Below are 40,999 nucleotides of genomic sequence, written 5' to 3' on the forward strand. Positions count from 1 at the left end.
CGCCGGTTCCGGCCCACCCAGGAGCCGCCCGCCAATCTAAGCGCCAATCTACGACAAGGGCCCCGACGCATGCGTCGGGGCCCTTGTGTGTGTGCTATCGCTGAGCGCGCTGCCGCCACCTGCAGGATGGCGGCAGTCTGAGGCTTACTCGCCGAGGTCGATGCACAGGTACTTGGTCTCGAGGAACTCGGCCAGGCCCTGGTGCCCGCCTTCGCGACCGAGGCCGGAGGCCTTGACCCCACCGAAGGGCGCCGCGGCGTTGGAGATCAGGCCGGTATTGATGCCGACCATGCCGTACTCGAGGGCGTCGGCCACTCGCCACACCCGGCCCAGGTCCTTCGAGTAGAAGTAGGCCGCCAGACCGAACTCGGTGTCGTTGGCCAGTTCGATGGCGTCCTCCTCGTCATCGAAGGGGAATACCGCCGCCAGCGGACCAAAGGTCTCTTCCCGGGCCACCTTCATCTCGCTGGTGGCACCGCTGACCAGGGTCGGCGTGAAGTAGTTGCCACCCAGCGGATGGGGGTGGCCACCGATCCACAGCTCGGCACCCTTGTCCACCGCGTCCTGGACATGCTCGTTGACCTTGCCCACCGCCTTGTCGTCGATCAGCGGTCCGATGTTGACACCCTCGGTGGTGCCGTCGCCGACAGTCAGTTCGCTGTTCATGGCCACCGCCAGCTTCTCGCTGAAGGCGTTGATGACGCTGGACTGCACCAGGAAGCGATTGGTACACACGCAGGTCTGGCCGGCATTGCGGAACTTGGCAGCCATGGCGCCGTCCACCGCCGCGTCCAGATCGGCGTCCTCGAACACGATGAACGGTGCGTTGCCGCCAAGCTCCAGCGAGATCTTCTGGATATGCTGGGCCGCCTGGGACATCAGGGTACGCCCCACCTCGGTGGAGCCGGTGAAGGTGATCTTGCGCACCACCGGCGATTCGGTCAGGGCCGCGGCGATCTCGCTGGCCGACCCCGGCACCACGTTGAACACCCCACGCGGTACCCCGGCGCGCTCGGCAAGCAGCGCAAGCGCGGTGGCCGACAGCGGGGTCTGACTGGCCGGCTTGACCACGATGGTGCAGCCTGCCGCCAGGGCCGCGCCGGCCTTGCGGGTGATCATGGCGGCGGGGAAGTTCCAAGGCGTGATGGCGCCGCAGACACCCACCGGCTGCTTGGTCACCACGATACGCTGGTTGGCCTTGGCCGCCGGAATGGTCTCACCGTAGACCCGGCGTCCTTCCTCGGCGAACCAGCGCAGGAAACTGGCGGCGTAGACGATCTCGCCGGCGGCTTCCTTGAGCGGCTTGCCCTGTTCGAGGGTCATGATGGTGGCCAGCTCGTCCTGATGTTCGAGCATCAGCTCGTACCACTTCATCAGGATGTCTGCCCGCTCCTGGGCCGTCAGCGCGCGCCAGGCCGGCAGGGCGGCGTCGGCCGCGTCGATCGCCGCCTCGGTCTCGGCGCGACCCAGGCGAGGCACCTGGGCGATGGTCTCGCCACTGGCCGGATTGACGATGTCGATCTGCTCCCCGCTGTCGGCCGCCACCCAGCTTCCGTCGATATAGGCAAAGGGGCGAAACAGCGGCATGTCGTTAAGGGCTTTCATGAAGGCTCCTGGCTCGGGCTTGACGGAAAACTGCATTGACTTGCGACGACGCTTCAGCGACTGCGCGACGACCATATAGCTTTCATGCTAAGCGTTCCGCTGGCCGATCGCCAACTCGAAGCCGTCGCCTCAACTCACCGAATCCTGATCCCGCGGTGCCCTCGAGGCCGACAGCGTGATCGACACCGAGTCGGCAAAGCGCAGCGCATGGGGCTTGTCGATCTCCACCTGGGTGGTCAGCACCTGCTCGTGACTCATGATCAGGTCCAGCACTTCGCGGGTCATCCGCTCCAGCAACTGAAAGCGGTTCTCCTCCACCAGCGCGATCACCTGCTTGGTGATGGTGCGGTAGTTGAGCGCCTGTTCGATATGATTGAACGCCACCGCCTTGTCGGCGCGGTAGCGGATCACCGCATTGATCACCACGTCCTGGCGATTGAGGATCTCCTCCTCCTTGATGCCGATGAAGGTCCTCAACCGCAGGTTCTTGATGCGGATGGTGGCAAGGTCGTGATCCAGGTGCTGGTCACCCAGTACATGCAGGGACATGGCCCCTCCCGTGCGTCATGCTTGAAAGCGGTAAACGAAAAGCGTCGGCTTCAGCGCTTCGTGCGGCGGCCGTAGAATCGGCCCCTCAGCGGCTGTTGACCAACGTCAGGAACTCCTGACGGGTGCTCGGCTTCTCGCGGAAGGCCCCCAGCATCACCGAGGACGTCATGCTGGAATTCTGCTTTTCGACCCCTCGCATCATCATGCACAGGTGTCGCGCCTCCACCACCACGGCCACGCCCCGGGCATCGGTGACCTGCAGCACGGCATCGGCGATCTGACGGGTCAGATTCTCCTGGATCTGCATGCGGCGGGCGTACATGTCGACGATCCGGGCAAACTTGGACAGTCCCAGCACCTTGCCGTTGGGCAGGTAGGCGATATGGCACTTGCCGATGAAGGGCAGCAGGTGATGCTCGCACATGGAGTACAGCTCGATGTCCTTGACCAGCACCATCTCGTCGGTCTCGGACGAAAACACCGCACCATTGACGATCTCTTCCAGCGACTGGGTGTAGCCGCGGTTGAGAAACTGCATGGCCTTGGCAGCACGCTTGGGCGTATCCACCAACCCTTCTCGCTCCGGGTCTTCGCCCAGTTCCTCAATGATGTGTCGATAGTGATTGGCGAGTTCGTCAGTCATGATCCAGCCCTTCAGGGGAGTCGTCGGCTCGGGCGAACACCAGGCGGCCCGCCTGGCTCCACAAAACCTGTACAAAGAATTTTGGAAGTATAGCTTTTGCATTGCGTGAGCGATAGTCTACCGCAGCGTGTCGCCTTCCGCAGTTCGCCTGGCGTTTTTGCCCACCGTCCCCCCCATCATTGGCGAGAAATCGGCGCGACACCCGATCTTGCGACAGCCCCTTGCGACAGCCCGCTGCAAAAGCCCGTTGCCAAGGCCGATTGAGGAGATTGCCGCCGCCGTCGCGACGAGGTACGTGACAGAGTGTCGCGCAACGAGAGCGATAGCTGTCCACCCGACAGCCCTGTGCTATCGTCATCAGGGTGTCCATGTGCCAGGCGACACTGTCGGTGGCATGTCTCCATGCAGCTACCCGTCCTGTTGCCCGCATTTCGCCAGCCATATCGCGAGAATCGCCAATGCCTGCCCTTCGCCGCCTGCTTGCCCGGCCCAGCACGCCCCTCGTCGCCATTCTGACCTTCAGCGCCCTGACCAGCATGACGCCCGCTATGGCGGACAGCCTGGAGCTACCCGCCCAGGCACGCATCGATGTCAGCATTATCGAAGGCATCGACCTCGACTCCGCCGGACAGCGGCTCGATGATGTCATGCTCAAGCCCGCCGCCGATGCCGAGGGACGCACCGACCTGCCCCACTACTGCGTGCTGGTCGGCGACGCCAAGCGCGATGGCCAACGCCTGCGTATCACCACCGAGGCCCTCACCTGCGTCGAGACCGATGGCGGCGAAAGCCACATCTACTCCGGCGAACTCATCGCCGGCGCCTATGACGAGGATGGCCAGTTCGGCATCGCCGCCTGCGATGACGGCGGCTGCCGCCTGGACGCCGACCGCGTGTTTCAGCTAGAACTAACCGAACCGCTGGCCATCGAGCAGATGCCCAACCCGTCTGCGCAGCTTAACGCCGAACGTCGTGGCGAAGACGCCGACAACGAAACCAAGCAGGCCACCCCGTCGAGCCAGACCACTCCGTCCGAGTAGCGCCACCTATGGCGGACAGCACACGGCGTCCGCCAGACCCCATCTGTCAGCCACCCGCCAGCCAGCGCTCGGAATCCGCCAGGGCCAGGCGTTGATGCTCCAGCTGGCGGATGTGCTCGTCCCAGTAGCCGGCGTCGGCGACCCAGGGAAACGCCCGGGGAAAGGCCGGATCGTTCCAGCGCGCCACCACCCAGGCGCTATGGCGCATCAACCTCAAGGCGCGAAGCGGTTCGATCAGGGCGAGCTGCTGGCGATCGAAATCGATCACCTGCTCGTAGCCCTCGATCACCTCCGATAGCTGCATCGCCCTTTCCTCCGGCCCCTGGGCGGTGAACAGCATCCACAGGTCCTGTACCGCCGGCGCCATCATCGCGTCGTCGAAATCGACCAGCGCAAAGCGATCCTCCCGCCCCAGCATATTGCCGATATGGCAGTCGCCGTGAACCCTCTGCATGGGTGCGCTGACACCCGCGGGTGGTGCCAGCGCCTCGATCAACTGCTGCGAGATGCGCTCGTAGGCCTTGCGCTGACGCTCGCTCAACCAGGGACTCTCGAGTACCGTGCGACGAGCCTGTTCGGCCATGGCGCGGGGCTCCTGCCGACAGCGATGGGCGAACTCGCCGCGCCGGCCCACCTCGTGCACGCGTCCTATCAGCTCACCCAGGGCGAACAGATGGTCGGGGTTCTCGAGCTCGGGCGCCTGGCCGGGCAGGTGGGGAAACAGCGCCACGCGGTAGCCCCCCGCCCGGTGCAGGCTCTCGCCAGCGTCGTTGCGCCAGGGGGCCGCCACCGCCACCCCGGCATCGTCGAGCTCACGCAGGAAGGCGTGCTCCTCGCCGATGGCCTCATCGCTCAACCGGTCAGGGCGGTAGAACTTGGCCACCCAACGCTTGCGGTCATCGTCCTGCACCAGATAGACGCGGTTCTCGTAGCTGTTGAGCGCAAAGGGCTCGCCGGGCAGCCACAAGCCCAGTGATTCGATCGCCTCCACCACGCGCTGCGGAGAAAGTTCACTGAAGGGCGTGGGGGTCGTGGTCATGGGGGCTCCGGGTAAAAGCACAAATATCAAACGAGGCGAGAGGCGCCGAGCTTAACAGAGCCAGGGTGGCGGCGTCCTCGCCAGCGCCCAGGCGTCTACCCGGCGTGCCCCCGCCCGGCGACAGGCCTGCGCCAGCCGCTCAAGGGTGGCCCCGGTGGTCATGACGTCATCGACCAGCGCCACGTGCCGAGGCAGCCCTGACGCGATACCAAACATACCCGACGCGATGCGACGACGGGCCCGCGAACCGAGCTCATGCTGGGGGCGATCATCGCGACGCCGCCAGGCCCGCCTCACCGGCACGCCGAGCCGACGCCCCAGCTCGCAGGCCAGCCACTGGCCCTGATCGAAGCCAAAGCGCCTGGCCCTGGCGGGATGACGTGGCACCCCGATCAGAGCGTCAGGCACGCCATTCTCGCCCGCGAGTGACGCCTCCAGAAACAGTGCGACCAGCAACTGGGCGCTGGGCAGATGGGCCTCGGCCTTGAAGCGCTGGACGAGACGCCTGATCTCGTCGCGGTAGATCAGCGGCGTCCGCACCTCATGGAAGCTGAAGGGCTCCACCAGACAGCGACCGCACAGGCGTTCACCCGCCGGACGCCGCCAGCGGTGCCCGGGCAAGGGTTCGCCACAGCCCTCGCAGGGACAACGATTGAGGTCAAGCCCTCGGCGGCAGGGATCACACAGCAGGACGGTCACAGGACCCGGCGCAGCAATCACCGCGAGCCCCGATCTTGACCCTGACCCTTCCCCTGACCCTGGCCCTGGCCCTGGCGCCAGGGTCGCCAGGCAGAACAGGCAGCGATCCGCCATCAGCTTCGCCACGCCATGGTCAACCTTGCCGATCACGCAGGTTGACAGCTTCGCCACACCACTTATCCTTGTCGTCAACCAATCCGATTTTAAAAAGTTGACCATAGCGAGACACCCATGTCTGCCGACTCGACGTCCACAGTTTCCACCCTAGCCGCCGATGCCGCCCCCCGTCACGACTGGACGCTCGATGAGATCGAAGCGCTGTTCGCCCTGCCCTTCAATGATCTGCTGTTCAAGGCCCAGTGCGTCCACCGCCAGCACTTCGATGCCAACGCCGTTCAGGTCTCGACCCTGTTGTCGATCAAGACCGGCGCCTGCCCCGAGGACTGCAAGTACTGTCCTCAGTCTGGCCACTACAACACCGGCCTGGACAAGGAGAAGCTGCTCGAGATCGAAAAGGTGGTGGAGCAGGCGAAGTCCGCACTCGATGCCGGTGCCAGCCGTTTCTGCATGGGCGCCGCCTGGCGCAGCCCGCGCCAGCGGGATCTCGAGGTGGTCATCGAAATGGTGAAAAGGGTCAAGGCGCTGGGGCTCGAGACCTGCATGACCCTCGGCATGGTCGACGAAGCCCAGGCCCACCAGCTGGCCGACGCCGGCCTCGACTACTACAACCACAATCTGGATACCTCGCCTGAGTACTACGGCGAGATCATTACCACGCGCAGCTACGCCGATCGCCTCGACACCCTGGGCAATGTGCGCCAGGCCGGCATGAAGATCTGCTCCGGCGGCATCCTCGGCATGGGCGAGACCGCCCGTGATCGCGCGGGGCTGCTCAGGCAGCTGGCCAACCTGTCACCGCACCCGGAGTCGGTACCGATCAACATGCTGGTCAAGGTCCCCGGCACGCCCCTGGAGGACGTCGAGGACCTCGACCCCATCGAGTACCTGCGCGCCATCGCGGTGGCCCGCATCATGATGCCGAAGAGCCACGTGCGACTGTCCGCCGGGCGGGAGCAAATGGACGAGTCGACCCAGGCACTGGCCTTCATGGCCGGCGCCAACTCGATCTTCTACGGCGACACCCTGCTGACCACCGGCAACCCACAGGTCGAGCGCGACCGCGCGCTGTTCGACAAGCTTGGCCTGCATCCGGAACGTCGCGACACCTGTGCCAGTGACGACGAACGCGAACAGGTCCTGGCCCGGCAGATCGAGCGCCAGGCCAGGGAAGCCAGCAGCGCCCAGTTCTATGACGCTGCGGTCTAGCCCCATGTGCGCCCGCTGCCAGCCCTGCGCTAGTGCGGCGCATCACTGCCAGGAGCCCACCCCATGAGCGCAGACTGGCATTCCCACCTGCGCCAGAGTGCCCAGGCACGCCACGAGGCGCATCGCTGGCGCCAGCGCCGTGTCCATCGGCAGGACGCGCAGCGACTCGACATGGCCGGCAATGACTATCTCGGTCTGGCCGCTGACCCGCGCCTGGCCGAGGCCGCCGCCGATGGTGCGCGGCGCTTCGGCGCCGGGGCCCGTGCCTCACATCTGGTCACCGGACACAGCACGGTGCACGAGGCACTCGAAGAAGCCCTGGCACGCCTCACCGGACGCCCCCGGGCGCTGCTGTTCTCCACCGGCTACATGGCCAACCTGGGGGTGATACAGGCGCTCTGTGACAGCGGCGTGCATCTTCTGCAGGACCGGCTGAATCACGCCTCCCTGATCGACGGTGCCCGGCTGTCCGGCGCCCGCTCACGGCGCTATCACCACAACGACCTTGATGACCTGGCGCGCCTGCTGGATCGGGTGCCGGACGCCAGCCGCCGCCTGGTCATCAGCGACGGGGTCTTCAGCATGGACGGGGACTGCGCCGACGTCGACGGCCTGGCCGAGCTCAGCCGGCGCCACGGCGCCTGGCTGATGATCGACGATGCTCATGGCATCGGCGTGCTGGGCGAAAACGGCGACGGTAGCGTCGGTCGACGGCTGGGCTGCGAGCGGGTCCCCGTGCTGGTCGGCACCCTGGGCAAGGCGCTCGGCACCGCCGGTGCCTTCGTCGCCGGCGATGACGCCCTGATCGAGCATCTGATCCAGTTCGCCCGCCCTTACATCTACACCACCGCCCTGCCCCCGCCGGTGGCGGCAGCGACGCTTCAGTCTCTCGAGATACTGGCCGGCGAACCCGAGCGACGCCGCCATCTCGATGGGCTGATCGCGCGATTCCGACGCGAAGCCGCCAGCCTTAAGCTGCCGCTGATGGCGTCGGCCACCCCCATCCAGCCGATCCTGCTCGGCGATGAGCAGCGCACCCTGGACTGGGCCAGCACGCTTGACGACGCCGGCATCCGGGTGGGCGCCATTCGCCCGCCGACGGTTCCCGCCGGCGCCTCGAGGCTGCGTGTCACCCTCAGCGCCGCCCATGACGACCACGACATCGACCGTCTGCTCGAGGCGCTCTTGACCTGCCAGAAGCAGGAGTCGGCCACCTGCGCAGGGGCATCCCGATGATCCGGCTGGTTCTGCTGTCCGGTTGGGCCATCGACGCCAGAATCTGGTCACCGCTGGCGAGCCATTGGGGGACCTCGGTGACGGTGGAGGCCATCGACTGGCCCGGCATGGGCGGCAGGCCCGCGCTTGCAGACACAGGTGCCTCGGACGCAGACGCCTCAAACGCAGACACGGGGCTTTTCCAGCAGCAGGCACACCCGTCCTCTGACATTCAGACGCTGGCGAAGGCCATGGGGCCTTCCCTGTCGTCCCGCGACGGCGAGCCGGTCATCTGGGTGGGCTGGTCGCTCGGGGCGTTGCAGGCCGCCGCGCTGACCCGGCACCTGCCCGGCCCCGATGGCCTGGTGCTGCTCGGCATGGGCCCGGCCTTCTGTCACCCGAACGGGGTGACAACGACCGCGCTGGCTGATTTTCGCGCCACCTTCCGCCGCGACCCGACCAGGGCCCGAGAGCATTTCCTGCGCTGGCAGCTGTCCGGCGAGCCCTCGCCCCGTGACGCCCTGCGCCGGCTGCGCAGCCTGCTGACGCCTGACATCGGCGCCGATCACGCCACCCTGGAGCAGGGCCTCGCCACCCTGGCAAGCGCCGATACCGGTGACCTGCTTGGCGGCGTGCCAGGCCATGTCTCAGGCAAAGCGCCGGATAATGCAACTCCCGTCCCCGCCACGTCCCTGTGCGGTGCCACGGACCCCCTGCTGGCGCCTGCCGTACGCGCGGCCATGGACGAGCGTATCGAAGGCGCCGGACACTGCCCGATGCTGAGCCAGCCGGCCCGTCTGGCCGAGGCGATTCAGCGCCACGCCTTGCGCATGCTAGATAAAGGAAAGGCACCCACCAGCCGCCGCGGGCCTCACTATGGTGACCGCGAAGCCCAGGGGTTTGACGAGGTGACGCCATGAACGCTCCGCTTGTGCAGCGCCAGCTCGAGCCCGCGTGCTCCAGCGACACGGCCTCGGCCACGGCCGCGCCGGACCAGAGGGGCGTCTCCGCAGCGCCCGATGCCACACCCGGTGACTGGCAGCGACGGGTCGCCCGGGCGTTCTCGCGGGCGGCCCCGCGCTACCGAGAACTGGCGCGCGCCCAGATGGCCATGGCCGAGACGCTGTGGCCCCACCTGCCAGATCACGCCGAGCGGATCCTCGATCTGGGTTGCGGGCCCGGCGACCTGACCCGAGGACTAGCCGAGCGCTATCCTGACGCCAGCGTGCTGGGGCTGGATCTGTCCGCGGCGATGCTGGCACAGGCTCGCCAGACACTGGTTCAACAGACACCGACCCAACAGACACCGGCCCAACAGACACCGACCCAACAGACACCGGACCGAATAGCCCAGGACGACCGAGGCACCGAGCCACGTCGACAAGAGGCATCACCTCATCCGCGCGCCACGGCGTGCGCCTGGGTCTGCGCCGACGCCCAGGCGCTGCCGCTGGCCGATGCCAGTCTCGACTTGGCGATATCCAATCTGGCCATCCAGTGGTGTCCCGACCTGGAGCAGGTGCTGGCGGAACTCCATCGCGTCCTGGCGCCTGGGGGACGGGCGGTACTCAACACCCTGCTGCCCGGCACCCTGGCAGAGATCGGCCAGGTCTGGCGTCAACCGGGCAAGGCCAGTGGAGTGCTGGACTTCGCAAGCCTCGACGACCACCGGCGCGCGGTGCTTTCCCGCCGCTGGGCCGCCACCGCCTTCGAGCAGCGTGCCGAGCGCTTCTACTACCCGGACCTGGACGCCGTGATGGCCTCGGTCAAGGGCGTCGGCGCCCAGGTCGCCCGTCCCGGCGCCCGGCTGAGCCGTCAGGATATAAGACAGGCGCGGGCCCGCTATGAATACCTGCGCAGACCCGAAGGACTACCGGTGACCTACCAGCGGCTGACGTTGATTCTCGACCGCTGACGCCTGACCACCGCGCCCCTGAGTGAGGTGCCCCATCGTCGTTTCACCGCCACCAAACTTGCAGCACAGGATCCCGCACTCGCCATGCCAAGCTACTTTGTGACCGGCACCGACACCGACGCCGGCAAGACCCTGGCAAGCTCCGGCCTGCTGGCCCTGGCACTCCGCCAGGGCCAGACCACCCTCGGCCTCAAACCGATCGCCTCGGGGTGTGAGTCCACCGCCGAGGGACTGCGTAATATCGACGCCCTGACCCTGCAGGCCCAGAGCGTGCCGTCTGTACCCTATGACGACATCAATCCGTTCGCCTTCGCGCCCCCCATCGCGCCACACCTGGCGGCTCGCTATGCCGGCGTGGACCTGTCCCTCGACAGGCTCTGCCACACGCTGGGGGGAAGCCTTGAGCTCCCCCGTGATCTGATCCTGGTCGAGGGAGCCGGCGGTTATCGGGTCCCGCTCAACGACCATGAGGACCTGGCGGGGCTCGCCACACGCCTTCAGCTTCCGGTGATCCTGGTGGTGGGACTGAAACTCGGCTGCCTGAACCATGCCCTGCTGACCGCCGAAGCCCTCAAGGCAGATGGCGTCCCTTGCGTCGGCTGGATCGGCAACCTTGTCGATCCCGGCTTCGCCGAAGATGAAACCCTCTACCGGGACAACCTCGATCACCTGGAAGCCAGGCTGCCGGGGCCCTGCCTCGGCATCATTCCTCGCCTCGATGGCAGCGACCATCGGGCACTGGCCGATCAGGCCGCCGATCATCTTTCGCTGCCATAGCTCGACCTCACAAGCCTCAGCCCCGCCCCCGAGCCGCTCGCAGCGTCCGGGCGGATAGCGGGGCCCTGACTCGATCGAAGCGAGCGCACCTCACGGAAGTGTTTGACTTGCCAGGCCGGCAACGTAAAATATGCCCCGCCTACCCCGCGTGCGGATGTGGTGGAATTGGTAGACACGCTAGATTTAGGTTCTAGTGCCTTAGCGCGTGGGAGTTCGAGTCTCCCCATCCGCACCATCTTTTCGGACCCGTCGAGCGAGCACACTTCATTCGACCTCAGGTCCAGCATTCTTCTTGACCTTCCTCCTGTCGGCTCGGCCCCTGGCCCTTGCTTCGACACGCCCTAGCTTCGATACGCCCTAGCCTCGACGCGCCCTAGCTTCGACACGCCTAGCTCCCCGTTGACGCCGCCTAAGCATCCGTTGGCTTTGTCAGGGCTCGATCCTGCTATCGTTACATGCATGTTCCATGATTGAAATCGACCTCGCACGTTGCGCAGGTCCGCGAAAAAAGGTCATTGCATGCTGAACTACTTTGCCCTCGGCATCCTGTGCTTCGTGGTGTTGACCCTGTTCTACGGTGTCATCGTCATCCACGACATCCCCTACGGTATCGCCAAGAAGCGCGACCATCCGCACCAGGACGCGATCCACGTCGCCGGCTGGGTCAGCCTGTTCACCCTGCATGTGCTGTGGCCCTTCCTGTGGATCTGGGCCACCCTCTACCGGCCGGATCGCGGCTGGGGCTTCAAGCAGATCGAGGAAGAACAGGCGCGAGAGCGCAGCGAGATCGACGAGTTACGCCTCGAACTCGACCACCTGCGCCAGCGGCTCGACGCCCAGGAGGCCTTAGCGCCGTCGCTCCAGGCCGAGCAACCGGCTCGCGCCCAATCTACGTCCGGCAATACCCAGGGAGGTCAGGACTGATGGATCTGCTTATCGTGCTGACCTATGCGGCGCTGTGTATCGCCGTGTTCAAGATCTTCCGCATCCCGCTCAACAAGTGGACGGTCCCCACTGCGGTACTCGGCGGCATCATCGTGGTCGCGACCCTGGTGCTGCTGATGAACTACAACCATCCCTTTACCCGCCAGGTTCGCCAGGCCTACGCGGTGACGCCGCTGGTATCCGAGGTCCGGGCCCGGGTCAGCTCCGTCGAGGTCGACCCCAACACCCTGGTCGAGGCCGGTACCCCGCTGTTCATCCTGGACGCCACCCAGTTCGAGTCCCGTGTAGAGCGGCTGACGGCGGAGCTCGAAGACGCCCTGCGCAATTCCGACAGTCGCAGTGCCGGCGTTGCCGAGGCCGAGGCCAACCTGGTGGCGGCCCAGGCCGATAGAGATCAGGCCAGTCGGACCCTGGCACGTTATCAGGCCGCCTCCTCGGCCTTCAGCCGGCAGCAGATCGACGAAGCCTCCCAGAATGCCCAGACCGCGGCTGCACGTGTCGCCCAGGCCGAGGCCGCCCTCGAGCGGGCCCGCGCCGAACAGCGCCCCGACGGCGACGACGAGGACCCGTTGGTCGTCGCCAAGCGCGCCCAACTGGCCGAGGCACAATATGATCTGCAAAACACGGTCATCCGCGCTCCCACGGACGGCTTTCTGACACAGCTCGCGGTGCGCCCGGGAATGATGGCGGTACCGCTGCCGCTAAAGCCACTGGGGGTCTTCGTGCATGACGAACCCGGCCGCTTTACCGGCGCCTTCCGCCAGCAGGCGCTCAACCGCATCCAGCCAGGCGACGAGGCCGAACTGACCTTCACCGCCCTGCCGGGCCAGGTGTTCGCCGCCGAAGTCATCGAGGTGCTGCCGGCCATCGCCGAGTCCCAGGTCGCCGCCGGTGATCGACTGCTGGGCGCCGACGCCTTCGCCAGGACCGACGCCCCTGCGCTGGTGACCCTGAAGCTCGCCCCGGGCCAGGATATGCCGGACATGCCGCTGGGCATCGGCGCCCAGGCAGCGGTCTACACCGAGCACTTCCACCACGTCGCCATCATGCGCAAGGTGCTGTTGCGCATGCTCGGCTGGCAGCACTATGTCTACATCGACCACTGAGTCGACAGGCGTTTCGCCGACGCTGACCCGCTGCTAGGCTGGCCCCAGTCAGGTTCGCCCAGCGTGGCGAACCAGGGAGCGACAGACAGCACCCAGCCTTTCCTGGTGTACCCGACGAAAGGCACACCAGGTGGCTGGGGGCGGGGGGCAAGGATGCACAGCAGGAAGGAATCAACGCGCACCAATACCTGGGTGGCACTGGTGATCGTCATCGCCAGCGCCGCTCTGAGCTATTGGCTGCTGGACAGTCGCGACGACGTCAACGGAGGTGCAGCGGTATCGCTGTTCTCGTTGGGTCTCGTCAGCGCGCTGGTGATCGGCTATTCCCGTTCGGTCAGTCAGATCAACGCCCTCGGCGCCCAGGTCAAGTTCAACCGCCTGAGCCAGGAAGCCGACGCCACGCGCAAATCGCTGGAGCGCGACCGCCTTCATCTCTACCGCATGCTGATACCGCTGACGCTGAAGCACCCCGAAGGCGAACACGCCATCCACGGCGTCGATCCCCGTGTACCGGCACTGCTGGAACTTGACGACAAGGTCGCTACCGAAGGCCTTCAGGCCGACCTGTCACAGGAACTCGCCCGCGCCCTCCAGCGTCTGCTGCATAGCCAGTACCACCGCATCCTGGAACTGCTGCCGCAGGACGCCTCCCTGCCTGCCTCGCAACGGACATCATCGGGCCACGACTTTACTCCCGCCCAGCTTGGCGAACTGCTGGATCGGGCCGAAGCCTGTCTCGAGCGCCATGGCGAGGCGTCGACGTCCAATGACGACAGACAGCGGCTTCACAACAATGTTCGCGTCAGCCGCCGCCTGCTGGCCAGTTACCATCGACTCGATGACGTCACCCCAAAGGCCCCGTCTGACGCCGTTGTCTGAGGTCCGCAGACAGCCTCTCGTCTCTCACCTCTCGTCTTTAGTCTCTCGGCCCGCCTTTCGTCTTTCGTCTTTCGTCTTTCGTCTTTCGTCTTTCGTCTTTCGTCTCTCGCTTCTCGCCACCTGGTCCCCGCCCGAGAGGATGACCTATCAGGCTGTGCCGGTTCGCTCCATCCTGTTCGCCGACGTCGGCCCCCAAACTCGGCGTCCCTGGCCCTCGTCTACGCTGAGATGGCGGTACATCACCGCAGTGTCACATCCATCTTCGCGATCGGCGGGAGGCCCCATGGCAGAGTCACTTACACAACAACAGGACGTTGACAGCGACAGCGGCGGACGCTCGCCTCGGCTGATCTGGTCGTTGCGGGCCTTCGGGCTGGCCGGTGCGGCCATGGTCTGGGTGGCCCTTGGGGGTGCCGAGTCGATGTCGCCAGATGCCCGCTGGGTGGCCGCCATCGGCACCCTGATGGCGATCTGGTGGATGACCGAGGCGATTCCGCTGTCGGTCACCTCGCTGCTGCCCATCGTGTTGATTCCCATGCTGACCGAACGCTCGGTGTCCGAGGCCACCGCTCCCTACGCCAGCTCCATCGTGTTTCTGTTTCTCGGTGGATTTCTGATCGCCATCGCCATGGAAAAGTGGCAACTGCACCGGCGTATCGCCCTGACCACCCTGCATCGCGTCGGGGTCGAACCTCGTCGTATCGTGCTCGGCATGATGCTGGCCACCGGTTTTCTGTCCATGTGGGTGTCCAACACCGCCACCACCCTGATGATGCTGCCGATTGCGCTGTCGGTGCTGACCCTGGTGGTGGAACGCTCGAGCTCACAGGACAGTGACGCGGTCGGAGAAGACCTGCACAAGGGCGGCCGCGTCTCGGACATCATCAAGGATGACAACATCCGCAGCTTCGGTGTCTGCCTGGTACTGGCCATCGCCTGGTCGGCCTCCATGGGCGGGCTTGGCACCCTGCTGGGCTCTCCCCCCAACGCCATCGTCGCCGGCTACGCCGCCGACGAACTGGGCCGGGACATCGGGTTCCTGCAGTGGATGATGGTCGGTCTGCCCCTGGCGCTGACCTTTATCCTGATCGGCTGGGTACTCATGACCCGGGTGCTCTATCGCTTCAAGCTCGATGAGATTCCCGGCGGCAAGGCGATGATCGAAGACCAGCTCGATCACCTGGGACCGCTCGGCCAGGGCGAACGCATGGTGATGTTCGTGTTCGCCGGCGCGGCCTTTCTGTGGGTGGTGCCGGGGCTGATCGCCAGCCTGCCGCTGATCGGCGACTGGTTTTCGTTCCTTGACGCCTTGAATGACACCGCCATCGCCATCGGCGCCGGTATCGTGCTGTTTTTCCTGCCGGGCAACGCCAAGGGCGACATGGTGCTGGACTGGCAGGACGCCGAGGATGGCCTGCCCTGGGGCGTACTGCTGCTGTTCGGCGGCGGCCTGTCGCTGGCCAGCGCGGTGGCAGCGTCAGGGCTCGACGGCTGGTTCGGCGAACAGGTCAGCGCGCTGGGAGCGCTGCCGATGGTGGCGCTGGTGGTGGCGGTGACGACGATCGTGCTGTTTCTTACCGAGATCACCTCCAACACTGCCACCGCCGCGACCTTCATCCCGGTGCTGGGCGGGGTCGCCGTCGGCATTGGCGCCGACGCCATGACGCTGCTGATACCTGCCGCCTTCGCCGCGACCTGCGCCTTCATGCTGCCGGTGGGCACGCCGCCCAACGCCATCGTGTTCGGCTCCGGCGCCGTCACCATCTCGCAGATGGCCCGTGGCGGGATCGTGCTCAACGTGATCGGCGTCGCCCTGATCACCCTGTTCTGCTACGTACTCGGGGGGCTGGCCCTGGGTCTGCAATTCTAGAGCGTCCGCGCTATTGGCTGATCGCTCCCAGGAGCCTCACCTGCCGGTGGGGCTCTCTCCCTGTTGTCTGCGCTGTCGAAGACGGGCCTCGGCCTGCTCAAGCACCTCCCAGGCCAAGCGACGAAGGCCGACCTCCCCCTCGGTCATGGCCTCGAGCAGGGCTCGCTTTTCCTTCAGGTAGAGGCGTGCAAATCCCGGGTCATGCTCGACGATAGAGCCGGTGTTGTGGATCAGGTCGGCGTACTTGATGGTCTGGGCGCGGGCGCCGGCTTGTGCCAGACGCTCCAGCGCCAAGCGCTTGCGCACGGCGCGGTTGCCCACCTCAGGCCCTTCGAGATCGCTTAGCGCCAACACCAGCGCGGTCACCTCTTCCCCGAAGTTGTCGCCCAGTGTCTGGGCCGTCACCTGGGTGTCCTCCAGTACATCGTGCAACCAGGCGGCGGCAACCATGGCGGGGTCGCCGGGACAGTGGCGGCTGACCAGCGCTGCCACAGCGGCGGGATGCTCGATGTAGGGGGTGTCCAGGTACTTGCGCCGCTGACCGATGGCGCCGTGAGCCGCCGTGGCGAAGAGCCGCGCCGCCTCCACGGTGTCGATGCCCGAGATCTCGCTTGCGTCGCTGGAGGGTGTGTCCACGCTGTCGCTCCCGTGTCGTGTCTTTATCGTGCGCCCCGGTCGGGCCCATTGCCGGTCCAGCACCTTTTGCTGATTGAGGCCTCGGCCGCCGCGGCTTAGGCTGACAGACCCGACCTCAAGACGCCATCAGGCGCTCCCCTGGCCGACCAGGAACCGCCATCAAAGGAACTGCCATGAAACGCGAAACCCTCGCCCTGCACCACGGCTACGCCCCTGACGACCAGCACTCTGTCGCGGTCCCGATCCACCAGACCACATCGTTTTCCTTCGATGATGCCCAGCATGCCGCCGACCTGTTCGATCTCAAGGTCGAGGGCAACATCTATTCGCGCATCATGAACCCCACCTGCGCGGTGCTGGAAAATCGCGTGGCCGCCCTGGAAGGTGGTATCGCTGGCCTGGCGGTGGCCTCCGGCATGGCCGCCATTACCTATACCATCCAGACGCTTGCCGAAAGCGGCGACAATATCGTCTCGATCAGCGAACTCTACGGCGGTACCTACAACCTCTTTGCCCACACCCTGCCGCGCCAGGGCATCGAGGTCCGCTTCGCCGACAAGGACGACCTCGCCGGCATCGCCGATCGCATCGATGAGCGTACCAAGGCGGTGTTCTGCGAAAGTATCGGCAACCCTTCGGGCAGTGTGGTGGACATCGCCGCACTCGCCCAGGTGGCCCACGACAACGGTGTCCCGCTGATCGTCGACAACACCGTGGCCACGCCCTTCCTGTGGCGACCGATCGAACACGGCGCCGATATCGTGGTGCACTCCGCGACCAAGTATATCGGTGGCCACGGCACCACCGTGGGTGGCGTGATCGTCGATTCCGGTCGCTTCCCCTGGGCCAGCCATGCCGAACGCTTTGCGCTGCTCAACGAGCCCGACCCCTCCTATCACGGCATCAGCTATACCCGAGACGTCGGCGACGCGGCCTTTATCGCCCGCGCCCGGGTCGTGCCACTGCGCAACATGGGGGCGGCCCTCAGCGCCCAGGCCGCCTGGAATCTGCTGCAGGGTCTCGAGACACTGGCGCTGCGTATCGAGCGCATCTGTGCCAACACCCAGACTATCGCCGAGTACCTCGAGGGCCACGAGGCGGTGTCCTGGGTCAAGTACGCTGGCCTTTCACATCACAAGGACCACGAGCTGGCCAAGCGCTACATGAACGGCCAGGCCTCCGGCATCTTGAGCTTCGGCATCAAGGGCGGACGAGACGCCGGGGTGCGCTTCTACGACGCGCTCGGGCTGATCCTGCGCTTGGTCAATATCGGTGACGCCAAGACCTGCTCGGCGATTCCGGCGGTGACCACCCATCGCCAGCTCAATGACGAGGAACTGGCCGCCGCCGGGGTCACCGCGGACATGGTGCGCCTGTCTGTCGGCATCGAGCATGTCGACGATCTGATGGCGGACCTGGACCAGGCGCTCAAGGCGTCTCAGGGCTAGCCCGAGCCCGGCACCGGCAATTCCACCGGGGTGGGAGAAGGTGGCAGCCAATCGCCCTTGATCAGGGCTTCTGCCGGGCGGTAGAAGCGCAGCAGGTGTTGGTGACAGCGTCCATCCACAGGGATGGACGTTCCTCTTTTTCTATCCAGCCCGAGCTTTATATCTAGCCAGAGCCCGGCACTGGTAGCCCCACCGGGGTCGGCGACGGCGGCAGCCAATCGCCCTTGATCAGGGCTTCGGCCGGGCGGTAGAAGCGTAAGGTATACGTCCATCCCGGGGCGATCGCCAGGTGGTTGGGTGCCTGGGGGTCGCCGCCAAAGTGGAGGGTTACCGAACCATCCTCGTTGGCGTCGGCCTCGACACTGGTCAGGGAGTGCGCCCCTTCGGCGCCCTCGATCAGACGCCCTCTGGCATCATAGACGGTTACCGACCAGAACCCGGTGACCGGCACGTCCACCGGCAGAATCAGCACCTGAGGCGTCTCGCCATCATTGTGAAGCGGGCTGACGGTGACGTAGTAGGCGTCCTCGATGGGCTGGCCCAGCCAACCCGCGGCCGTCCCCCACAGATGCCGCACCGGGTCGACGCTGTCTTCAGCGCCAAACATGCCGTGGCTGCCGGAGATAAAGGGCGACAGACCAAGCACCGCCTCTCTTACCTCGCTCAGTCGCTCCATATCCCACTCGGGCAATGACAGCTCTCCCGCGTCATCCTGGGACCACTCGATGGCATCCTGCAGCGCGTTGGCTTCGGCGATGTCCGCGCTCGAGTCGGCGTCCACCTGGGTACGGAACATGACCAGGGCATAGCGCGAACCGACGCTCTCTTCATCCAGCACGATCTCGCGTCCACCGTAGGACATCATCGGGGTGTAGTGGTCCTGGTTGACCACCTGCATGGACTGCAGTCGGGTGGCGCTGGCCGGGGCGGTGAAGGTCACCGGTGAGGCCAGATCGAAGACGCCGACGCTGTGCAGGATATCCCGATTGACCCGAACCACCTCGGCGTCCACCGGCAACGGCGCGCGGTCATGGCGCAGGCTGCCAAAATAGCCGTCATCGGCATAGTTCTGGAAGTGGGTGTCGGTCTGCGCCCGCACATAGGTATCCAGATTGACCGCACCGTCCGAGCTGGATGGCTCGGTGGCCTCTGCGGTCGCTGCCACTGCGTTCGAGACCAGGCTGCCTGCCATTGCCAGCAGCAGCCAGGAAAACCGCTTCATTGTCATCCCCGCACCCCGATTGTCGGTCGCGAGCCCTGGCGGCCAGAGCCCTGCCTCTGGCTCAGCATAGCGTCTTCGCGGCACGAAGGACTCAACGGCATGAAAACGGCGGCCCCGAGGGCCGCCGCAGGTCTCACTACTCAGTAAGCAGTGAATTGACGTTTCCAGAGACTGTCAGCTACCGGCGATGGTCATCTCATCGATCAACCAGCTACCGCTGTGGATGCTGCCACGGGTATCGATATCATCCCCCAGTCCCACCAGACCCTGGAACATGCCTGCCAGGTTGCCGGCGATGGTGAACTCCTCGACGGGATGCTGAATCTGGCCGTTCTCGACCCAGAAACCGGCCGCACCGCGGGAATAGTCACCGGTGACGCCGTTGACGCCCTGCCCCATCAGCTCCGTGACCAGTACGCCCCGATCCATCTTCGAGAGCAGCGCCTCGCGGCTTTCCAGCGGTGCTTCGAGGCGCAGGTTGCGTGCCCCGCCGGCGTTGGCGGTGGTCTGCATGCCGAGCCGACGCGCGCTGTAGGCCGACAGCATGTAGCTGGCCAGACGCCCCTGCTCGATAAAGCGATTGTTGCGGGTCTGGACGCCGTCGCCGTCGAACGGACTGCTGGCCATGCCACCCACCAGCATCGGCTGCTCGGCGAGGCTGAACCACTCGGGAAACAGAGTCTCACCCAGGCGGCCACACAGGAAGGAGGCGTCGCGGTAGATGGCGCCGCCGGCCAGGGCCGACATCAGGTGGCCGATCAGGCCGCTTGCCAGGGTCGGGTCGAACATCACAGGAAAACGCCCGGTCTGGGGGCGCTGCCCCCCGAGGCGCTGTAGCGTACGCTCGGCGGCGCTGCGGCCGACCTCCGCCGGGTCACGCAGCGCCCGTGGATCCCGGGCGCTGGTGTAGTCGTAGTCCCGCTGCATGCCGGATGCGTCCTCGGCGATCAGCAGGCAGGAAAGCGAGTGACGGCTGCCGCGCTGGCTGCCGAGAAAACCATGGCTGTTGGCGTAGACGCGAACGCCCTCGCCGCTCGACAGGCTGGCGCCGTCGGAGCTGCGGATACCCGGCTCGGCCAGGCCCGCCGCCTCGCAGGCAAGCGCCAGCTCTATCGCCTTGTCCGTGTCCAGCGCCCAGGGGTGATGAACGTCGAGATCCGGCAACTCGGTCGCCATCAGCTCGGCGTCGGCAAGCCCGGAGGCAGGATCCTCGCCGGTGTAGCGTGCGATGGCGATGGCCTTCTCGACCACGCTCTTGATCGAGGCGTCGCTGGCATCGGTGGACGAGGCGCTGCCCTTGCGCTTGCCCAGATAGACGGTGACGGCGATGCCCTGATCGCGGGACAGCTCCACCGACTCCACATCGCCCTCGCGCACGCTTACACCGGTGCCCTGATCGACGCTGGCGCCGACCTCGCAGGCATCCGCACCCAGTCGCCGAGCAAGCTCGAGCGCGGTCTCGGCACGACTTTCCAGCACCGCCTGCTGGGCTCTGGCATCAAACGCCTGTGTCATCTTGTACTCCTTGTCCGACCATAGGGGTCGGCTGAGACTGTCATCCTGCGGCGCCTCGGGCGCCACAGGCTGGTATACTTTCGCGGACGTCGCGCCCGGCGCGACCACCGCCTTTTCGATTTTCCCCGATGCCTTCACCAGGGACCCGGTATGACCCAGGATGACCTTTCCCCCGACGACCGCCCCAGCAAGTCCCAGCTCAAGCGGGAGATGCACGAGCTGCAGGCGCTGGGCGAGCGCTTCATCGCGATGAAGCCCGAGGAGCGCGCCCGCTTCCCGCTGTCGGACGATCTGCTTCGCGCCATCGACGAGACCGACCGCATTCGTGCCCGCGAGGCCAGACGCCGCCATATGCAGTACGTCGGCAAGCTGATGCGCAAGGAAGACCTGGAGGCCATCCAGGCGGTCTTCGACGACATCGAGAAGGCCCAGGTCCAGCGCGACCATGCCTTCCTGCGCCTGGAAAAGTGGCGTGATCGCCTGATCGAAGAAGGTGATGACGCCGTCGAACCCTTCCTCGAAGACTATCCCCAGGCCGATCGCCAGGCGCTGCGTCAGCTGATCCGCAACGCCCGCAAGGAGCGCGAGCAGAACAAGCCCCCCACCAACGCCAAGCGGCTTTACAAGCTATTGCGTGATACCGCAGGGATCTAACCGCCGGGCTCGAGGGCCAGTCTGACGAGTGACTGCGCTCGACGGCGTTACCGCCACCGCCCTAGGGCTTTTCTGAAAAGTGCCTAGGTCCTGCATGCTCCGCCTTGGCGCCGACACCTCCGTCGGCGCCGCCTTGTCGATCAGCTAGCTTGCCTCGGCTGTATCAGGATTGGGTGCCACCCACGGTCAACTCGTCAAGCTTGAGGGTCGGCTGACCGACGCCCACCGGCACCCCCTGTCCTTCCTTGCCGCACACCCCGATACCGGTGTCCAGTTCCATGTCGTGGCCGATCATCGAGACCTGGCCCATGGCTTCGGGGCCATTGCCGATCAGCGTCGCCCCCTTGACCGGCGCGGTGATCCGACCGTCCTCGATCAAGTAGGCTTCACTCGCCGAGAACACGAACTTGCCCGAGGTGATGTCCACCTGGCCGCCGCCGAAGCTGACCGCGTAAAGCCCGCGCGAGACGCTCTTGATGATGTCCTGGGGGTCGTCCATGCCGGCGCGCATGTAGGTATTGGTCATGCGCGGCATCGGCATATGGGCGAAGGACTCGCGACGGGCGTTACCGGTGGGCGCCATGCCCATCAGGCGGGCGTTCAGCTTGTCCTGCATGTAGCCGGTAAGGATGCCGTCCTCGATCAGGGTGGTGCATTGGCTGGGGGTGCCCTCGTCGTCCACCGACATCGAACCACGGCGATCCATCAGGGTGCCGTCGTCGACCACGGTAACGCCGGGCGACGCCACCCGCTCGCCGATACGACCGGCGAAGGCCGAGCTGCCCTTGCGATTGAAGTCGCCCTCGAGGCCATGGCCCACCGCCTCGTGCAGCAGGATGCCGGGCCAGCCGGCCCCCAGCACCACCGGCATCTGTCCGGCGGGGGCATCGGTCGCCTCCAGGTTGACCAGCGCCTGACGCACCGCTTCCTTGGCGTAGGTCTCGGCGACGCCTTCGTCGCGCAGTCTTGCCATGGGGTAGCGGCCGCCACCACCGGCGCTGCCGCGCTCACGCCGGCCGTTCTTGACCGCGATGACACTGACATTGAGCCTCACCAGCGGGCGCACGTCGGCGGCGACGGTGCCGTCACTGGCGCTGACCAGTACCACTTCGTAGACGCCGGACAGCGAGGCGCTGACCTGGGACACACTGGGGTCGGCAGCCCGGGCCACCCGGTCGGCCAGCTTGAGCATGGCGACCTTGTCTTCGGCCGACAGCCCTGACAGCGGGTCGATGCCCGCGTAGCGCGGCTCGGCACTGACCTGGATGCGTGGCGCCTGGGTCAGGGTGGCGCCGCTGCGCACGATGCCCGAAGCGGTGCGGCCCGTCTCGGCCAGGGCATCGGCGTTGATCTGGTTGGAGTAGGCGAAGCCGGTCTTCTCGCCGGCCATGGCGCGCACCCCGACGCCACCGTCGATGTTGTAGCTGGCTTCCTTGACCTCACCGTCCTCCAGCACCCAGCCCTCTTGCCAGGTCCGCTGAAAGTACAGATCGGCGTAGTCGATGCCAGGGCCCAGGGCGTGCCGGAGACCCGTATCGAGACCGCCGAGATCGAGGCCTCCCGGGATCAACAGGGTGGCCACGGCCTCATCGAAGGATGCAGCTTGAGATGTCATTGAGCACTTTCCAGAGTGATCCGGGGCGAGGTCCAGGGACCCTGCACCAGATAGTGAATTCGCGTCACCCGGTCGATGACGTCGCCGAACAGCTTGTCGGCCACAAACAGGGCACCGCCCACGACGGGCGCCCCTACGGCCACGGCTGCCAGCGGCAGGTTGTTGCTGACCGGCACGGTCACACCGAGCATCAGGTCGAGCTGACGTCGCGCCAGGTCGGCGGAGCCGTCCAGGGTAAAGTCGGTGGCGGGGCCATCGATACGAATCGGCCCTTCGGTTTCCAACACTCCACCATACAGGGTCGCGGCACCACTGACACGGTCGAAGGCGGTACCCTCACCGGTGACGTCCGAGAAATCCAGACGCAGGCGCCGCAGCAGGTTGTCGACGTTGAGTAGTCCCACCACCTTGGCCGAGGGCGAGCTGATATTGGCGAAGGTTCCGTCGACCATATCGACGTTCAGGCTACCGCGTGATCGGGCCAGCGCAAACTGCCAGGGGGCCCCCGGCCAGGCCAGCTGACTGTCCACATCGAGTCTTTCGGCGCGTACCGCCACGTCCTGCCCGAGCGCCGCCAGCGCGGTCCCGGGATCACCCCCGGTGAGCGCCAGTCGCGAGCGCGTCAGGCTGGCCTGACTACCGGAAGCCTCCCATACCAGCGACCCTTCTGCCGTGACCTCGCCCAGGGTGAGGGATACCGGCTCGACCGACAGCCGATCACTGCTGGAACGCCATGCGCCGTTGAAGGGCCCGACCCGATTGCCCTGGTACACGATATCGTCGATGGTGAGACGCCCGTCGGGCAGCTCGCGCACTCGCTGCGGGAAGGCCGCGGGCGCGCTGGTGACTTCAAGCTCACCGAACAAAGAGCCGGACTCGGCACCCTGAACCGCCGTTTGCCCGCTCTCGGGAATCAAGTTGTCCAGCTCCAGTCGATCGAGATCGAGCACCAGTGGCTGGGTAGTACCCGGGCGGTAGGTCACCTGGCCGTCGACCAGGCTTCCGCCAAGCGCCGCCTGCCACTGCCTGGCACCTCGGCTGAAGCGGGGACTGGCGTCGATGGTCAGCGTGCCGAGACAACGATCGCCGTCGCTCAGGCAGTCGGTGCGGGCCTCCAGGCGTGACAGTCCCGCCCCGCCGCCGCCACTGGAGCCGCCTTCCGGCATGGCACCGGCCAAGGGCTTCAGGGCGTCGGCCCAGGCGCCCAGATCGAGTCGCTGCAGATAGGCCAGCACCGACCAGCCCGGCTCACCGGGCCAAGCGCCAGGTGCCGCCCGACCGACCCACAGCTGACCCTGGCTGCCGCCGGGCCCGGCGGCGCGCCAACGGGCGCCGACATCGCGCCCGTACTGGCCGCTCAACACCGGAGAGTCGCCAAGGCTCAGGTCCAGCTTGAGCGGTACCGTCTGGGAGGCACGCTTGCCCAGCGGTGCCGGCAGTGCGATCGACAGCCCCTCCAGGGTGCTTTCCAGCGACAGACGCTGGGCATCGAGCTCAAGCCGGCCTTGCCAGGGGAAGGAGCCAGACAGCAGTACCCCAGGCTCGAGCCCCGCCCAGTCCAGCAGCGCCGGCGCATCGGCACGTCCGGACAGCGCCACGCTATCGTTGCTGCCCTGAAGGTCAGCCGCCACGCTACCACCGAGCACCTGGCCCTCAAGACGACCGGACAATCCACCTTCTTCGCCCTGCTGGGACCAGGTCAGGGGGCCGCTGACGTTCTCGAACTCGAGCTCGGTGCCCTGATGCACGACCCTCGCCGCACGGGCGTCGGCCTCGACTTTCAGGTCCAGGGCGTCCGGATCGGCCATCGGCAACGACAGCGACAACTGGCCAGTCACACTACCCTCGCCGCGCCAGTCACTGGCGGCCTCGGCACCCTCCACCGGCATCTCTTCGAGAAATGCCAGCAACTGCGTCAGCGACGCCGACAGCGGCCCTTCGACGCTGAGGACCTCGTCGGCCAGTTTGACGCTGGCGCCTTCGGTCTTCACGCCCTGGCTCTCGGCATGGTCTACGCGCGCCTCCAGACTGTCATCCTCGACGGACAGGTGGCCGCTGACGTTGGTAAGCGCCGGCCAGCCTTCGGCGTAGGGCACCCGCCCCTCGACGATATCCAGATCCAGGCTCAGACTGCTGTCGAGCTTCTCGCTGTCGAGGTCGTCCTGCTCACGCAGCGGCACGTGCAGGCGCAGCTGCCCCTGGGGCACCCGCCCCGCCAGACCACTGGCCAGCCAGTCCGCGAGTTCGGCGTCCACATCGTTGCGCAACAGCGGCATCGGCAACCACTCGCTCAAGGCGATATCCCGGGCGTTGACGTCGCGCATGTCCAGCTCAAGACCGAAGCCCCCGCGACGATCGGCGGCGATGGCCAGACCAAAGCCCCCTTCCACCTCGGCGTCGCGCCAGCCGACCTTGAGGTCGCGTCCACTGACGAAGCTGCGCGGCCCGTCGTAGGACCAGATCACCTCGCCGGTGGCGTAGTCGAGCTGCATGGGGGCGGCAAACAGCTCAGGGAAATGCATCGATGCCTGGCCAGCGTCGACGAAGTCCACTCGACCACGGGTGCCGTCGGCTTCCACCCAGACATCCAGCGGGCCGCCGCCGGGCGCACTCTCCCAGGGGTCGACCTCGACCCCCAGCGCGCTGACCCGGGCACGCCATTCGTCATCGAGCCTGCCAAAGCCCAGCCCGGTCACCTGACCGCGGGGCTTCAAGGCGTCCACCGCCCGGGCCAGGCCCTCAGGCAGGCGCAGACGCTCACGCCACTGCGCCAGTGCACCCAGCTCGAAGCCGCTGGCGTTGGCCCACCAGCCGTTTTCGCGGCTTTCCACGTGCCAGTACTGGGGCAAGGCGCCACCTTCCGGCGCGGTTTCGCCGTCGTCGCCGGTCCAGCTGACGTCTTCGGCGTCACCCTCGAACCAGGCCTCCCAGTCATCGACGTCGCGTCTCAGCCACTGGCCGCGCAATTCGGCCCCGTTGAGCACGATGCCACCAGGCGAGCCCTCGCCCATCTCCTGGGCGACCGCTGTCGCCATCGCGTCGCGCTGATTGAGCGCCAGGCGCGGTGCCAGTACATCGAGGCGCACATCCGCCAGGCGGCCATTATCCCAGCGCGCCCAGACGGTGGCGTCCCCGCTGGCCTCGTCGAAACGCAGCACGTCCTCGATGCCGATCAGTCGTGACAAGCCGGTCAGGCTGTCGAGCTGCATGGTGCCCTGCAGGGCGGCGCTGAAATTGCTTGCCTCGCGACTGCCCGGCGTCAAGGCCATGACGATCTCCATCGCCTCGGCGTCGCGATCCTCGATGAATACCTCACCCTCGATATGGGTGCGCATCTCATCGCCGGTCATCAACAGCCGCGGCGCATGCAGGGTGGTCACCTCGCGGCGCCCGTGCAGCACCACGCGCAGGTCATCGACCCAGGCACGTTGGCGCAGCATGACGCCGACCCAGAAGTCCAGACGCTCGAGGTCAAACTGCCCTTCGGGCATCAGTTCGGGGGGGATACGCGCCGGCTGTGGCCACAGCCAACGACGTTCGCGGTCCTGATAAAGGTGGAGGGTGACGCCCTGGAAGTGGGCCTTGTCGACCACCGGCAGCCCCTCGTCAAGGCTCGCCAGGGTGTCCAGGCGCACTTCACCGCGCTCGACCTGCAACAACGGATAGCTGCCCGTGGCGTCTTCGGCCTCGAGTCGCAGCCCGTCCAGGGTCAAGCCGGGGTCGAGGCCGTGCAGACTGCCTTCGAGACTCACCAGATGGGTCTCCGCCTCGAAGCGCGACGCTATCATCTCGACCAGTCGATCCTCGAGGCGATCGACCTGGCCCAGCGACACGCGCAGCACCAGCGACAGCAGCGCGGCCATCGCCAGCACTACCGCCACCAGCGTCAACAACCAGCGAGTCAGCAGGCGGATCGGCCTCATCGGATCACATCAGCACGATGTCGTACTGCTCCTGGGAATAGTGGGTCTCGACCTGAAAACGAATGGTCTTGCCGATAAATTCCTCGAGATCGGCGACCGCGGCCGACTCCTCGTCGAGCAGTCGGTCCACCACCGCCTGGGAGGCCAGCACCGCGTAGGTTTCGGCATTGTAGGCGCGCTCTTCACGCAGGATCTCGCGAAAGATCTCGTAGCACACCGATTCCGGCGTCTTGAGGGTGCCCCTGCCCTGGCAGGAGGGACACGGCTCGCACAGGGTCTGCTCGAGGCTTTCACGGGTGCGCTTGCGGGTCAGCTGTACCAGCCCGAGCTCAGTGACGCCGGTGCATTTGGTCTTGGCGTGATCCCGTTCCAGCGACTTCTCGAGCATCCTCAGCACCTGGCGCTGGTGCTCGGTGTCCACCATATCGATGAAGTCGATGATGATGATGCCGCCGAGATTGCGCAGACGCAGTTGACGGGCGATGGCGGTGGCCGCTTCGAGGTTGGTCTTGAAGATGGTTTCTTCGAGGTTGCGGTGACCCACGTAGGCGCCGGTGTTGACGTCGATGGTGGTCATCGCCTCGGTGGGGTCGATCACCAGATAGCCGCCGGACTTGAGCTGGACCTTGCGCGCCAGCGCCTTCTGGATCTCGTCCTCGACGCTGTACAGATCGAAGATCGGTCGCTCGCCGGCGTAATGTTCGATGCGTCCCACCGCCGAGGGCATGAACTCCTCGGCGAACTCGACCAGCTTGACGTGGTTTTCGCGGGAGTCGATGCGCACCTTCTCGATATCGTCGCGCATGACGTCGCGCAGGGTGCGCATGAACAAGGGCAGATCGTCGTAGATGACGCTGGGTGCCGGCGCGGTCAGCCGACGTTCGCTGACCTTGCGCCACAGCCGCAGCAGGAAGTGCATGTCGGCGACCATCTCCTCGAGCGTCACGCCCTCGGCGGCGGTGCGCACGATAAAGCCACCGGAGACCTCGATCTGCTGCTCGGCCGCGGCTTCCTCGACCAGACCGCGCAGGCGCTCGCGCTCGGTCTCGTCCTCGATGCGTTGGGACACGCCGTTATGAGGCGAGTCCGGCATGTACACCAGGTAGCGCGACGGTACCGACAAGTGGGTGGTCAGGCGAGCGCCCTTGGAGCCGATGGGGTCCTTGGTGACCTGAACCACCAGCGACTGGCCTTCATGCAAGAGCTGCGAGATGGACGGCTGGTCATCACCGTTGGCGCTGTGCTCACCGACATCGTGGGCGTGAATGAAGGCTGCACGAGACAGGCCAATATCGACAAAGGCCGCCTGCATGCCGGGCAGTACCCTCACCACCTTGCCCTGGTAGATATTGCCGACGATGCCACGACGCCTGGCCCTCTCGATGAAGGCCTCCTGCAGCACGCCGTTCTCCACCACGGCCACGCGGGTTTCCATGGGCGTCAGGTTGATGAGTACTTCACCACTCATTCGGCAGTCCTTGTCCTTTGATGTCTGGCGCCATTATGACATAGCCGCTGGCGGTTGCGATGGCGCTGGCGCCGGACCTCCCGTCCGGCTCGACTGAAGCAGCACACGCCTGCCGGTGGCCCAGCGGGCGGCTTGCCGTCTCGTCGAGCGGCGGCGCCACTACACCCTCACGCCACCCTCACGACACCGTCACAATAAAGCGCCGTTCCACACAGGCACGCGCTGTCGGCGCAGCAGGCTCGCCGTCTCGTAGAGCGGCAGCCCTACCACCGCGGAATAGCTGCCTTCGACGCGCTCGACGAAGATCGAGGCGAGCCCCTGGATGGCGTAACCGCCTGCCTTGTCGGCAGGCTCACCGGTGCGCCAGTAGGCGCGAATCTCGTCGTCCTGGAGCTCACGCATCAGCACATCGCTAACGACCGTTGCCTCGAGCACCCCGGCGGGTCCGCTGACCGCCACCGAGGTCATCACCTGATGCCAGCGCCCGGACAGCGAGCGCAGCATGACAAAGGCGTCCTCGGCGTCGACAGGCTTGCCGAGAATCTCGCCGTCGCGCACCACCGACGTGTCGGAGCCCAGCACCGGCAAGTCGAGGCCCGTCTCACGCCAGGCCTCGGTCTCGGCTTCTGCCCCAGCCCCAGCCCCAGCCCCAGCCACGGCCTTGGCCCGGGCCAGGCGGGCGACGTAATCCCGGGCCGCTTCACCAGGATGCGGCGTCTCGTCGATATCCACCGGCGCGATCTCCACCGCCACACCGATGCTCGCCAGCAGCTCACGCCGCCGGGGCGAGGCAGAGGCCAGGCGCAGCACCGGGGAATTCACATCAGCATCGAGGGGCTCACTCATCGCTTGCGTCTCCAACGCTTTCGTGGGGGCTCAGGTCATGAGGGATTCAGGTCTTGGCGGAACGCCGGCCGATGGCCTTGAACAGGGTCGCCAGCCAGGGCCACAGCGCCGCCCCGATCAACGATGGCATCAGAAACGACAGGTGCATGGAAAACGGGCCGAACAGGGTACGCAGCCACTGTTCCACCAACTGCACCAGTCCCAGCAAGACGAAGATCAGCACCGCCTGCTGGAGCAGCGAGTAGGTCCTGAAGCGGGGATATACCAGCGCCGAGAGGAAGGCCAGCAACGACAGCGTCAGCGCGCTCTGCCCGAGCGGCGCCCCTTCGATGAGGTCCAGCAGCAGGCCCAGCACGAAACCATGAAAGACGCCCACCCGGTCGGGCTGTGCCATGCACCAGTACAACAGCATCAGGCCCAGCCAGTCGGGCCGCCAGACCTGCCAGCCGTCGGCCATGGGCATGACCTGCAGACACAGCGCCAGAGACAGGGTCAACCATACCCACACCAGGCTGACGCGAGGGGTAGCGGCCATCAGTCGTCCTCCTCGTCTTGCTCGGGGGGCGTCAACAGCTCACCCAGGCGGCGGGCTGCCTCGACGGCCTCGGGGTCCAGTTCCGGGTGCCAGCGTCCTCGCGAGACGTCGAGCGCAGGCTCCGGCGGAAACAGCAGAAGGAAGTGACGCGAGCGCTGCAACTGGGCGACGGGAGCGGCGCTGACCGTGGCGAAGGGCTCGCCAGGATCGTGACTGACGTCGCTGACCCTGGCCACCGGATAACCCGCAGGAAAGCGTCCGGCCAGGCCGGAGCTCATCAGCAGGTCACCGACGCGAATGTCGGCGGTATCCGGCACGTGCAGCACCTTCAGCGCGTCGTAGCTGCCGGTACCCTGGATGATGAAGCGAAGCCCGTTGCGATTGACCTGGATCGGCAAGGCGTGACTGGCATCGGTAAGCATCAGCACGCGGCTCGAGTAGGCGGAAAGCTCGCTGACCTGACCGGCGATACCGGAGGAGTCCATCACCGGCTGACCGACATAGACGCCATCGCGGCGGCCACGATCGATCACCATCTGGTGGGTGAAGGGGTCGGGATCCAGCGACAGCAGTTCGGCGGTGAGGTAAGGCACCTCGTGATCCCGGGCGGCGTCGAGCAGCTCGCGCAGGCGCACGTTCTCGGCGGTCAGGCTGGCCATGCGCTGTACCCGATGGGACAGGGTCAGCAGCTGCTCGCGCAGTCGCGCGTTCTCTTCCACCAGCGAGCGTTGCTCGGACAGCGCCAGGGCGCCCCAGTTGAGCACGTCACTGGGCAGACTGACGGCCCACTGGATCGGCGCCACAAGCGTCGACAACTGGGCACGCACCGATTCCATTCGGGTGAAGTGGGTATCGACAAACATCAGCCCGCCCGCGAGCACCGCACACAACAGCATGCGGTACCCGGGCACGGAGCCATGCGAGAACAGCGGTTTGATAGGCCGACTCCCTGGAGGTCCTGGGCCAGACGTCGTCAGTCGCTGGAGAGCAGCTCGAAGGTGTGCTGATCGATCATCTCCAGCGCCTTGCCGCCACCACGTGCCACGCAAGTGAGCGGGTCATCGGCGACCACCACCGGCAGGCCGGTCTCTTCGGCGATCAGCTTGTCCAGATCACGCAGCAGCGCGCCACCACCGGTCAGCACCAGGCCGCGCTCGGCGATGTCTGATGCAAGCTCGGGCGGTGACTGTTCCAGGGCGCTCTTGACCGCCGACACGATGGAGCCCAGCGGCTCCTGCAGGGCGTCGAGGATCTCGTGGGAATTGAGGGTGAAGCTGCGCGGAATGCCTTCGGCCAGGTTGCGACCGCGCACGTCGATTTCGCGCAGCTCGCCGCCCGGATAGGCACAGCCGATCTCTTCCTTGATGCGCTCGGCGGTGGCTTCGCCGATCAGGCTGCCATAGTGGCGCCGTACATAGGAACTGATGGCCTCGTCGAAACGATCGCCGCCGATGCGGATGGACTCGGAATAGACCACGCCATTGAGCGAGATGATAGCGATCTCGGAGGTACCACCACCGATGTCGACAACCATCGAACCCTGCGCCTCTTCCACCGGCAGCCCGGCCCCGATGGCCGCGGCCATGGGTTCCTCGATCAGGAAGACTTCACGGGCACCGGCGCCCTCGGCGGACTCCTTGATGGCGCGACGCTCGACCTGCGTGGACATGCAGGGAACGCACACCAGGACCCGGGGGCTCGGCGTCAGGAAGGTGCTCTGATGCACCTTGCGGATAAAGTACTGGAGCATCTGCTCGGTCACGGTGAAGTCGGCGATGACGCCGTCCTTCATCGGACGAATGGCGGTGATGTTTCCGGGGGTGCGGCCCAGCATGCGCTTGGCATCGGCGCCGACCGCAGCAACGCTGCGCATGTTGCCGGACTGCCGAATCGCGACCACGGAGGGTTCATCCAGGACGATCCCGCGATGACGCACATAGATGAGCGTATTGGCCGTCCCCAGGTCGATCGACAGATCGCTGGAAAACACACCTCGTAAACGTTTGAACATGGATAAAGATACCTAGTGCAGACCGGAAACCCTGTGCGGACGCAAACGGTATCACTGACCCCCCCTAGCGGCAAGCGTGATGCGCGTCTCCCTTGACCGGCAAGACCTGCCCGACGACGCGCGAATGTGGTACCTTCTGCGGTCATTTCATGGACCCCTTCCGTCGAGGAATTGATCATGGCGCTTGAACACGCCGAGGTCCTCCGTGCCGCTCACCTGGCCCGGATCGACCTTTCTGAGAATGACGCAGCCCACTATCACGACGATCTCGGCCGGATCCTGGAGATGGTCGATCAGCTCCAGGCGCTCGACACCGAAGGCGTCGCCCCGCTGGCTCACCCCCTCGATGCCACCCAGCGCCTGCGCGCCGACGAGGTCACCGAGAACGACCAGCGCGAGCACTTCCAGCGCTGCGCTCCCCAGGTCGAGAATGGCCTGTACCTGGTGCCGCGGGTCGTCGAGTGACCCCGCGCCCCACCCTTCTCGACATTGGATTCACGCATACAGGGAGCCAGGCCCATGCATGACAGGACACTGACCGAGATCAGCCAGGCGCTCGACGCCGGCGAGATCTCCAGTCGCGAGCTGACCCAGGATCTGCTCGGACGCATCGACCGCCTCGACGGCACACTCAACAGCTTCGTCAGCGTCACCGCCGACCAGGCTCTCGAGGCCGCCGAAGCCGCCGACCAGGCCCGCGCCCGCGGCGAAGCCGGCCGCCTGACCGGCGTGCCGCTGGCACTCAAGGACATCTTCTGCACCCAGGGGGTCAAGACCAGCTGCGGCTCGAAGATGCTCGACAACTTCGTCGCCCCCTACGACGCCACCGTGGTGGAAAAGCTCAAGGCCGCCGGCACGGTCAGCCTGGGCAAGACCAACATGGACGAATTCGCCATGGGCTCCTCCAACGAGTCGAGCTTCTATGGCCCGGTCAAGAACCCGTGGGATCTTGACGCCGTCCCCGGCGGCTCCTCCGGCGGCAGCGCCGCCGCTGTCGCCGCCGGCCTGGTGCCGGCGGCGCTGGGTACCGATACCGGCGGCTCGATCCGCCAGCCGGCAGCCTTCTGCGGCATCACCGGGCTCAAGCCGACCTATGGCCGGGTCTCGCGCTACGGCATGATCGCCTACGCCTCGAGCCTCGATCAGGGCGGCCCCATGGCCCGCAGCGCCGAAGACTGCGCCCACCTGCTCAACGTCATCGCCGGCCACGACGTGCGCGACTCCACCAGCGTGGCCCGCGGCGTTCCCGACTACACCGAGGAGCTCAGCGCGCCGCTGTCCGGCCTCAAGATCGGCCTGCCCAAGGAATACTTCGGCGACGGCCTCGATGCCGGCGTCAACCAGGCCATCGGCGAAGCGATCAAGGTCTACGAGTCGCTCGGCGCCAGCGTGCGCGAGGTCAGCCTGCCACACACCGCCTACGCCATCCCGGCCTACTACGTGATCGCGCCGGCGGAGGCCTCCTCCAACCTGTCGCGCTACGACGGCGTGCGCTTCGGCCATCGCTGCGACAGCCCCGAGGACCTCATCGATCTGTACAAGCGCTCCCGCGCGGAGGGCTTCGGCGAGGAGGTCAAGCGACGCATCCTGATCGGCACCCACACCCTGTCCGAAGGCTTCTTCGACGCCTACTACAAGAAGGCCCAGCAGGTTCGCCGACTGATTCGACAGGACTTCCTCGACGCCTTCGAAGAGGTCGATGTGCTGATGGGCCCTGCCGCGCCGACCCCGGCCTTCGACCTGGGCGCCCAGAAGGACCCGGTCTCGATGTACCTGCAGGATATCTACACCATCGCCGTCAACCTGGCGGGCATCCCCGGCATCAGCGTTCCGGCAGGCTTTGCCGGCAAGCGCCCGGTGGGCCTGCAGATCCTCGGCACCCACTTCGCCGAGACCCGTCTGCTCAACGTGGCTCACCAGTTCCAGCAGGCCACCGACTGGCATTTGAAGCGTCCCGAGATGACCGAGGAGAACTCCTGATGCAGTGGGAAACCGTCATTGGTCTCGAGGTGCACGTCCAGCTCGCGACCCGCTCCAAGATCTTTTCCGGCTCCTCCACCGCCTTCGGTGCCGAGCCCAACACCCAGGCCAACGCCGTTGATCTGGGCCTGCCCGGCGTGCTGCCCGTGCTCAACGAGCAGGCGGTGGCGATGGCGTTGAAATTCGGCCTCGGCATCCATGCCGAGATCCCCGAGGTATCGGTGTTCGATCGCAAGAACTACTTCTACGCCGACCTGCCCAAGGGCTACCAGACCAGCCAGATGTACCATCCCATCGTCGGCGCCGGCGAAGTGGAAATCTGCCTGGAGGACGGCGAGAACAAGATCATCCGGGTGCACCACGCCCACCTCGAGGAAGACGCCGGCAAGTCGCTGCACGAAGACTTCCACGGCATGACCGGCATCGACCTGAACCGGGCCGGCACGCCGCTGCTGGAGATCGTCTCCGAGCCGGACATGCGCTCGGCCAAGGAGGCGGCGGCCTACCTCAAGGCGATCCACTCCATCGTCACCTACCTTGGCATCTCCGACGGCAACATGGCCGAAGGCTCGATGCGCTGTGACGTCAACGTCTCGGTCAGACCCAAGGGACAGCAGGAATTCGGCACCCGCGCCGAGATCAAGAACGTCAACTCCTTCCGCTTCGTCGAGCGCGCCATCGCCTACGAGGTCGAGCGTCAGATCGAGCTGATCGAGGACGGCGGCAAGGTGGTGCAGGAAACCCGCCTTTACGACCCCGAGGCCGACGAGACCCGCAGCATGCGGACCAAGGAAGAAGCCAACGACTACCGCTACTTCCCCTGCCCCGACCTGCTGCCGGTGGTGCTCGACTGCGCCTACGTCGAGCACCTGCGCGAGAGTCTTCCCGAGCTGCCCGCCGAGAAGCGCGCGCGCTTCCAGAGCGAGCTGGGACTGTCCGCCTACGACGCCGGGGTGCTGTCGGCCAGCCGCGAGATGGCCGAGTACTTCGAGCAGGTCAAGGACATCTGTGGCGACGCCAAGCAGGCCGCCAACTGGGTCCAGGGCGAGCTATCCGGCGCGCTCAACCGTGACGGACTGGACATCTCCGACAGCCCGGTCAGCGCCGAGCAGCTCGGCGGCCTGGTCAAGCGAGTGATCGACTCGACCATCAACGGCAAGGCCGCCAAGCAGGTGTTCCAGGCGCTGTGGAACGGCGAAGGCGACAGCGCCGACGCCATCATCGAGGCCAAAGGCCTGAAGCAGGTCACCGACACCGGCGCCATCGAGGCCATGGTCGACCAGGTGATCAGCGACAGCCCGGCCCAGGTGGCCCAGTACCGTGACGCCGAGCCCGACAAGCGCGGCAAGATGATCGGCTACTTCGTCGGCCAGGTGATGAAGGCCTCACGCGGCACCGCCAACCCCCAGCAGGTCAACGCCCTGCTCAAGGAAAAGCTCGACGCCCTGTGCTGATGGGCGCTACGGCGACCACCGGCGATGGCAGCGCCATCGCCGGCTTCCACTGGCTTTACCCAAGGAACCCGCGATGTCGGACGATGTCGGTACCCGCCTGAGGGCCCTGCGAAACCTGCGCAACATCTCCCAGCGCGAGCTGGCCAAGCGCTGCGGAGTGACCCATTCCAGCCTGTCGCTGATCGAACAGGGCAAGGTCAGCCCCTCGGTCAGCTCGCTGAAAAAGATCCTCGACGCCATCCCGATGAGCGTCGGCGACTTCTTCACCATGGATCTGGAGAGCAAGAACCAGGTGTTCTACAGCGCCGACGAACTGACCGACATGGGCAGCGGCGACGTGGTGTTCAAGCTGGTGGGCGCCAACCGCGAGTCACGTGCCCTGTCGTTTCTGATCGAGACCTACCCCCCGGGTACCGATACCGGCCGCGAGATGATCACCCACCAGGGCGAGGAAGCCGGGGTGGTGCTCGAGGGCGAGATCGAGATCACCATCGGTGCCGAGACCCGGGTGCTGGGTGCCGGCGAGGCGTACTACTTCGACACCAACGTGCCCCACCGCTTTCGCAACCCCAGCGAGACCCTCTGTCGGCTGGTCAGCTGCACCACCCCAGCGCGAGCCTTCTAGCGGCGAATACCGTGGCGTCGGCTCAAAGGCGCCCTCAAGGCAAGGTCTCCGCAACCCCGGCGCCTACCCAGTGCCTGCCGGCTGGTCAGCTGCACCACCCCGGCGCGAGCCTTCTAGCGAGCGGCGAATACCGTGGCGTCGGCTCAAAGGCACTGCCCGTCCCGAAAACCACAAAAAAGGCCACGCAAGGCGTGGCCAATCAGGGAGTCATCTCCCATCAGTGCGCGTTGATGACATCGGACCGGGAGTCTAGTTCAAGGCGATCCAGACGCTCTTGAGTTCGGTGTATTCGGCCAGCGAGTGGTGCGACTTGTCGCGGCCATTGCCGGACTGCTTGACCCCGCCGAAGGGCACGCTCTGATCCCCACCGGCCCAGTTGTTGACGAATACCTGGCCCGACTGCAGACGACGACTGACCCGCATGATGCGGTCGACGTCCTGACTCCACACCCCGGCGGCCAGCCCATAAACCGAGCCGTTGGCCAGGGCGATGGCCTGCTCTTCGCTGTCGAAGCCGAACACCGACAGCACCGGGCCAAAGATCTCTTCACGCCCGATCGTCATGTCCTCGGTGACACCGTCGAACACCGTCGGCTGGATGAACAGCCCCGGCCCGTCGAGCGCCGCGCCGCCGGCACGCAGCCGTCCGCCTTCTTCCTGCCCCTGGCGAATGAAGTCGAGGATGCGACGGTGCTGGGTCGCATCGACAATCGCTCCCATAAAGCTCGACGGGTCCAGCGGATCCCCCGGCTGCATCGACTCGGCCGCCGCCAGCAGGTGCTCGATGAAGGCCTCGCGCACACTGTTCTCGACCAGCAGCCGCGAACCGGCGATACACACCTCCCCCTGGTTATGGAAGATCGCCTCGGCGGCGTGGTGCGCCACCTGCGCGAGATTCCTGCAGTCGGCGAACACCAGATTGGGGCTCTTGCCACCGCACTCCAGATAGACCCGCTTGAGGTTCGACTGACCGGCGTACTGCATCAGCTGCTTGCCGACCGCGGTGGAGCCGGTGAAGGCCAGGCAGTCGACGTCCATCGACAGCGCCAGCGCCTTGCCCACGGTGTGACCATAGCCCGGCAACACCTGCAGCACGCCGCGTGGCAGGCCGGCCTCCTGGGCCAGGGCAGCCAGCCGCAGCGCCGACAGTGGCGACTTCTCCGACGGTTTGAGGATGACGCTGTTGCCGGCGGCCAGGGCCGGTGCGATCTTCCAGGCGGTCATCATCATCGGGAAGTTCCAGGGCACGATGGACGCCACCACCCCGATCGGCTCGCGCAGCACCAGCGCGAGCGCCTCTTCGCCGGTGGGCGCGACCTCGCCGTAGAGCTTGTCGATGGATTCGGCCTGGTGACGCATCGCGCCGATGGCGCCGGCCATGTCTCCCAGCGCGCTGGTGATCGGCTTGCCCATGTCCAGAGTGTCGAGCAGTGCCAGTTCGTCGCGGTGGGCCTCCATCAGCTCGGCCAGCCGCAGCAGCACCCGCTTGCGCCGGGTCGGCGCCAGGCGCGACCATTCTCCACCATCAAAGGCGCGCCGGGCGCGGGCAACCGCCAACTCGGCATCGGCCTGGTCACAGCTTGCGACCCGCGCCAGCACTTCCCCCGTGGCGGGGTTGATGGTCTCGAAGGTCTCGCCGCTGGCGGCGTCGACGAAGCGATCATCGATATAGGCGCGGGTTTCCAGCCGCGCCGTCAGGGTGTCGGCCAGGGCCTGCCAGCCAGCCTTGTCGAGGGGACGACTCATGCATCAGCCTCCTCGGCGGCGGTGATCTCGACGCCCTGGGCAGTCAGCCGGCGCAGCGTCTCGTCCAGCGCCTCCCGGGCCAGACGCACCAGTTCGTCGATTTCATCGTGGCTGATCACCAGGGGCGGTGAAATGACCATGGTGTCTCCCACCGAGCGCATCACCAGGCCTGTCTCGAAGCAGATATCGCGACACAGGTTGCCCACCGCCAGCGACTTGTCGAAGCGCTTGCCGCTGTCCTTGTCAGCGACGATCTCCAGGGCGCCGATCAGACCCAGCGAGCGCGCCTCGCCGATCAGCGGGTGGGACTCCAGGGACTTCCAGCGCGTCGCCAGGTAAGGCCCCAGATCATCACGCACCCGCTCGACCACGCCTTCGGCCTGCATCAACTCAAGGTTCTTGAGCGCTACCGCGGCGCACACCGGATGCCCCGAGTAGGTGAAGCCGTGGTAGAACTCGCCGCCCTCGTCGATCAGCGTGTCGGCGACACGATCACCGACCAGTACCCCACCGATCGGCAGGTAGCCGGAGGACAGCCCCTTGGCGATCGGCATCAGGTCGGGCTTGAGGTCGTAGTGGACGCTGCCGAACCACTCGCCCAGACGGCCGAAACCACAGATCACCTCGTCGACCACCAGCAGGATCTGGTGGCGCTCGAGCACCTCCTTGATCGCCGGCCAGTAGCTGTCCGGGGGAATGATGGCGCCGCCGGCACCCTGTACCGGCTCGGCGATAAAGGCCGCGACCTTGTCGGACCCCAGCTCCTGGATACGCGCCTCCAGCGCCTCGGCGCAGGCACGACCGAAGTCCTCCGGGGTCTGATCACGCCCTTCGCCGAACCAGTAAGGCTGACGGATGTGGGTGATACCCGGCACACAGGGACCACCCTGTTCATGCATCGGCGCCATGCCGCCCAGACTCATGCCGGCCACGGTGGAGCCGTGATAGCCGTTTTCGCGACCGATGATCCACTGCTTGTCTGGCTGGTCCTTGAGCGCCCAGTAGCGACGCACCATCCGCAGCACGGTGTCGTTGGCCTCGGAGCCGGAACCGGTGAAGAACACCCGGTTCATGTGCGCCGGTGCCAGTCGACACAGGGTCTCGGCAAGCTCCACCGCCGGTGGGTGGGTGGTCTTGAAGAAATTGTTGTAGTACGGCAGCTGGGTGAGCTGCTCGCTGGCGGCGTCCACCAGCTCCTGACGCCCATAGCCGAGGTTGACGCACCAGAGCCCCGCCATGCCATCGAGGATGCGATGCCCATCCGCGTCCTGGATGTAGACCCCCTCGGCGTCAACGATGATACGACTGCCTTCCTCCCCGAGCGCCTTGAAGTCGGTGAAGGGGTGCAGATGGTGTTCGCGATCGAGCTCTTTGAGCCGTGCGGCGCCTGGCGAGGTCATGGCCAAGTCTCCCGATATTGGTGAGTTGCTTTGTTATGGTTTACTCAACATAACCACCCTTCTCATGAAAGCCAAGCCCAGCGCAGCATTTCCTTAGAAAAAAACCATAAGTCACTGATTAATAGTCTACGACCATCGTACAATGTCGATATTTTTTATTTTTAACCACAAAAAAAATTGACAACCAATGGCCAAACGACCAACTTTCATTGACGCCAAACGGCGCTCTCCACACCTTCCAACAACAACCGGGGCCACCATGAAACCACCATGTCCTTCGCCGACGGGCCGGCGAAAAACCCGATGCGTGCCTTTGCTCTTGCTGTCGCTCTTGCTGCTAGCGTCGAGCCTTTCCACCGTCCAGGCAGCACCCCAGCTGAGCGGCCCGGACATCCTGCTCGAAGGGGTCGCGACCGACGTCCAGGCCAGCGGGCTTGATCCCGACCGCCCCTGGCACATCGACGACGGCACTCGCCGCCATCCGCTCGAGGTCGACGCCGACGGGGTCGCGACGCTCAGCCTGACCGTCACCGACGGCCCACGCACCCTGTCGCTTTACGACGCCGCCAACACCCCCGCCGCCACCCTCGAACTCGACCCTGTTCCCGCCTGGCTCTCGCTGCTGCCTGCCCTGACCGCCATCACCCTGGCGCTGGCCTTCCGCCAGGTCATCCTGGCGCTGTTTGCCGGGCTGTTGCTCGGCGGCTGGGTGCTTCACGGCATGAACGCCGGCGCCCTGCTCGGCGCCTTCGGTGACTCGGTCAACGTCCACGTGCTGTCCGCCGCCAGCGACAGCGACCATATGTCGATCGTGCTGTTTTGCCTGCTGATCGGCGGCATGGTCGGCATCATCTCGCGCAACGGCGGCACCCGCGGCATCGCCGAGCGCATCGCGCGAGTGATCCGTGGACGACGCCAGGCGCAGAATTCCACCGCGCTTTTGGGTCTGGCCATCTTCTTCGACGACTACGCCAATGCCCTGATCGTCGGCAACACCATGCGCCATATCACCGACCGCGTGAGGATCTCGCGAGCCAAGCTGGCCTACCTGGTGGACAGTACCGCCGCACCGGTGTCCGCGATCATGCTGGTGACCACCTGGATCGGCTTTCAGGTCGGGCTGATCAGCGAGGCGATGGATGCCATAGAAGACTGGAACGAGTCCGCCTACTCGGTGTTCGTTAACGCCATTCCCTACAACGCCTATCCGATCCTGGCGCTCGCCTTCGTCTTCCTGGTGGCCTGGAGCGGTCGTGACTTCGGCCCCATGCTCACCGCCGAGCGCAAGGCACTGTCCGAGCCCGGCGCCCGCCAGGCAATGAGCAGCCGGGAAGCCATCGTCGAGGAAGCCGACATCCCCACCAAGGAAGGCATTCCGACCCGGGCGCTGAACGCGGTGATACCGATGATCGTGCTGGTGGCGATCACCCTGGGCGGGATCTACGCCACCGGTCTCGCTGCCCTCGGCGGCGGTGACCATCAGCTGCGCGACATCTTCGGCGAGGGCGACTCCTTCAGCGCCATGATGTGGGGTTCGCTGGCGGCCTGCGTGACGGCGGTGATCATGACCCAGGCGCAGCGACTGATGAGCATGACCGAAACCGCCCACTACTGGTTCGAAGGCGTCAAGTCGATGCTGCTGCCGATCACCATCCTGATGATGGCCTGGGCACTGGCGAGCGTGAACGAGGACCTGCACACCAGTGACTTTCTGGTCACGGTGCTGGGCGATAGCCTGTCACCGCAGTGGATGCCGGCGGTGATCTTCGGCCTGGCCGGCTTCACCGCCTTCGCCACCGGTTCGTCATGGGGTGTCATGGGCATCATGATGCCGCTGGTGGTACCGCTGGCCTGGGCCGTACTCGAGCACAATGGCATGGCCGGCACCGCCGAAGGCATGCCGCTGCTGTACGCCTCGGTGGCGGGAGTGCTGGCCGGCGCGGTGTGGGGCGATCATTGCTCGCCGCTGGCCGAGACCACCCTGCTTGCGGCCATGGCCAGCGGCTGTGATCTGATCGACCACGTCAGGACGCAGCTTCCCTACGCCATGCTGGTCGGCATCGTGGCGCTGCTGTTCGGCGCACTCGGCACCGGTTTCGGCCTGCCCTGGTGGCTGGGCCTGGCGGGAGGCGTCGCCACCCTGACCGCGGTGCTGTTCACCCTGGGCCAGCGCGCGACCGCGGCAACGAAGGTAGCGACGGCCAGCGACGCCAGCGCCTGAGCGCCTGAGCGCCTTCGGGCGCTGGCGAGCCAGCGCCCGCTCCGTCCAGCGTGACGACTTCCACTACCTCTACCTCACAACGACAGCGCCGC

At 66.0% G+C, this 40,999-nt stretch carries 35 protein-coding genes and 1 tRNA gene; 18 read left to right on the plus strand and 18 right to left on the minus strand.

The window, feature by feature from the left end; all coding sequences use genetic code 11:
* Nucleotides 1-144: 144 nt before the first annotated feature.
* From RBB39_RS19485 to folE, 3 genes are all read right to left on the minus strand, one after another.
* Nucleotides 145-1,605 carry an NAD-dependent succinate-semialdehyde dehydrogenase gene (locus RBB39_RS19485; RefSeq protein WP_045993971.1) on the minus strand — a complete coding sequence of 487 codons (1,461 nt, stop codon included), beginning with the start codon at nucleotides 1,603-1,605 and terminating at the stop codon, nucleotides 145-147.
* A 129-nt stretch (nucleotides 1,606-1,734) separates the two neighbouring features.
* Entirely contained in the window at nucleotides 1,735-2,154 is a 420-nt protein-coding gene (gene folX, locus RBB39_RS19490; RefSeq protein ID WP_045993970.1) for a dihydroneopterin triphosphate 2'-epimerase, read from the minus strand.
* Between the two features lie 85 nt (nucleotides 2,155-2,239).
* On the minus strand, nucleotides 2,240-2,797 hold the full coding sequence (folE, locus tag RBB39_RS19495) for a GTP cyclohydrolase I FolE (RefSeq protein WP_045993969.1): 558 nt from the start codon (nucleotides 2,795-2,797) through the stop codon (nucleotides 2,240-2,242).
* 458 nt (nucleotides 2,798-3,255) lie between these two features.
* On the opposite strand from folE, the gene RBB39_RS19500 reads away from it, so the two are divergent.
* A complete protein-coding gene (locus RBB39_RS19500; RefSeq protein WP_108132873.1) occupies nucleotides 3,256-3,837 on the plus strand; it encodes a hypothetical protein in 582 nt (193 codons plus the stop codon).
* A gap of 46 nt (nucleotides 3,838-3,883) precedes the next feature.
* Here the strand turns inward: RBB39_RS19500 and RBB39_RS19505 are convergent, their stop codons facing one another.
* A complete protein-coding gene (locus tag RBB39_RS19505; protein ID WP_045993968.1) occupies nucleotides 3,884-4,876 on the minus strand; it encodes a serine/threonine protein kinase in 993 nt (330 codons plus the stop codon).
* Nucleotides 4,877-4,927: 51 nt separating this feature from the next.
* The gene (locus RBB39_RS19510; RefSeq protein ID WP_253029405.1) at nucleotides 4,928-5,746 is read right to left on the minus strand and encodes a ComF family protein; all 819 of its coding nucleotides are present in this window, start codon (nucleotides 5,744-5,746) and stop codon (nucleotides 4,928-4,930) included.
* Nucleotides 5,747-5,806: 60 nt separating this feature from the next.
* On the opposite strand from RBB39_RS19510, the gene bioB reads away from it, so the two are divergent.
* The 10 genes from bioB (at nucleotide 5,807) to RBB39_RS19560 (ending at nucleotide 15,608) form a co-directional block, all read left to right on the plus strand.
* Entirely contained in the window at nucleotides 5,807-6,901 is a 1,095-nt protein-coding gene (gene bioB / locus RBB39_RS19515) for a biotin synthase BioB (RefSeq protein ID WP_045993967.1), read from the plus strand.
* A 63-nt stretch (nucleotides 6,902-6,964) separates the two neighbouring features.
* The gene (gene bioF / locus RBB39_RS19520) at nucleotides 6,965-8,137 is read left to right on the plus strand and encodes an 8-amino-7-oxononanoate synthase (protein WP_222569809.1); all 1,173 of its coding nucleotides are present in this window, start codon (nucleotides 6,965-6,967) and stop codon (nucleotides 8,135-8,137) included.
* The gene (locus RBB39_RS19525) at nucleotides 8,134-9,036 is read left to right on the plus strand and encodes an alpha/beta fold hydrolase (RefSeq protein ID WP_253029404.1); all 903 of its coding nucleotides are present in this window, start codon (nucleotides 8,134-8,136) and stop codon (nucleotides 9,034-9,036) included. The genes bioF and RBB39_RS19525 overlap by 4 nt, the downstream gene beginning before the upstream one ends.
* Nucleotides 9,033-10,031: a methyltransferase domain-containing protein gene (locus RBB39_RS19530; RefSeq protein WP_253029403.1), complete on the plus strand. Its 999-nt coding sequence runs from the start codon at nucleotides 9,033-9,035 to the stop codon at nucleotides 10,029-10,031. The genes RBB39_RS19525 and RBB39_RS19530 overlap by 4 nt, the downstream gene beginning before the upstream one ends.
* An 84-nt stretch (nucleotides 10,032-10,115) precedes the next feature.
* Nucleotides 10,116-10,808, plus strand: a complete 693-nt coding sequence (gene bioD, locus RBB39_RS19535) for a dethiobiotin synthase (protein WP_253029402.1) — start codon at nucleotides 10,116-10,118, stop codon at nucleotides 10,806-10,808.
* Between the two features lie 150 nt (nucleotides 10,809-10,958).
* Nucleotides 10,959-11,043, plus strand: a tRNA-Leu gene (locus tag RBB39_RS19540).
* 284 nt (nucleotides 11,044-11,327) lie between these two features.
* Nucleotides 11,328-11,732, plus strand: a complete 405-nt coding sequence (locus RBB39_RS22820) for a DUF3302 domain-containing protein (protein WP_366078351.1) — start codon at nucleotides 11,328-11,330, stop codon at nucleotides 11,730-11,732.
* Nucleotides 11,732-12,859 carry an HlyD family secretion protein gene (locus RBB39_RS19550; RefSeq protein WP_108132881.1) on the plus strand — a complete coding sequence of 376 codons (1,128 nt, stop codon included), beginning with the start codon at nucleotides 11,732-11,734 and terminating at the stop codon, nucleotides 12,857-12,859. The genes RBB39_RS22820 and RBB39_RS19550 overlap by 1 nt, the downstream gene beginning before the upstream one ends.
* Before the next feature lie 153 nt (nucleotides 12,860-13,012).
* Nucleotides 13,013-13,738 carry a hypothetical protein gene (locus tag RBB39_RS19555; protein ID WP_253029348.1) on the plus strand — a complete coding sequence of 242 codons (726 nt, stop codon included), beginning with the start codon at nucleotides 13,013-13,015 and terminating at the stop codon, nucleotides 13,736-13,738.
* A 283-nt stretch (nucleotides 13,739-14,021) separates the two neighbouring features.
* On the plus strand, nucleotides 14,022-15,608 hold the full coding sequence (locus tag RBB39_RS19560; RefSeq protein ID WP_249742712.1) for an SLC13 family permease: 1,587 nt from the start codon (nucleotides 14,022-14,024) through the stop codon (nucleotides 15,606-15,608).
* 36 nt (nucleotides 15,609-15,644) lie between these two features.
* On the opposite strand, the gene RBB39_RS19565 is transcribed toward RBB39_RS19560, so the two are convergent.
* A complete protein-coding gene (locus RBB39_RS19565) occupies nucleotides 15,645-16,244 on the minus strand; it encodes an HD domain-containing protein (RefSeq protein WP_231498651.1) in 600 nt (199 codons plus the stop codon).
* Nucleotides 16,245-16,417: 173 nt separating this feature from the next.
* Here RBB39_RS19565 and RBB39_RS19570 point away from each other — a divergent pair, with 173 nt between their 5' ends.
* Nucleotides 16,418-17,692 carry an O-acetylhomoserine aminocarboxypropyltransferase/cysteine synthase family protein gene (locus RBB39_RS19570; protein ID WP_108132884.1) on the plus strand — a complete coding sequence of 425 codons (1,275 nt, stop codon included), beginning with the start codon at nucleotides 16,418-16,420 and terminating at the stop codon, nucleotides 17,690-17,692.
* On the opposite strand, the gene RBB39_RS19575 is transcribed toward RBB39_RS19570, so the two are convergent.
* The 3 genes from RBB39_RS19575 to pmbA form a co-directional block, all read right to left on the minus strand.
* Nucleotides 17,689-17,811, minus strand: a complete 123-nt coding sequence (locus tag RBB39_RS19575) for a hypothetical protein (RefSeq protein ID WP_261395434.1) — start codon at nucleotides 17,809-17,811, stop codon at nucleotides 17,689-17,691. The two genes, RBB39_RS19570 and RBB39_RS19575, sit on opposite strands and share 4 nt — an antisense overlap.
* 44 nt (nucleotides 17,812-17,855) lie before the next feature.
* A complete protein-coding gene (locus RBB39_RS19580) occupies nucleotides 17,856-18,914 on the minus strand; it encodes a DUF1214 domain-containing protein (RefSeq protein ID WP_253029349.1) in 1,059 nt (352 codons plus the stop codon).
* Nucleotides 18,915-19,088: 174 nt separating this feature from the next.
* Complete coding sequence (gene pmbA / locus RBB39_RS19585; RefSeq protein ID WP_045993060.1) at nucleotides 19,089-20,429, minus strand: metalloprotease PmbA; 1,341 nt, start codon at nucleotides 20,427-20,429, stop codon at nucleotides 19,089-19,091.
* Between the two features lie 150 nt (nucleotides 20,430-20,579).
* Between pmbA and yjgA the strand changes: the two genes are divergently transcribed.
* Nucleotides 20,580-21,083: a ribosome biogenesis factor YjgA gene (gene yjgA, locus RBB39_RS19590; RefSeq protein WP_045993059.1), complete on the plus strand. Its 504-nt coding sequence runs from the start codon at nucleotides 20,580-20,582 to the stop codon at nucleotides 21,081-21,083.
* Nucleotides 21,084-21,246: 163 nt separating this feature from the next.
* On the opposite strand, the gene tldD is transcribed toward yjgA, so the two are convergent.
* The 7 genes from tldD to RBB39_RS19625 all read right to left on the minus strand — a co-directional run bounded on the left by tldD (nucleotide 21,247) and on the right by RBB39_RS19625 (nucleotide 31,481).
* A complete protein-coding gene (gene tldD / locus RBB39_RS19595; RefSeq protein WP_253029350.1) occupies nucleotides 21,247-22,698 on the minus strand; it encodes a metalloprotease TldD in 1,452 nt (483 codons plus the stop codon).
* Nucleotides 22,695-26,621: a YhdP family protein gene (locus RBB39_RS19600; RefSeq protein ID WP_045993057.1), complete on the minus strand. Its 3,927-nt coding sequence runs from the start codon at nucleotides 26,619-26,621 to the stop codon at nucleotides 22,695-22,697. The genes tldD and RBB39_RS19600 overlap by 4 nt, the downstream gene beginning before the upstream one ends.
* 4 nt (nucleotides 26,622-26,625) lie before the next feature.
* Entirely contained in the window at nucleotides 26,626-28,089 is a 1,464-nt protein-coding gene (gene rng, locus RBB39_RS19605) for a ribonuclease G (RefSeq protein WP_045993056.1), read from the minus strand.
* A gap of 189 nt (nucleotides 28,090-28,278) precedes the next feature.
* Nucleotides 28,279-28,935 (minus strand): nucleoside triphosphate pyrophosphatase, encoded by a 657-nt coding sequence (locus tag RBB39_RS19610; protein WP_124803770.1) that lies wholly within the window; start codon nucleotides 28,933-28,935, stop codon nucleotides 28,279-28,281.
* Nucleotides 28,936-28,981: 46 nt separating this feature from the next.
* Entirely contained in the window at nucleotides 28,982-29,470 is a 489-nt protein-coding gene (gene mreD / locus RBB39_RS19615) for a rod shape-determining protein MreD (RefSeq protein ID WP_045993054.1), read from the minus strand.
* Nucleotides 29,470-30,366, minus strand: a complete 897-nt coding sequence (gene mreC / locus RBB39_RS19620) for a rod shape-determining protein MreC (protein ID WP_045993053.1) — start codon at nucleotides 30,364-30,366, stop codon at nucleotides 29,470-29,472. Before mreC ends, mreD begins: the two co-directional genes overlap by 1 nt.
* A 77-nt stretch (nucleotides 30,367-30,443) precedes the next feature.
* Nucleotides 30,444-31,481, minus strand: a complete 1,038-nt coding sequence (locus RBB39_RS19625; RefSeq protein ID WP_045993052.1) for a rod shape-determining protein — start codon at nucleotides 31,479-31,481, stop codon at nucleotides 30,444-30,446.
* Nucleotides 31,482-31,658: 177 nt separating this feature from the next.
* On the opposite strand from RBB39_RS19625, the gene gatC reads away from it, so the two are divergent.
* From gatC to RBB39_RS19645, 4 genes are all read left to right on the plus strand, one after another.
* Nucleotides 31,659-31,946 (plus strand): Asp-tRNA(Asn)/Glu-tRNA(Gln) amidotransferase subunit GatC, encoded by a 288-nt coding sequence (gatC, locus tag RBB39_RS19630; protein WP_045993051.1) that lies wholly within the window; start codon nucleotides 31,659-31,661, stop codon nucleotides 31,944-31,946.
* Nucleotides 31,947-32,000: 54 nt separating this feature from the next.
* Complete coding sequence (gatA, locus tag RBB39_RS19635; protein WP_306169307.1) at nucleotides 32,001-33,461, plus strand: Asp-tRNA(Asn)/Glu-tRNA(Gln) amidotransferase subunit GatA; 1,461 nt, start codon at nucleotides 32,001-32,003, stop codon at nucleotides 33,459-33,461.
* Nucleotides 33,461-34,915 carry an Asp-tRNA(Asn)/Glu-tRNA(Gln) amidotransferase subunit GatB gene (gene gatB, locus RBB39_RS19640; RefSeq protein WP_045993049.1) on the plus strand — a complete coding sequence of 485 codons (1,455 nt, stop codon included), beginning with the start codon at nucleotides 33,461-33,463 and terminating at the stop codon, nucleotides 34,913-34,915. The genes gatA and gatB overlap by 1 nt, the downstream gene beginning before the upstream one ends.
* 73 nt (nucleotides 34,916-34,988) lie before the next feature.
* Nucleotides 34,989-35,540: a cupin domain-containing protein gene (locus tag RBB39_RS19645; protein WP_045993048.1), complete on the plus strand. Its 552-nt coding sequence runs from the start codon at nucleotides 34,989-34,991 to the stop codon at nucleotides 35,538-35,540.
* Between the two features lie 249 nt (nucleotides 35,541-35,789).
* Here the strand turns inward: RBB39_RS19645 and RBB39_RS19650 are convergent, their stop codons facing one another.
* Nucleotides 35,790-37,286 (minus strand): aldehyde dehydrogenase, encoded by a 1,497-nt coding sequence (locus RBB39_RS19650; protein WP_306169308.1) that lies wholly within the window; start codon nucleotides 37,284-37,286, stop codon nucleotides 35,790-35,792.
* Nucleotides 37,283-38,686, minus strand: coding sequence for an aspartate aminotransferase family protein (locus RBB39_RS19655; RefSeq protein ID WP_045993046.1), 1,404 nt, complete (start codon nucleotides 38,684-38,686; stop codon nucleotides 37,283-37,285). The genes RBB39_RS19650 and RBB39_RS19655 overlap by 4 nt, the downstream gene beginning before the upstream one ends.
* 307 nt (nucleotides 38,687-38,993) lie before the next feature.
* On the opposite strand from RBB39_RS19655, the gene RBB39_RS19660 reads away from it, so the two are divergent.
* Nucleotides 38,994-40,907, plus strand: a complete 1,914-nt coding sequence (locus tag RBB39_RS19660; RefSeq protein WP_205254674.1) for a Na+/H+ antiporter NhaC family protein — start codon at nucleotides 38,994-38,996, stop codon at nucleotides 40,905-40,907.
* Nucleotides 40,908-40,999 lie beyond the last annotated feature (92 nt).

It is taken from the genome of Halomonas sp. MMSF_3323 (genome assembly GCF_030733595.1).
GTDB lineage: Bacteria > Pseudomonadota > Gammaproteobacteria > Pseudomonadales > Halomonadaceae > Halomonas > Halomonas litopenaei.

Excerpts from the sequence above, each read along its gene's own strand:
- RBB39_RS19485 (WP_045993971.1), bottom strand. The coding sequence starts at position 1,605 with ATGAAAGCCCTTAACGACATGCCGCTGTTTCGCCCCTTTGCCTATATC.
- folX (WP_045993970.1), bottom strand. The coding sequence starts at position 2,154 with ATGTCCCTGCATGTACTGGGTGACCAGCACCTGGATCACGACCTTGCC.
- folE (WP_045993969.1), bottom strand. The coding sequence starts at position 2,797 with ATGACTGACGAACTCGCCAATCACTATCGACACATCATTGAGGAACTG.
- RBB39_RS19500 (WP_108132873.1), top strand. The coding sequence starts at position 3,256 with ATGCCTGCCCTTCGCCGCCTGCTTGCCCGGCCCAGCACGCCCCTCGTC.
- RBB39_RS19505 (WP_045993968.1), bottom strand. The coding sequence starts at position 4,876 with ATGACCACGACCCCCACGCCCTTCAGTGAACTTTCTCCGCAGCGCGTG.
- bioB (WP_045993967.1), top strand. The coding sequence starts at position 5,807 with ATGTCTGCCGACTCGACGTCCACAGTTTCCACCCTAGCCGCCGATGCC.
- bioF (WP_222569809.1), top strand. The coding sequence starts at position 6,965 with ATGAGCGCAGACTGGCATTCCCACCTGCGCCAGAGTGCCCAGGCACGC.
- RBB39_RS19525 (WP_253029404.1), top strand. The coding sequence starts at position 8,134 with ATGATCCGGCTGGTTCTGCTGTCCGGTTGGGCCATCGACGCCAGAATC.
- RBB39_RS19530 (WP_253029403.1), top strand. The coding sequence starts at position 9,033 with ATGAACGCTCCGCTTGTGCAGCGCCAGCTCGAGCCCGCGTGCTCCAGC.
- bioD (WP_253029402.1), top strand. The coding sequence starts at position 10,116 with ATGCCAAGCTACTTTGTGACCGGCACCGACACCGACGCCGGCAAGACC.
- RBB39_RS22820 (WP_366078351.1), top strand. The coding sequence starts at position 11,328 with ATGCTGAACTACTTTGCCCTCGGCATCCTGTGCTTCGTGGTGTTGACC.
- RBB39_RS19550 (WP_108132881.1), top strand. The coding sequence starts at position 11,732 with ATGGATCTGCTTATCGTGCTGACCTATGCGGCGCTGTGTATCGCCGTG.
- RBB39_RS19555 (WP_253029348.1), top strand. The coding sequence starts at position 13,013 with ATGCACAGCAGGAAGGAATCAACGCGCACCAATACCTGGGTGGCACTG.
- RBB39_RS19560 (WP_249742712.1), top strand. The coding sequence starts at position 14,022 with ATGGCAGAGTCACTTACACAACAACAGGACGTTGACAGCGACAGCGGC.
- RBB39_RS19570 (WP_108132884.1), top strand. The coding sequence starts at position 16,418 with ATGAAACGCGAAACCCTCGCCCTGCACCACGGCTACGCCCCTGACGAC.
- RBB39_RS19580 (WP_253029349.1), bottom strand. The coding sequence starts at position 18,914 with ATGAAGCGGTTTTCCTGGCTGCTGCTGGCAATGGCAGGCAGCCTGGTC.
- pmbA (WP_045993060.1), bottom strand. The coding sequence starts at position 20,429 with ATGACACAGGCGTTTGATGCCAGAGCCCAGCAGGCGGTGCTGGAAAGT.
- yjgA (WP_045993059.1), top strand. The coding sequence starts at position 20,580 with ATGACCCAGGATGACCTTTCCCCCGACGACCGCCCCAGCAAGTCCCAG.
- tldD (WP_253029350.1), bottom strand. The coding sequence starts at position 22,698 with ATGACATCTCAAGCTGCATCCTTCGATGAGGCCGTGGCCACCCTGTTG.
- RBB39_RS19600 (WP_045993057.1), bottom strand. The coding sequence starts at position 26,621 with ATGAGGCCGATCCGCCTGCTGACTCGCTGGTTGTTGACGCTGGTGGCG.
- rng (WP_045993056.1), bottom strand. The coding sequence starts at position 28,089 with ATGAGTGGTGAAGTACTCATCAACCTGACGCCCATGGAAACCCGCGTG.
- RBB39_RS19610 (WP_124803770.1), bottom strand. The coding sequence starts at position 28,935 with ATGAGTGAGCCCCTCGATGCTGATGTGAATTCCCCGGTGCTGCGCCTG.
- mreD (WP_045993054.1), bottom strand. The coding sequence starts at position 29,470 with ATGGCCGCTACCCCTCGCGTCAGCCTGGTGTGGGTATGGTTGACCCTG.
- mreC (WP_045993053.1), bottom strand. The coding sequence starts at position 30,366 with ATGCTGTTGTGTGCGGTGCTCGCGGGCGGGCTGATGTTTGTCGATACC.
- RBB39_RS19625 (WP_045993052.1), bottom strand. The coding sequence starts at position 31,481 with ATGTTCAAACGTTTACGAGGTGTGTTTTCCAGCGATCTGTCGATCGAC.
- gatC (WP_045993051.1), top strand. The coding sequence starts at position 31,659 with ATGGCGCTTGAACACGCCGAGGTCCTCCGTGCCGCTCACCTGGCCCGG.
- gatA (WP_306169307.1), top strand. The coding sequence starts at position 32,001 with ATGCATGACAGGACACTGACCGAGATCAGCCAGGCGCTCGACGCCGGC.
- gatB (WP_045993049.1), top strand. The coding sequence starts at position 33,461 with ATGCAGTGGGAAACCGTCATTGGTCTCGAGGTGCACGTCCAGCTCGCG.
- RBB39_RS19645 (WP_045993048.1), top strand. The coding sequence starts at position 34,989 with ATGTCGGACGATGTCGGTACCCGCCTGAGGGCCCTGCGAAACCTGCGC.
- RBB39_RS19650 (WP_306169308.1), bottom strand. The coding sequence starts at position 37,286 with ATGAGTCGTCCCCTCGACAAGGCTGGCTGGCAGGCCCTGGCCGACACC.
- RBB39_RS19655 (WP_045993046.1), bottom strand. The coding sequence starts at position 38,686 with ATGACCTCGCCAGGCGCCGCACGGCTCAAAGAGCTCGATCGCGAACAC.